At 66.6% G+C, this 43,349-nt stretch carries 40 protein-coding genes (1 of these 40 only partly in view); 20 read left to right on the top strand and 20 right to left on the bottom strand.

The annotated features are described in order from the left end of the window. Positions 1-316: 316 nt before the first annotated feature. The 3 genes from ACFC4D_RS31700 to ACFC4D_RS31690 form a co-directional block, all read right to left on the bottom strand. Positions 317-1,879: a hypothetical protein gene (locus tag ACFC4D_RS31700; protein WP_376068679.1), complete on the bottom strand. Its 1,563-nt coding sequence runs from the start codon at positions 1,877-1,879 to the stop codon at positions 317-319. 1,217 nt (positions 1,880-3,096) lie between these two features. Further along, complete coding sequence (locus ACFC4D_RS31695; RefSeq protein ID WP_364631678.1) at positions 3,097-3,417, bottom strand: hypothetical protein; 321 nt, start codon at positions 3,415-3,417, stop codon at positions 3,097-3,099. A 68-nt stretch (positions 3,418-3,485) separates the two neighbouring features. Next, the gene (locus ACFC4D_RS31690) at positions 3,486-3,914 is read right to left on the bottom strand and encodes a hypothetical protein (RefSeq protein ID WP_376068677.1); all 429 of its coding nucleotides are present in this window, start codon (positions 3,912-3,914) and stop codon (positions 3,486-3,488) included. Between the two features lie 226 nt (positions 3,915-4,140). Here ACFC4D_RS31690 and ACFC4D_RS31685 point away from each other — a divergent pair, with 226 nt between their 5' ends. Further along, complete coding sequence (locus ACFC4D_RS31685; RefSeq protein WP_376068675.1) at positions 4,141-4,806, top strand: pyridoxamine 5'-phosphate oxidase family protein; 666 nt, start codon at positions 4,141-4,143, stop codon at positions 4,804-4,806. Positions 4,807-4,872: 66 nt separating this feature from the next. Here ACFC4D_RS31685 and ACFC4D_RS31680 read toward each other — a convergent pair whose 3' ends face one another. Beyond that, the gene (locus tag ACFC4D_RS31680) at positions 4,873-8,685 is read right to left on the bottom strand and encodes a BTAD domain-containing putative transcriptional regulator (protein ID WP_376068673.1); all 3,813 of its coding nucleotides are present in this window, start codon (positions 8,683-8,685) and stop codon (positions 4,873-4,875) included. A 203-nt stretch (positions 8,686-8,888) separates the two neighbouring features. Between ACFC4D_RS31680 and ACFC4D_RS31675 the strand changes: the two genes are divergently transcribed. The 3 genes from ACFC4D_RS31675 to ACFC4D_RS31665 all read left to right on the top strand — a co-directional run bounded on the left by ACFC4D_RS31675 (position 8,889) and on the right by ACFC4D_RS31665 (position 12,546). Continuing rightward, complete coding sequence (locus ACFC4D_RS31675; RefSeq protein ID WP_376068672.1) at positions 8,889-9,722, top strand: alpha/beta fold hydrolase; 834 nt, start codon at positions 8,889-8,891, stop codon at positions 9,720-9,722. A gap of 151 nt (positions 9,723-9,873) precedes the next feature. Next, positions 9,874-10,878 carry an MHYT domain-containing protein gene (locus ACFC4D_RS31670; protein WP_376068670.1) on the top strand — a complete coding sequence of 335 codons (1,005 nt, stop codon included), beginning with the start codon at positions 9,874-9,876 and terminating at the stop codon, positions 10,876-10,878. A gap of 75 nt (positions 10,879-10,953) precedes the next feature. Further along, positions 10,954-12,546 (top strand): Na+/H+ antiporter, encoded by a 1,593-nt coding sequence (locus ACFC4D_RS31665; RefSeq protein WP_375954039.1) that lies wholly within the window; start codon positions 10,954-10,956, stop codon positions 12,544-12,546. Here ACFC4D_RS31665 and ACFC4D_RS31660 read toward each other — a convergent pair. From ACFC4D_RS31660 to ACFC4D_RS31635, 6 genes are all read right to left on the bottom strand, one after another. Beyond that, positions 12,543-13,610: a YdcF family protein gene (locus ACFC4D_RS31660; protein ID WP_376068668.1), complete on the bottom strand. Its 1,068-nt coding sequence runs from the start codon at positions 13,608-13,610 to the stop codon at positions 12,543-12,545. The two genes, ACFC4D_RS31665 and ACFC4D_RS31660, sit on opposite strands and share 4 nt — an antisense overlap. After that, entirely contained in the window at positions 13,607-14,740 is a 1,134-nt protein-coding gene (locus ACFC4D_RS31655) for a DUF418 domain-containing protein (RefSeq protein WP_376068666.1), read from the bottom strand. The genes ACFC4D_RS31660 and ACFC4D_RS31655 overlap by 4 nt, the downstream gene beginning before the upstream one ends. A 145-nt stretch (positions 14,741-14,885) precedes the next feature. Continuing rightward, on the bottom strand, positions 14,886-15,533 hold the full coding sequence (locus tag ACFC4D_RS31650) for a response regulator (protein ID WP_376068665.1): 648 nt from the start codon (positions 15,531-15,533) through the stop codon (positions 14,886-14,888). A 25-nt stretch (positions 15,534-15,558) separates the two neighbouring features. Continuing rightward, positions 15,559-16,680 carry a sensor histidine kinase gene (locus ACFC4D_RS31645; protein WP_376068663.1) on the bottom strand — a complete coding sequence of 374 codons (1,122 nt, stop codon included), beginning with the start codon at positions 16,678-16,680 and terminating at the stop codon, positions 15,559-15,561. Between the two features lie 59 nt (positions 16,681-16,739). After that, on the bottom strand, positions 16,740-17,603 hold the full coding sequence (eutC, locus tag ACFC4D_RS31640; RefSeq protein ID WP_376068707.1) for an ethanolamine ammonia-lyase subunit EutC: 864 nt from the start codon (positions 17,601-17,603) through the stop codon (positions 16,740-16,742). A gap of 165 nt (positions 17,604-17,768) precedes the next feature. Further along, positions 17,769-19,181 (bottom strand): ethanolamine ammonia-lyase subunit EutB, encoded by a 1,413-nt coding sequence (locus ACFC4D_RS31635; RefSeq protein WP_376068661.1) that lies wholly within the window; start codon positions 19,179-19,181, stop codon positions 17,769-17,771. A gap of 109 nt (positions 19,182-19,290) precedes the next feature. Here ACFC4D_RS31635 and ACFC4D_RS31630 point away from each other — a divergent pair, with 109 nt between their 5' ends. Then, complete coding sequence (locus ACFC4D_RS31630; RefSeq protein ID WP_376068659.1) at positions 19,291-20,244, top strand: rhomboid-like protein; 954 nt, start codon at positions 19,291-19,293, stop codon at positions 20,242-20,244. Here the strand turns inward: ACFC4D_RS31630 and ACFC4D_RS31625 are convergent. The 4 genes from ACFC4D_RS31625 to ACFC4D_RS31610 form a co-directional block, all read right to left on the bottom strand. Beyond that, positions 20,140-21,330 (bottom strand): cation:proton antiporter, encoded by a 1,191-nt coding sequence (locus ACFC4D_RS31625; RefSeq protein WP_375954055.1) that lies wholly within the window; start codon positions 21,328-21,330, stop codon positions 20,140-20,142. The two genes, ACFC4D_RS31630 and ACFC4D_RS31625, sit on opposite strands and share 105 nt — an antisense overlap. Positions 21,331-21,334: 4 nt before the next feature. Beyond that, complete coding sequence (locus ACFC4D_RS31620) at positions 21,335-21,817, bottom strand: cation:proton antiporter regulatory subunit (RefSeq protein ID WP_364631644.1); 483 nt, start codon at positions 21,815-21,817, stop codon at positions 21,335-21,337. Between the two features lie 43 nt (positions 21,818-21,860). Next, positions 21,861-22,229: a DUF952 domain-containing protein gene (locus ACFC4D_RS31615; RefSeq protein ID WP_376068658.1), complete on the bottom strand. Its 369-nt coding sequence runs from the start codon at positions 22,227-22,229 to the stop codon at positions 21,861-21,863. 101 nt (positions 22,230-22,330) lie between these two features. Then, the gene (locus tag ACFC4D_RS31610) at positions 22,331-23,656 is read right to left on the bottom strand and encodes an aldehyde dehydrogenase family protein (protein WP_375954059.1); all 1,326 of its coding nucleotides are present in this window, start codon (positions 23,654-23,656) and stop codon (positions 22,331-22,333) included. Between the two features lie 135 nt (positions 23,657-23,791). On the opposite strand from ACFC4D_RS31610, the gene ACFC4D_RS31605 reads away from it, so the two are divergent. The 5 genes from ACFC4D_RS31605 to ACFC4D_RS31585 all read left to right on the top strand — a co-directional run bounded on the left by ACFC4D_RS31605 (position 23,792) and on the right by ACFC4D_RS31585 (position 29,767). After that, the gene (locus tag ACFC4D_RS31605) at positions 23,792-24,826 is read left to right on the top strand and encodes an AraC family transcriptional regulator ligand-binding domain-containing protein (protein ID WP_375954061.1); all 1,035 of its coding nucleotides are present in this window, start codon (positions 23,792-23,794) and stop codon (positions 24,824-24,826) included. An 88-nt stretch (positions 24,827-24,914) separates the two neighbouring features. Beyond that, positions 24,915-26,720 (top strand): acyl-CoA dehydrogenase, encoded by a 1,806-nt coding sequence (locus ACFC4D_RS31600; RefSeq protein WP_376068657.1) that lies wholly within the window; start codon positions 24,915-24,917, stop codon positions 26,718-26,720. 336 nt (positions 26,721-27,056) lie between these two features. Continuing rightward, positions 27,057-27,251 carry a hypothetical protein gene (locus tag ACFC4D_RS31595; protein ID WP_029903635.1) on the top strand — a complete coding sequence of 65 codons (195 nt, stop codon included), beginning with the start codon at positions 27,057-27,059 and terminating at the stop codon, positions 27,249-27,251. A gap of 226 nt (positions 27,252-27,477) precedes the next feature. Further along, a complete protein-coding gene (locus tag ACFC4D_RS31590; RefSeq protein ID WP_376068705.1) occupies positions 27,478-29,205 on the top strand; it encodes a DEAD/DEAH box helicase in 1,728 nt (575 codons plus the stop codon). A gap of 1 nt (position 29,206) precedes the next feature. Further along, positions 29,207-29,767, top strand: a complete 561-nt coding sequence (locus tag ACFC4D_RS31585; protein ID WP_376068656.1) for a hypothetical protein — start codon at positions 29,207-29,209, stop codon at positions 29,765-29,767. On the opposite strand, the gene ACFC4D_RS31580 is transcribed toward ACFC4D_RS31585, so the two are convergent. After that, entirely contained in the window at positions 29,746-30,330 is a 585-nt protein-coding gene (locus tag ACFC4D_RS31580) for a class I SAM-dependent methyltransferase (RefSeq protein WP_376068654.1), read from the bottom strand. The two genes, ACFC4D_RS31585 and ACFC4D_RS31580, sit on opposite strands and share 22 nt — an antisense overlap. 55 nt (positions 30,331-30,385) lie before the next feature. On the opposite strand from ACFC4D_RS31580, the gene ACFC4D_RS31575 reads away from it, so the two are divergent. The 4 genes from ACFC4D_RS31575 to ACFC4D_RS31560 all read left to right on the top strand — a co-directional run bounded on the left by ACFC4D_RS31575 (position 30,386) and on the right by ACFC4D_RS31560 (position 33,186). Continuing rightward, the gene (locus ACFC4D_RS31575; RefSeq protein WP_376068652.1) at positions 30,386-31,153 is read left to right on the top strand and encodes a helix-turn-helix transcriptional regulator; all 768 of its coding nucleotides are present in this window, start codon (positions 30,386-30,388) and stop codon (positions 31,151-31,153) included. Between the two features lie 69 nt (positions 31,154-31,222). Beyond that, positions 31,223-31,897, top strand: coding sequence for a hypothetical protein (locus ACFC4D_RS31570; protein ID WP_376068651.1), 675 nt, complete (start codon positions 31,223-31,225; stop codon positions 31,895-31,897). Positions 31,898-32,153: 256 nt separating this feature from the next. After that, positions 32,154-32,660, top strand: a complete 507-nt coding sequence (locus ACFC4D_RS31565; RefSeq protein WP_376068650.1) for a hypothetical protein — start codon at positions 32,154-32,156, stop codon at positions 32,658-32,660. A gap of 28 nt (positions 32,661-32,688) precedes the next feature. Continuing rightward, entirely contained in the window at positions 32,689-33,186 is a 498-nt protein-coding gene (locus ACFC4D_RS31560) for a DUF1992 domain-containing protein (RefSeq protein ID WP_376068649.1), read from the top strand. Positions 33,187-33,354: 168 nt separating this feature from the next. On the opposite strand, the gene ACFC4D_RS31555 is transcribed toward ACFC4D_RS31560, so the two are convergent. After that, on the bottom strand, positions 33,355-33,690 hold the full coding sequence (locus tag ACFC4D_RS31555; protein WP_376068708.1) for a hypothetical protein: 336 nt from the start codon (positions 33,688-33,690) through the stop codon (positions 33,355-33,357). Between ACFC4D_RS31555 and ACFC4D_RS31550 the strand changes: the two genes are divergently transcribed. The 3 genes from ACFC4D_RS31550 to ACFC4D_RS31540 all read left to right on the top strand — a co-directional run bounded on the left by ACFC4D_RS31550 (position 33,590) and on the right by ACFC4D_RS31540 (position 35,995). After that, positions 33,590-33,805, top strand: coding sequence for an excalibur calcium-binding domain-containing protein (locus tag ACFC4D_RS31550; protein ID WP_376068703.1), 216 nt, complete (start codon positions 33,590-33,592; stop codon positions 33,803-33,805). The two genes, ACFC4D_RS31555 and ACFC4D_RS31550, sit on opposite strands and share 101 nt — an antisense overlap. 82 nt (positions 33,806-33,887) lie before the next feature. After that, positions 33,888-34,193: a DUF1905 domain-containing protein gene (locus ACFC4D_RS31545; protein ID WP_375954073.1), complete on the top strand. Its 306-nt coding sequence runs from the start codon at positions 33,888-33,890 to the stop codon at positions 34,191-34,193. Positions 34,194-34,276: 83 nt separating this feature from the next. After that, complete coding sequence (locus tag ACFC4D_RS31540; protein ID WP_376068648.1) at positions 34,277-35,995, top strand: amidohydrolase family protein; 1,719 nt, start codon at positions 34,277-34,279, stop codon at positions 35,993-35,995. A 21-nt stretch (positions 35,996-36,016) separates the two neighbouring features. Here the strand turns inward: ACFC4D_RS31540 and ACFC4D_RS31535 are convergent, their stop codons facing one another. After that, the gene (locus ACFC4D_RS31535; RefSeq protein ID WP_375954076.1) at positions 36,017-37,732 is read right to left on the bottom strand and encodes a DEAD/DEAH box helicase; all 1,716 of its coding nucleotides are present in this window, start codon (positions 37,730-37,732) and stop codon (positions 36,017-36,019) included. A 122-nt stretch (positions 37,733-37,854) separates the two neighbouring features. Between ACFC4D_RS31535 and ACFC4D_RS31530 the strand changes: the two genes are divergently transcribed. Continuing rightward, positions 37,855-38,931: a YihY/virulence factor BrkB family protein gene (locus ACFC4D_RS31530; protein ID WP_375954078.1), complete on the top strand. Its 1,077-nt coding sequence runs from the start codon at positions 37,855-37,857 to the stop codon at positions 38,929-38,931. 18 nt (positions 38,932-38,949) lie between these two features. On the opposite strand, the gene ACFC4D_RS31525 is transcribed toward ACFC4D_RS31530, so the two are convergent. Next, positions 38,950-41,148 (bottom strand): DUF4132 domain-containing protein, encoded by a 2,199-nt coding sequence (locus ACFC4D_RS31525; protein ID WP_376068647.1) that lies wholly within the window; start codon positions 41,146-41,148, stop codon positions 38,950-38,952. Positions 41,149-41,195: 47 nt separating this feature from the next. Continuing rightward, positions 41,196-42,107, bottom strand: a complete 912-nt coding sequence (gene sigJ, locus ACFC4D_RS31520) for an RNA polymerase sigma factor SigJ (RefSeq protein ID WP_376068646.1) — start codon at positions 42,105-42,107, stop codon at positions 41,196-41,198. A gap of 135 nt (positions 42,108-42,242) precedes the next feature. Between sigJ and ACFC4D_RS31515 the strand changes: the two genes are divergently transcribed. Next, positions 42,243-42,848: an NADPH-dependent FMN reductase gene (locus tag ACFC4D_RS31515; RefSeq protein WP_376068645.1), complete on the top strand. Its 606-nt coding sequence runs from the start codon at positions 42,243-42,245 to the stop codon at positions 42,846-42,848. After that, complete coding sequence (locus ACFC4D_RS31510; RefSeq protein ID WP_376068643.1) at positions 42,814-43,248, top strand: YybH family protein; 435 nt, start codon at positions 42,814-42,816, stop codon at positions 43,246-43,248. Before ACFC4D_RS31515 ends, ACFC4D_RS31510 begins: the two co-directional genes overlap by 35 nt. Before the next feature lie 48 nt (positions 43,249-43,296). Here ACFC4D_RS31510 and ACFC4D_RS31505 read toward each other — a convergent pair whose 3' ends face one another. Beyond that, a protein-coding gene (locus tag ACFC4D_RS31505; RefSeq protein ID WP_376068641.1) for a hypothetical protein crosses the window boundary here: on the bottom strand, positions 43,297-43,349 show its 3' portion. The gene runs 88 nt beyond the window's last position; 53 of the gene's 141 nt are visible here — the last part of the coding sequence; its start codon lies beyond the right edge, outside the window; the stop codon is at positions 43,297-43,299.

Genomic DNA, 43,349 nt, shown 5'->3' with positions numbered 1-43,349 from the left:
CTGCTGCTCAGCGGCCCGAACTCGTATCCGGACTCCAGCACAACGCTCTCAGTTTTGATATCACAAACATAGTTCGGCACGCCGCCTCGCAACTGGCCTCGGATTTGCTACTGCCGCTTGATCTTCCGCCGCTCACTGCTGGCCGCTTCGGTCAGCGCGGTACATGGCAGTGCGTGCGTTTGACGTCACCGACGATGTGCAGACCGCACCAACAAACGGTGTCTCCGATCGAGGACTGGATCGGGCCTGCGACCGTGCAGACCGTAAATCGACAGCCGAGTAACTCATGGACGAGTTCACAACGGTGGTGCCACAGTCACCTCTTCCAGCCGAAAAGATCGCGGTAGCGCTGTTCGATACTCGCTGGCGGTGGTAGTTGTGCCCCTGTGTCGTCTGCGGCCATGCCAAGCAGGTTGTCGGCGTCAGGGGCACCGACCGGCTTGATGGTGAGGATCAGTCGAGAGAAGACGTCCACATATTCGGCTGCGGTGATGAACAGTTCGACGGCCGCAGTAGCGATGTCCGCGACAACGAGGGTTTCCGCGCTCAACGGATTCAGCTCGGTCTTCCATACCCCGAGCCGATCGGTCTGCTGCTGATTCGGCTCGATCCCAACGGCGGAGAGGTCAATCGCGATTGCCTGCGCGGAGCCGTAGGCGCGGTTGGCGAACGGTGCGGTCGGTAGCATCGCGGCGTGAATTCTGTTGCGGAGTTGAGAGCAGATGAACGCGTACTGCTGGAGTTCGTGTACCTGCCGTAGCAAGTCCGCGCCGACGGGACCTGGGTAGTGCGGGTCCACGTACCTAGTCAACGTCGTTTTCGAATGCAGCGATTTGAGTAGTGGCTTGCTCTCGGTGGGGTACATCCAGCGCAGGTAGGCACGCGCGTAAGTGTCGAAAACCGCGATCAGGTACAGCAGTTCCCGGTCGAAGGCTTCGCTCACGGACTCCACGGTGTCGACGGTTGGCTTGATATCGCGGCCGTTGGTGCGTGCCAGCGCGGCGAGGACCTCATCGAGAGCGCGGGCAGCGCGGCGCAGACGTGCTTGTACGGTTTCGACATCCGCCGCGGCCTCTGTCTTGCCAGCCAATCTGGCCGCGAGATGGAGCGTATCCAGCAATGGTGCGACTGCTGCGACACCATTAGCGTAGAACTCGGTGATCGAACGTGCGCCCACCTCGTTAACCGACCTCCCAGTGCAGATTTGGGCGATTATGCAGTTGCCTGTCATACGCAGGTAGTGACCGAAAACCGGTGCCAGGTCCTCTGGGGTGACGGTTGTGACGACGTCGTTGTCGGCGACGTCGGCGCGACCCACGGTCGGTGCCAGTGACACGATGACATCGGTGCCGAGTGCATAGCCGACGGCCGCCAGTACGGCTGCATCGAGCCGATCGGTATCGCTGAGGTCAGTTGTTGTCGCATCGTGAGCGTCCAGCACCGTGTAGATGTCGAAGAAGCGACACATACGCATCGCGGCGATCTGCCCAGCCCGGGTGGAATGGACGGAGAACTCCAGGGCATCGCCGAAACGTGAAGCGCTCTCTCGATCGGTGAACGAAAGCGTGTGCAGTTCGTCGATCTCAATTGCCTGCATCCAGGACTCGGCGATAGCGGCATCGTCGTTGCGACGAATCAATAGTTTTACGGCCACGATGTCTCGGCGGCGGGCGATTTCAAGTAGGTCAGGATAAGCACGAGGGTCCATTCCCAGGGTCCGCAAATCGATGCCGACCACAAGGGGCCGCGTGGTCGGCACCATCGGAAACAGATGGGTGTGGTCGGATGACACCGATCGTGCGTAGCGGGTGAATTTGTTGTGTGGGGCGCCGGAGGGGATCGTCAACTGCGGCGACGTGGCGTTGGATACGTCATTCATGATCTGTCCAGTGTGCAACCATGTCACGCACAAGCGTGGGCTCCGGACAACACCGAACCTATGAGAGAGCTGGAGATTGAGTCGGGGCCGCTCTACGTCGCATCAGCCCGGGTGCCGCAGGCTGGATCCGGTCGCTCTCGATAAGGCCGCCTCCCCGGACGAGATACAGGGCACACCACCGCGTGATGACCGCGAGCCGCAGGCATGAGCGTGTGTTCAACAGGGTGCGGATCGTTGGGGCGGTCTCAAGCTCTCAGTCAAAGATAGTGGGCGCGTTCACGCTCACGGGTCACCTCGGTGACCTCGGGTCGGCACAGCGTCCAGGCGGTTTTAGTGCGCGACTACCTGGACTGAGTTCCCACTGAGAAAGGCCCCCTGAGCTTCGGCTTCGGGGGTCCTTCTCATCTTCCTTGAAATCCTCGAAAATCGCTGAAAACCGTTGTGGTGACGCGGTGTAACGACGTGACGTGGCGAACGACTCTTCTTGTATCAGCTGATCGAAGGTCGTTTGGAACGCGTGCTGCGTTCGATTCTTCGCGCGATGCGCCGGGATATCGGATGCGCCGACGCCGGATCACAGGGAAGCAGCTTGATGCAGATAATCGCGACTATTTTCGTGTTCGTATGGATGGGCTTGGTTGTCGTCGGGGTCATCGGGGTCATTCGTGGCCGGGTGCTCTGGGCGCGCATAGGCAGCAGGCGGGCGGCGGGTGGGTGCTGGGCGCTGCTCTTCCGGTGTTCATCCTGATAGGAGTTGTTGCGCCGAAACAGGATTCGACGCAATCGGGGCAGACTGGGGCGAGTCTTTCCAGTGCAGGTTCGCCTGCCGTCACCACGACGGTCGTGCCTGCGGTGACCAGGGAGGCCGTCCCAGCGCCTCTCGTCGCGGCACCGGCGCCCGCACCGTCGACCACTACAGCGGCTATCGCTCCCCCTCCGATCAACAACCCGGTCCCGGTTCCCGAGGTGAACACGCCCGCACCGGTGCTGCCAACTGTTGAGGTTCGGGCGACTGTCCCCGCTCGCTCACAGCCTTCGACTGCGGTCACACCGGGTGCGTTCTGTAGCGATGCCGGAGCGACGGGCTACACCAAGTCAGGAACGCTGATGGTGTGTGAGACAAGCGCGACCGACTCACGATTGCGTTGGCGGCACGCATAACCAGTAAGGATTGGGCCGCCGAATGTTGTTCGGCGGCTCAATCTTGTTGGCGGGCACTAGGCTTGGATTACTTCGATGCCGACCATGGCATTGAGGGAGTCGCAGCTGGCCCAGGACTGGTTTTGGCCGTATTGGATGGGGCCGTATTTCCAGTAGGTGAAGGGGACGGGCCAGGCTACGCAGGTGAGCTTTACCTGGTGCCAGGTCGGGAGCTCGCAGTTGGACATTCCGCCGGTGTTGAAAATGTTGTAGACGTGGCAGTTGGCCTGCCAGACCGGTACGTCGGCTTGGGCTACGCCCCCACCGGTGAGCACGGCGGCCGTGGCCGCGGTGGCTACGGCTGCGGCGCCGGCAGCAAGTCGCTTCGCAGATAGCATTCCGACCTCCTGAATAGGTGTTGTTGTGGAGGACATCGTGCGTACCGGTCGTGCTCGTTACCGCAAATTCAGTGGGGGCGTTTGAACCAGGATTCGGAACTATTCCTGCATAGCAGGATGACAATTGTCAGACCGACGAGAGTGCCGAGGAAGCCGGGTGGGACTTTCTGCATCGTTCCGCTTACGCCCCATAGCATTTGGAGGCTCGCGCCCACGATTGCGGCTATCCGCAAGCCATTTCCGTTCACGGTGTAACCGAAAGCGAAGAGCGCCAAGAAGAATGCCGGAAGAAAGCCTGCGATGAGCACGCCGCAGAGTTCGGCGGTACCGTAGATGCCCGCTATCACCGATAGCACGATGCCGAGCGCGCCGAAACTCCAGGAGAGGATCTGTGCCGCCCGCGCCGCCCCCGGCATCCTCACGGGATGGGCCTGGACCTGGCCATATGGCTCATAGACCGGATCGTTCGTCGCATGCGCGTTGTCGCCGAAGTCCACTTGGAACTCCCCCATCTCTCCCGTACCGGCCGCGGTCCCGCCGGTTTCTTCGGGACGAAGAGTACAGCGTCGGCGCGTCATCGAAATCCACTGCGGCTCGCGGGATGGGCGGCTCCGGGCTTTCGCTGTGGCATGCTGGGGAATCGCAGTCGCGATACCGCTCATCGCTCGTGCTGAAGTCGCTCATCGGACAGTCCGATTTCCAGCCGAAGGTAGGTGTTGATACGTGGATCTGACCCCGCTCTCGCCGACGGAACGCAGCACAATTCATCGTGACGCGCAGCGTGCGCGTACGGATCGAGCAGAGCTCTACGCCATTCTGGACGAGGCATTGGAGTGCCATCTGGCGGTGATATGGGATGGCGCACCGCTGGTATTGCCGACAACATTCGGGCGCGATGGCGACACCCTGTATGTGCACGGTTCCCCGCACGCGGAGAGTCTGCGATTGGGGGCGAGCACGCCTGTTTGCGTGGCGGTGACATTGGTCGACGGCGTGGTGTACGCGCGGGCACTCAAAGACTTCTCACTCAACTACCGGAGTGCGGTAATTCACGGACAGCCCAGCGAAATCCAGGACACCCCAACGAAATTGCACGCGTTGCGCACCATTGTCGAACACTGCGCGCCCGGCTCCTGGGATTATGTTCCCGAGCCCGATCCACACGATGTCGGATGGACCTGTGTGCTCGCCCTGGATCTCACCGAAGCGTCGGTGAAGGTGCGAAATGGCGGCCCGATGGACTCGGCAGCCGATATCGCGGCCAGCGACGTCTGGGCGGGGCACCTGCCGATGCGCACGGCATTCGACAGCCCGATCCCCTCCCCCGACCTGCGTCCCGGCATCGAGCTTCCCGACCACATCCGCGACCGGCGTTGGCCTGGAGCCTGATTCGGCACTGCTGCCTTCACCAGGTTCCGGCGGATCCGTGTGAAAGCCGGAATAGTCGTTGCCACCCTACGATTCGGGAAGCTCCGAAAGACGAGCGCTTATGCGGGTGGCGAACAGCGCCGCGCCGCGCGAGATCGCGATGTCGTGGGCTTCCCGCAAGGCGGTACGGGCTTCGGCGAAAGCAGCTCCGGCGGTGTGGATGTCGGCGAGATCTTCCAGGGCCCGGATGAGTTCTGTGGCGGATTCGCCGCGGCGCAGGTGGGTGATTGCCGTGTGCAGCAGGGGGATTGTGGTGGTGTCGGCCGCGGCCATGGCTACCGCACGCCAGGCACGACCGAGCGTGACCGGGGTGTTCCAGCGTTGGGCTAGTTCGAGTTCCTCGGCGGCGAGTTGACGGGCCTGAGCGTGATCGCCGAGTGGAATCAGTTGCAGGGCGGCGGAACTGCGCCACGGGATGTGCGCGGGGTTGTGCAGATCCCAGGCGGCGAGGCGGCGGCCGCATTCGAGGAAGTGGGCGACGGCTTCGCGGTGCCGGTTGCGGGCCACGCAGCTCAGGGCGCGGACGTAGGTGATGGTGGTCCATTCCCACGATTCCGGATTCGTGTGGGCGCGAGTGGATTCCAGCCATTCATCGGCTTCGTCCAGTCGGCCGGAGCCGAGCAGGGCGTGCGCGTACTGGGCGACGAGGGCGGGTGGGCGGCGGACCAGCGTGCCGGTGGGGGTTGCGGCGATGAGCGCGCATTCGCGTTCGGCGTCGGCGTAACGACCCTGGCGCAGTAGCGCTTCGGACCGCAGGATGAGGCGGTAGGCGTCGATCACGCCGAAGTATTTGTCCTCGCTCTGCGCGCTGAGCTGGGCGGTGAGGGTGAGTTCATCGGTCCACAGGGCGATGTGGGCGAAGATGCCGAACAGTTCCCGGGGCAGCCGCTCATGGGGTTGCACGCCGCTGGCGGGCAGGAATCGCGCGCGAGCGGCTTCGGCCGAGATACGCACGGCGAAAACATCATCCAGGGTGCGGGTGGCGGCGGTGACGACATCGGGCCGGGGATCGTGTCGGGCGAGTTCCCGATAGCTCGACCAGCCCTGCGAGGTCAGGGCGGCGACCATCCAGCGGGAGGCGCGCACCGAGGTCGCCGCCTCCTGATCACGAGCGGCGGTCTCGGCGAGCACCTGATCCAGCAGGGCATCCGCCTCGGTCGCGCGATACGCGGTGATCAAGGTCCAGGCGAGCGGAATGAGCGCCGCCGGAGCGCTTTTCGACTCCCGCTCCAAGGCCAGCGCCTGTTCCAGGTAGGCGCGAGCGGCGACGGGATCGGTCCACTGTTTCAGCAGCCCCAGCCGCAGGGCGAGGTCGGAGCGCTGTTCCGGCACCGAGATCCGCTGCGCCACTTCCAGATAACCGGTGGCTTCGGCCAGGTCCAGGGCGCGCACCGCCTCCGCCGCCGCGTCGATGAGCGTGGGCACCCAGTACGACCATTGCGGTCCGCTGAGTTCGAGCAGATACGCGGCCACCTCCCGGGTGTCGCGCGAGAGGAGCAGGGCACGCTGCGCGGCGAGCTCGCGCACCTGCCGGACCTCCGCACGCGGGCACAGGTGACGCAAAGTGTTGGCGGGCAAGCGATGCCGGAAGCGCGGCGGATCGGCGGCGGCGAGAATCCCCTCGGTGACCAGCAGCGAACAGCGCTCCCGAATCTCGGCTTCGGGCTGCTCGCACGCGGCGGCCACCACCTCGACGGGCGCGCGGTAGTCCTGGAGTACGGCGATTGCCCGCAGCATCGCGCCGCCGTCTCGGGAGTACCGGTTCAGCAGGCGGCGCATGGCGCGTTGATAGGTGCCGCTGGGCAATTGCTCCGGCACACGTTGCGGAGCGTCGAAGAGCGCGAGGTCTTTCAGCAGTGCGCCGACCAGAATGGGCAGACCGCCCGTGGCCTGCTGTATCTCCAGCGCCAGTGCGTCCGAACAGCTTCCGCCCAGTGCCCGCCCGGCGAGAGCCGAGATGGCGGGCAATCGCAGTCCCGCCAGCCGGATCACCTCCGCGGCAAGGCATTCCAGCTCGGTATGCACCGACGAGACCGGCGCGAGGTACCAGGTGCGCTCATCGAACACGGCCACCACCAGCACGGGCAGCGTGCGCAATTGCGGTGTCAATGCCACCAGCAATTCCAGCGAGGGAGTGCCCGCCTCGGCCACATCATCCAGGAGCAGCACCCGGGGTTGTGATGCGAATCCGTCGCGCAGCAACGCCGCTTGCCCGCGATAGTCGGTGTCCTCGATTCCCGCTGTCGCGGTATCCATTCCGGCCAGCCGGGCGAGCTCGTGAAACAGCCGCGGCTCCGGCCCGGTCAGCTCCTTGGCATTGAGTACGACCGCATTCGGCACCCGCTCGGCGACGGCTTCGATCAACACCGTCTTCCCCGATCCCGGATACCCCGAGATCACCACGGTCCCGCCCCGCCCGCTCATCGCCCGCTGATACGCACCGAAAATGGCCGCCAATTGCTCATCGCGATCCAGCAGCGCGATGCCGGAGTGCGCAAGCCGCGTATCGGCGGCAGCGTCCTCCGAGGGCACGGCGACGGTGGGTAATCCGCCCGCAGACCAGTCCGAAATCATTGCGACCGAGGCAGATTCGACCGAGAACGCCGCGGCCGCGCCATGCCCCCGCGAAAACTGTTCCGGCCCAGCCCCACCGGGATGCGCCCCAGGCAACAGCGATCCCGCCGCCGTCGATACCGCTGACCGATCCCAACCGGCCGACCACGTTCGATCGGCCGAGATCCCCGTCGGGCCGGAAACTAGCGGCCGCATCTCGTCGCCGACCGGGCCGGACATTAGCGACCGCGTCTCGTCGCCGACCGGGCCGGACACTAGCGGCTGCGTCTCGTCGCCGACCGGGCCAGACACTAGCGACCGCATCTCGTCATCGACAGCCCCGCCCCGCCCAGAACCCGGCAACCGTTCACCAGCCGCCAACTGCGATCCGGCCGCCGATTCCCCCGATAGCTCGGAACCCATCGAATGTGCGCCAACGACCCCAGCTGCCGAACCCTGATCGGCCGCAAGCGGATCCGGTATCGGTCCCCGAACCGATCGAGCGGTTACGACTGCCGGTTCTGCCTGACCCGCCAGGATGCGGCTCTGTAGTTCACGTAGCTCATCACCGGGTTCGACGCCGAGTTCGTCGACCAGTCGCCGCCGGGTGCGGGCGTACACATCGAGGGCTTCAGCTCGCCTCCCCTGCCGGGCGAGCCCGCGCATGAGCAAAGCGCTGGGACGTTCGCGGAGCGGATGTTCACTGACCAGCGGACGGACGCGATCGACCACCTGATCGGTGCGGCCGAGGTCCAGGGCGACGTACAGGCTGTCCTCGAGGACGGCGAGCGCACGTTCGTGCAGTAGCGCGCGGTGCGCGGCCACGACCGGTCCGGGCGCTCCGGCCAGCGGTTCGCCAGAGCACAACAGCAGTGCCCGCGTGTACCGCTCGTCGGCGGTCACCGGATCACCTTGTGCGCGTGCGCGTTCCGCCTCGGATACAAGGCGGTCGAAGATGCCGACGTCGATCTGCTCATCGGTGATGTTCAACTGGTAACCGCCGTGTCCGGACAGCAGCACCGTAGGCGCGGCGCGAGGTGCGCGATCGGGTTCGAGGGCGCGGCGCAGCGCGGAGATATGGGTCTGCACCAGGCCGATTCCGCTGGCGGGCGCGGCATCGTCGTACAGACCGTCCAGCAGCGCGGTGGCCGCGACCCAGCGGCGGCGGCGCATGGCGAGCATGGCGAGCAGTGAGCGGCGCTGTGGCGGTCCGAGGGCTACGGCGCGGTCGTCCAATCGCACCTGCACGCCGTCGAGCAGGGTGATCTGTATATTCGCCGCCGACACTCCGCGCCCTTCTTCGCCGGGTGGGGTGCCCAACCGCTGCGATCGATCCGTTTCTCGAACTCGGACAGCGTAGTCAGTGCGAGCGGCTATCAAGACCACGCCGCAGCCGGGACCGCCGCCCGACCATCTCGGAAAGCGCCCGCGAGCTGGGTTTTCGGAATCCGTTCAGTGCCCGTTGAGTGATCGAAAGCATGGTCGTCGCCATGAGTATCACCTCGAAGTTCCGCCACACCATGCTGATCGTCACCGCCCTCGGCCTGGGTATCGCCGCCACCGCCTGTTCCGCCGCGGGCGATAAGCCGGCCGCCGCCGCACCGCAGCCCGATCCGAACAAGCCCGCCGTACTGCTCGTGCACGGCGCGTTCGCGGACGGTTCCAGCTGGAGCCGGGTCGCCGAGCGTCTACAGCGCGACGGTTACCGAGTGACCAGCGCGGCCGTCCCGCTGCGCGGGCTCACCTACGATTCGGCCTATATCCGGGGTCTGCTCGATGCCATGCCCGATAAGACGATTCTGGTCGGCCATTCGTACGGCGGTGCGGTGATCACCAATGCCGCCGCGGGGTCACCAAAGGTGAAGGGCCTGGTCTATGTGGCCGCGTTCGCACCGGACAAGGGTGAGAGCCTGGGCGAGCTCGATGCCCGCTACGGTGGTCCGGCCACCAAAATCACTGTGCCGCAGAACTATCCGCTCACCACGGGCGGCACCGCACCGGAGCTGGTGATCAGCCCGGAGCAGTTCCCGGCCAATTTCGCGCAGGATCTGCCCGCCGATGAGGCGGCGCTGCTGGCCTCGGCGCAGCGTCCGGTGGCAGTGGCGGCGTTCACCGAGACCACGGTCGATCCGGCGTGGAAGTCGATTCCGTCCTGGTATCTGGTGGCGCGCGATGATCACATGATTCCGGCGGATGGTCAGCGTGCGATGGCCAAGCGCATCAATGCGACGGTGGTCGAGCATGACGGCAGCCATGCCATCGCGCTATCGCAGCCCGCGACGGTGACCGAGCTGATCGAGAGCGCGGCGACCGCGGCGCACTGACCCGCGGAAAGCGCTGTCGTGGCCCAGCTCTCAGCGCCCGTTAATGTGAACGAAACATTCACATTTCAATTTCCCAATCGAGCAACCGACCGGTACTCTTCGCACGTCGCAGCTGCGATCGCGAAACTTTTGTTCTGGCAATGGAGTTCGAGTGCTGGAAATCAGCCACTTCAGTTACGGGTGGGTCACCCCCGTCATGGCATACGTAATGTCCGTCACCGGATGTCTGCTCGGCCTGCGCTGCACCGCGCGCGCCCGCAGCGGGGAAGGCCGCCGCGGCTGGTTGATCGCGGCGGCCATCGCCATCGGCGGCACCGGTATCTGGGTCATGCATTTCATTGCCATGCTGGGGTTTTCCATCCACGGCGCGTCCATTCGCTATGACGTGCCGGTCACGCTGCTCAGCGCCGCCATCGCCATGATCGTGGTGTGGGTCGGGTTGTCCATCGTGGCGACCGGGCGCTGGGGCGGCTGGGAATTGCCGATCGGTGGCACCATCACCGGACTCGGCGTGGGCGCGATGCATTACGCGGGCATGTACGCCATGAAATCGGACGCGATCATCGACTACGACTTCGGTCTGGTCGCGCTGTCGATGGTGATCGCCGTGGTCGCCTCGATCGTGGCGCTCTGGTTCACCTTGAATATCAATGGGATTCTCGCCACCTGCGGCGCGGCATTGATCATGGGAATCGCGGTGTGCGGCATGCATTACACCGGAATGGCGTCCATGAGCGCGCATCAGGCCGCGCACGCGAGCATGCCGCACGGCGCGGGCGCGATGCAGTTGCTCGCACCACTCATGGTCAGCGTCAGCACCGTCACCATGGTGCTGCTCATTCACGTCGGCCTGACCGAGGTGGATGAGGCCAGCCGGATCAGCGAACCGGTGCGACCGGAACCGGTGCGGCACGATCCGTGGTCGTTACAGTCGAGTTCGCGCGGGGCGCAGGCGAATTCGGCTGTCACGCAACGCGCGGCGGCGGGCGCGGGCGGTATGACACCGGCTGCCGCGCAGAATCACGGCCTGCCGCAACAGCATCCGGAGCCGTATCAGAACCCGGAGCCGTACCAATATCCGCAACCACCGCTGTACGCCCCCGAGCGCGGGGCTTTCCCGCCCGCGGGCGGCTATGCCCCGGGCACCGGAGTCTGAGAACTTTCCGGCGGCACGCTGAGAAACGGGACCCGCTGGTCGACTTACCCGCATACGCGCAGCAAACTGACTGGCGTGGCGCATCAAATGGAATTGATCTTCGTCGTCCTGTTCGCGACGATCCTGGCCCAGCCGCTCGGTAAGCGGCTCGGTCAGGCGCCGGCGGTGCTCATGACCGCCTTCGGCGTGGTCCTGGCGCTGATACCGCAGGTTCCCGAGATCCATATCGATCCCGAGATGATCCTGCCGCTGGTGCTGCCGCCGCTGCTGTACGCGGCCGCCCGCCGCACCTCCTGGCGGGCCTTCGCCGATAACTGGGGTGCGATCAGCATGCGCGCGGTGGTGCTGGTCATCGTGACCGCGGTGGCGGTGGCCTGGGCCTTCCGCGCCTTCTATCCCGCCGTGCCGATCGGGGCGGCGCTGGCGCTGGGCGCACTGGTCGCACCGCCCGATCCGGTGGCGGTGTCCGCGCTGGCGGGCAAACTGGGGCTGCCGCGCCGCCTGGTGGCCGTCCTCGAGGGCGAGGGCCTGTTCAATGACGTGACGGCCATCGTCGTCTACTCCGTCGCCATTCAGGCGGTGGTCACCGGCAAATTCTCGGCATGGCATGCGGCCGGGCAGTTCGCCATCTCGGCGGTGGTCGGCGTGGGAGTCGGGCTGCTGTTCGGGTGGGCGGGCAGCAAGCTCATGCGGCGGCTCGGTGAAGCGCCCTGGCAGGTGGCGCTGGGGCTGCTACTGCCGTTCGCGGCGTATGGCGTCTCCGAGGCGCGCGACGGTTCGGCCGTGCTGGCGGTGCTGGTGTGTTCGCTCTATCTCACCGATGCCGCAACCGATTTCAGCGATAGCGATTACCGGCTCGTCGGTGATTCCTTCTGGGAGATCACCGAGATGCTGGTCACCGGTTTCGCTTTCGGGCTCATCGGCCTGGAATTGAGCACGGTGCTCAAGGACGCCGGACCGGATTGGCCGCGCTTCATCGGCGGCGCGGCCGTGGTGATCGGCGTGGTGGTGGGACTGCGACTGATCTGGCTGCTGATCACCACCGCGCTGTTCAAGAGCTGGTGGCGTGAACGCGATGCCGATGAGCCGTACACCTGGCGCGAGACCCTGGTCACCTGGTGGGCGGGCATGCGCGGGGTCGCGACAGTCGCACTGGCACTGGCGGTTCCGTTCACCACCGATTCCGGCGCGCCGTTCCCTGGCCGCTCGGAAATCCTGTTCACCGCGTTCGCCGTGGTGATGTTCACCCTGCTGTTGCAGGGCCCGACCCTGCCCGCGGTGGTGCGGGTGACCGGCGTACACGTGGACACCGAACGCGAGCGAGAGATGGAGCGCCGCCTGTGGACTCGCGTGCTGGAGGCGGAACTGGCTCGGCTGAAAGAGATTTCGGCGACACAGGCGCTGCCCGAGGAGCTATACGAGCGGCTGCGCGACGGTTTCGAACGACGGCTGGCGCAGGCCGATCCGGAAGCGGCGGAGGGCAATGCGAAGATCAATACCGATCGCGCCGTCGTATTCGCCAAACAGATGCGCGCCATCACCAATGAGGTGCTGGAGGCGGGGCGGACCGAAGCACTGGCCGCGCGGCGCGAACCCGGAATCGCGCCCGATGTGGTGGATCGGGTCATGCGCCGCCTGGATCTGCGCACCAAAGCCGGGTCGCCCTAGTCCTGATCGACCAGTCCCACAGGCAGATACGAGTAGACCGCCAGCGCCGCGACCAGCGTCAGGAGTACGCCCGCGACCACCAGATTGGCGCGCCGATGCGAGACCAGTACGGCGACGAATTCGCGCAGGAAGGCGGCGGGGACGAAATAGCGGGCCGTCCGCGCGCCCACCACCTGCGCGTCCAGGCCGAAACGGCGAGTCAGCTCGGCGGAGCGCATGACGTGGAAGTCGCTGGTCACCACGGTCATTCGCGGATTCTCGGCAACCTCCGCGCGCTCGCGCAGCAGCTCGGTGGTGAACCGCAGATTCTGTTCGGTGTTGCGAGACCTGTTCTCCCGCACTATTTTCGCCGCCGGAACCCCGGCGGCCTCGAGATAGTCGGCCATGGCGTCGGCCTCGGCCACGGATTCCCCGGGCCCCTGCCCGCCCGAGGTCACCAGGATGGGATCCCCGCCCGCCGCCAGCTCCGTCTCGTAGGCGGCCCGCGCTCGGTCCAGCCGGGAGGCCAGCAGCGGTGTGACCTGCCCGCCCGCCAAACCGCAGCCGAGCACCATCACCACATCCGCGCCCGGCCGCTGCGGCAACCGCGCGTACAGCACCGCGTACCCGGTGAACGCGAGCAACTGCACCAGTAGCAGCATGCCGATCAGCACCAGCGCCACACCCAGTCCGGTGCGCCAGGCGGGCGTTCGGCCACCGGGATCCAGCAGTATCCAGGCGGCCAGCGGAAACAGCAGCAACCCGATCCCGGCGAGCGGTGCGACCGCCGTGGCGATCCGCAGCCCCTCCCGACGGGTCAGCACCACCCCGTTAGCCACCAGCCCGAGCCCCGCCGCCAGCAGCGACAGCGGCGGCAGCAATACGAGCAGAGCGACACCGATCTCGATGGCCACCAACGTATTCCGCTCCAGCAGTGCCAACACCGCCCACAGCGCGATCAAGCCGAGCGCCGCGAACAACACCAGCCCCGTCGACACCCGCCGAGGTTCCCGCACCACGCGCACCGCCCCGATGACCGCCAGTACGATACCGGCGGCCAGCAGCAGGTGGACGAACCCGCTCACCTCGAATACCGTTCCGCCCGGCCGTCATTCGCGCCGGAGTCCGGCGTGACCGGCACCGCGCGAACAGTCGACACGGTCGGTCGCGCATCGGCGCCGAACGCGACCTGCGGCGAGGCAGTGGTGGATGCGGTGGCGGTTGCGGCAGCATCGACAGGCACAGTTGGCACGGTAGGCGCAGTAACCGACATCCCCGCCCAGGACACGCGGCGCAGCAGCCACTCCACCGGTCCCTGCGCGAATCGGCCCAGCCACCACAGCGAGACCGCCGCCTGCGCGGCCAGGATCAGCACACACAGCGCCAGGGTGCGGCCCCAAGCCCCGGGCGCGGTCGGTTCGATACCCAGCGGCGTAGCGAAAAACCGTGCGGCAACGATGATTCCGGTAGCGGTCAGATAGTTGGTGAGCGCCGTCCGGCCGAGAGCGGTGAGCACCCTGCCGACCGAGGAATCGGGGCGGGTGCACACGGCCAGCAGCACCACACAGCCGTAGACGGCGGCCATGACCAGCCCGGCGATAACTCCGGCCTCCGAATCGGCGGCCTGCCAGATGAGAGCGGCAACAGCCGCGGGCACCAGACCGAGCAGCACGAACATCACCACCCGCTTATCCCCGACCTCCAGCCGCTGCGGCAACCCCGCCGAACCCGCCGCGAACCCGAGCAGGAACAGCCCCGGTACCAGCAGCAAGCCATTCGCGGCGAAGGCGGCCGCCACGGTGAGCACCGCGCCCAGCGCACCTGCCACGGGTGCGGCCCACCGATCCGGCAGGAAGGTCGCGGGCAAAAGCAGCGCGAGTGCCACGATCGCGTACGGCAGCAGCGCCTCGCCCGGTTGCAGTAGCTGATGCACCGCGCCCAATGCGCCGATGGCGAGCACCCGCCGCAGCATGACCACGCGTGGTGACCGCGCCCGCTCCCGGGCCGACCGCCACATGAGCGCGAACCCGATCCCGAACAGCAGCGAGAACAGCGGGAAGAACCGGTGGTACACACCGAATTCCAGCCACCGCAACACCGGATCGACGGCATCGTCCCGTATCGGGTCCAACCGCAGGATCGCGGGCGCATTGGCGAACAGAATGCCGCACAGTGCGAATCCACGCAGGATATCGAGGCTCGGTAGTCGTCGCATACCGATCATGGTCGCCACCGGCACCCCACCGGGACATCAGCCGAACGACCGAACCCGGCCCGCACCCCTCAGCCGAATGGCCGAACCTGGCGGTACCCACGAAGTATCGGGAGCAACGGGCATGGTCCCGCATTTCAACCGAAGTTCAGTCCATCAGGCCGGATTGCCAGGCGCGGGCGGCTATTTCGACGCGGTTGCGGGCGGCGAGGCGGCGTTGGATGTTGGCGACGTGGGTTTTCACGGTGCCGAGGGAGAGGAAGAGTTGGGTGCCGATTTCGGCGTTGGTGGCTCCGGCGGCGACCAGGCGGGTGACGTCGAGTTCGCGTGGGGTGAGGGCACCGACCGCTTCGGTTATCTCGGCGGGGGCTCGGCGCGCACCGGTTTCGCGGGTGCGGCGCAGTAGGCCGGTGGTGAGTTCGGGGCTGATGAGGGCGTCTCCGGCGACAGCCGCGCGGACGGCGGCCAAAAGCAGGTCGGGGCCGGAGTCCTTGAGCAGGAAGCCGCTCGCGCCGTTGGCGAGTGCCGTGTCGACGTAATCGTCGTCGTTGAATGTGGTGACGATGACCACGCGGGTGTCGGCGCTGATGCGGGCGCACACCTCGAGTCCGTCCAGGCGGGGCATGCGAATGTCCAGCAGCGCCACGTCGGGGTGGTGGGCGCGGACCGCTTCGATGGCTTGGACACCGTCGGCGGCCTGGGCCACGACGTCGATATCGGGTGCGGCGTCCAGGATCATGGCGAAGCCCATGCGCACCATCTCCTGATCGTCGGCGACCAGGACGCGAATCGTCATATCCCGCCGCCATTTCCGGGGTCGGTCATATCCCTCCCTTGTTGTCGGTGATCGGCAGGCTGGCCGCCAGTTGCCAGTGTCCGTTCGGCAGGCGTCCGGCGGTGACGGTGCCGCCCACCGCGGTGGCGCGTTCGGCCAGGCCGGTAAGTCCTACTCCCCCACCGCCGCCCAGGCCGGCGAAGCCGGTTCCGTTGTCGCACACGTGAATATCGACGGTGTCGTCGACGAGTCGCACCGTGACGTCGACGCGGCTCGCGTCGGCGGCGTGGCGGCGAATATTGTTGAACGCCTCCAACAGGATTCGGTGGACGGCCAGCAGCACCGCGTCCGGCACTTCTGGCGCGGCGACTCGTTCGTCGAGTTCGGTGATCACATCGGCGTGCGCGGTATCGGCGAATCGTTCCACCAGATCCGTGAGATCCGTTGTCCCCGTGGGTGCCGCGCCGTCGTGCAGGTTCCCGACCAGGGCCCGGATATCGTCCAGTGCCCGTCGCCCCGAACCCTCGATCCGCGCCAGCAGCGGCCGGGTCCGCTCATCCGCCCCGAGCTGTCCGGCCTGCGCCAGCACCACCATCCCCATGACCTCGTGCGCGATGACATCGTGCAGTTCGCGCGCCATCTGCGCCCGCTCATCGGCCACCGCCGCACCCCGTTCGACCACGAGCCGCTGCCGATGCGACCGCACCAGCAGCCCGATTCCCAGCGCGGTGATCGCCGGTATCGTCACCGCCAGCAGCGGCAGCACATCGTCGGCCGGATTCGATCGCAACCCCAGTACCGACCCCACCGCCGCGACTCCCACTATCGCGGTCAACACCGCATCCATCGGCACCGCGATCCGCGATGCCGCCACCCCGCAACCCACGATCGCCACCCACGCCGAGGCGGTGGCCCAGGGCGAGTGACTTTCCGGCCACCGCCACACGACCACCATCGCGATAACCAACACGGCCACTCCGAGCAGCACTCCGGAGCGCCGCGACACCGCCCCCTGATCCTCTCGAATCATGCTCAGACAGGCGTAGATTCCGCCCGCCGCCCCGAGCAGATCCACCAGCACCTGCCCGAAGGATCCACCCGCCGTCAGCTCCGCGAGCGCGCCGAGCCCACCCGGCAACACGCACAGAGCAAACAACAGGCGACCCATACCCCCGACACTAACCACAGCCTGCCGCCTACCCCGGCAGCACCCGCGGATCGGACAGGCTAAGCGGACTCGGCGGCTTCCAGAATCACGGGTTCATCGCCGGTGAGGGCGGTGTCGCCGGAGGTGTCCTTGAGATCCACGCCGGAGCGGCCGAGGCGGCGAGCCCCGTCGATGAGGGTGGCGGCCACCTGCGCGGCGCGGGCATAGCCGAGCCCCTCGGGCGGGTGGATGTTCGAGATGCAGTTGCGCTCGGAATCGGCGCGGCCCGGACGCGGGAGGTGGGTGAGGTAGATGCCGAGACTGTCGGCCACGGACAGGCCCGGACGTTCACCGATGAGGACGAGCAGGGTCGTCACGCCGAGGGCGTGGCCGATGTGATCGCCGAGGGCCACCCGCGATTGCGTGGCGATCACCGGCGGGGCGAAGGTGAGCCGATCCCCGAGCGCCTCGAAGAGTGCGGCCAGCATCGGAGCACCGTGATCGGTGAGCGCACGCGGGGAGAGACCGTCCGCCAGCACCACGCCGATATCCGCGCCCGTGTGGCGGAGAGCCGAAATACCCTGCCCCGCAGGGAGTTCGGATTGATAGGGCAGCCGCCCCAGATCCGGTCGCCGCAGGTACTCGGAGCGGTCGGCGGCATGACTGCGCACATGCACCGGATCCCCCAAACCCAGCGTTTTCACCTGCGCCGCAAGAACTTCCACGTCGAGTGGATTGTGCACCGCATCCCGCGCCGCCGCATGCGCGGCGCGCAGCGCCAGGACATCGGCGGTGGGCAGCGCATCGCCGGTGCGCCCCAAACCGATTCGCGCCTGCGTGGTCCGGCGTAGTTCTGCCCAGAACGCCCGCGCGGCGATTTCGTTCGGACCCGGCGATGCCGCATCATTCGAGGTGGCCGGGCCGGGCGGTGGAACGCTTCCCATCGCGCCCGACGGCATTGCGGTCCCATCGGCGCTCGACGGCGTCCCGGCACTCATGCCCGGATCAGCCTGTGCCGCAGCACGACTCGTACTCGCGCCCGGGGAAATCACGGTGTCGTCACTCTCGGCGATCGGTCGTCTCCCTTTGTCGCTGGTCAATGTTCCTCCTCAGGAGGCGCTGGCGAGAGCGCGCAGGGGTGAGGTCAGGGGTTCGACGGGGAGGATGCGACCGTCGGCGCTGAGCATGCCGAGGCGGTCGAGCCAGGCGGCGAATTCCGGGGCGGGCGTGAGGCCCAGGACTTTTCGGGCGTAGAGGGCATCGTGGTAGGCCAGGCTCTGGTAGCCGAGCATGACGTCGTCCGCGCCGGGGACCGCGATGACGAAGGCGCAGCCCGCCGCGCCCAACAGGGTGAGCAGGGTGTCCATATCGTCCTGGTCGGCTTCGGCGTGGTTGGTGTAGCAGACGTCGACGCCCATGGGCAGGCCCAGGAGTTTGCCGCAGAAGTGGTCTTCGAGCCCGGCGCGGATGATTTGCTTTCCGTCGTACAGGTATTCGGGTCCGATGAATCCGACGACGGTGTTGACGAGCAGCGGGTCGAGGTCGCGGGCCACCGCGTAGGCGCGCGTCTCCAGGGTCTGCTGATCGACCGGTTTGCCACCGGCCCCGAGATGCGCTCCGGCCGAAAGTGCGGAACCCTGGCCGGTTTCCAGATACATGACGTTATCGCCCACGGTGCCGCGCCGCAGTGACCGTCCGGCCTCGTTCGCCTCGCGCAGCAGCGAGATATCCACGCCGAAGCCGGAATTCGCGCCCTCGGTGCCTGCGATGGATTGGAACACCAGGTCCACCGGCGCACCCGCCTCGATCAGCCCGACGGTGGTGGTGACATGCGACAGCACACACGACTGCGTCGGAATGTCGAACCGCTGCCGCACCTCGTCGAGCAGGTACAGCAGATCGGCCGTGGCCTTGGGTGAATCGGTGGCCGGATTGATCCCGATCACCGCGTCACCGCAGCCCAGCAGCAGCCCGTCCAGTACCGCCGCGGCGATGCCGCGCGGATCATCGGTGGGGTGATTGGGTTGCAGCCGTGTCGCCAGGGTGCCGGGCAGTCCGATGGTGGTCCGGAATCCGGCGGTCACCTCGGTGGCCTTGGCGACCGCGATGAGATCCTGATTCCGCATGAGTTTGCTGACCGCGGCCACCATCTCCGGCGTCAGTCCCCGAGAGACGGCGGCAAGCGTCACCGCCGCCTCGGGCGTGGCCACCACCGCGAGCAGCCAATCGCGCAGTCCGCCCACGGTGAGATGTGAAACAGCCTGGAAGGCAACCCGATCGTGGGTGTCGAAGATCAGCCGGGTGACCTCGTCGGTCTCGTACGGCACCACCGCCTCGTCCAGGAACACGGTGAGCGGCAGATCTGCCAGCACCCATTGCGCCGCGGCCCGCTCGGCATCGGACGCCGCCGCGCATCCGGCGAGCTCATCGCCACTGCGTTTGGGGGTGGCTTTGGCGAGCACCTCGATCAAGCCGTCGAAGGTGTAGTTCGCGCCGCCGATTCGCTGGTGGTACAGGCCCATTCCGCTCATCCTCCGGACCCATGTTGCTGTGCTGTAACCACCGCTTTCCCGGGGGATTAATGCGCGTTACTTGTGCACACCGGTCACACGCGTTTGACCTCGGGATACCATGGCACCGACGCCCCGGCGGGACGTCGGTTCGAACGGTGACGCGCGCGAGAACGGACTCCTGCACATGACTTTGGGCACCTACCGGCCACCCTGGCTCGATGCCGTCGACCCGGTCGACGAGCTCCGGGTGCTGCGCTCGTGGTGGGGCAGGTCGCACCGGGTCCGACGGGCCGCGAGTGCGTATCAGCGTTTGCTGGCGGTGGCCCCGGCCTCCATCGCCTACGCCTTCACCCTGTTCGTCACCTGGTGGACGCTGCGCGGGGCCAGCGATATGGTCGGCCGCCGCCTGATCCTGTCGGCGTCGACGAATCTGCGCAATATGCAGCGTGATCCGATTCAGGTGCTGCTGGCCTCCGCCTTCTGGACCGACGGCGGTTTCCCGTGGGGCGATATCCTCATCCTGCTGACCGTGATGGCCCTGGCCGAACGCTGGCTGGGCTCACTGCGCTGGATTCTGGTGGTCGGCATCGGCCATGTCGGCGCGACAGTCATTACCGTGCTGGGCATTTCGCACCGCGTGGACCAGAACCTGATCCCGATCCGGGTGACGGTGGCGTCGGATGTGGGCCCGAGCTACGGGATTTCGGCCATGCTGGCGGTGATGGCGTATCGGTTGAAGGGCCCGTCACGACTGATCTGGGCTGCGGGACTGCTGATCTGGTACGGCTACGGCGTCTGGCACGGTCACACCTTCACCGATTACGGCCATTTCTTCGCGCTCATCATCGGTTTCGTGATCGGCGGGCTCGCGGTGGTCTCGTCCCGGCGACTGCTGGCCTGGCGCAAATCGGCGGCCCGTTCCGGCCCGACGGCCGAAAGAGCCGCCGCGCCTTCGGATCCCGCGCCCTCAGACTCCGACGACGGGATCGATCCCGCTGCGGTTCCGCTGGAAGAACCCGACGACCGGCTCGACCACTCGGGCCGCGATCGGCCCCAGAATCGCCATCAGTAGTACATAGGCCGAGGCCAGCGCGGCCAGCCGATGGTCAGCGCCACCCTTGGAAACCGCAAGTCCGGCAATGACAATCGAGAACTCGCCGCGCGCCACCAGCGCCGCGCCCGCGCGCGCCCGGCCCATCCGCCGAATTCCCTGTCGCCGTGCCGCCCACCAGCCGGTGCCGATCTTGGTCAGCGAGGTGATCACCGCCAGCGCGATGGCCCAGCCGAGCACCGGCGGTATGGCCGTGGGATCGGTACTGAGTCCGAAGGCCACGAAGAATATGGCCGCGAACAGATCTCGCAGCGGTTCCAGCAGCTTGGCCGCTTCCTGCGCGGTGGATCCGGAGATGGCGATACCGAGCAGGAACGCGCCCACCGCCGCGGAGACATTCAATTCCGAGGCCACGCCCGCCACCAGCAGCGCCGCGCCCAGCAGTTTGAGAAGGAAGATCTCATTGTCATTGCTGTCCACCACGGCCGAGACATAGCGGCCGTAGCGCAACGCCACCACCAGCACCACGGTGATGGCCAGCAGTGCGATGCCCAATGAGGTCAGCCCGTTCCAGAAGCTCACCCCCACCAGCACCATGGTCAGGATCGGCAGGTACACCGCCATGGCCAGATCCTCGAACACCAGGATGGACAGGATCACCGGCGTCTCGCGGTTACCCAGGCGGCCCAGGTCGTTGAGCACCTTGGCGACGATTCCGGAGGACGAGATATAGGTGACCCCGGCCATGGTCACCGCGCCGACCGGCCCCCACCCCAGAAACAGCGCCACCAGTGCGCCCGGGGTCGCGTTGGCGACGATATCGAGCACGCCGGCGAGCCAGCCGAGCCGCAGCCCGGTCACCAATTCGGCTGCGGTGTACTCCAATCCGAGCAGCAGGAGCAGCAGCACCACGCCGATCTCACCGGCCAGGTGGCTGAATTCGGTGGCGGCGCGCATATGCACCACCCCGCCCTCACCGAAGGCGAGGCCACCCAGCAGATACAGCGGAATCGGGGACATGCCGAACCGGGCGGCGAACCGCCCCAGCATGCCGAGCGCGAACAAGATCGCGCCGAGTTCGATGAGAGCTAGGGCGGCGAAATCCACCGGCTCAGCCGTCGGCCAGGATGCGCGCGGCCGCGTCCAACCCGTGCGGTGTGCCGACCACGACCAGCAGATCGCCGGCGTCGAGTACGAAATCCGGTCCGGGCGAGGGGTGTAACTGCCCGGCGCGCATTACCGCCACGATCGAGGCCTTGGTGCGGGTGCGCATACCGGTCTCGCCGAGCATGCGGGTGCGATAGGGCGAATTGCTGCCGATGGGCAGCTGCCGGGTGGTGATCCCGGGCAGATCGCGATGGTCTTCCTTGAGTTTTTCCACCAGCTGCGGCGCGCCGAGCAGATTGGCCAGCACGGCGGCCTCGTCGGTGGTGAGCGGCACCTGCGCGAGGCAGGCATCCGGATCGTCGCGCTGGGAGACGATCAGGTCGATGGCGCCGTCTCGATGCGCCACCACCCCGATCCGGCGCCCAGAGCGCACCTCGAAATCCTTCCGCACACCGATACCGGGCAGCGCTGTCACATCGACGTTCACCCGTCCAGATTAGGACAGGGTGGCCGCCAACCGGTGGACCAGCTCAGCTCGCGGCGAGCGGCGCGTACTGACCATCCGGTTCTGGCTGGTAGGAGGTGATTTCCACGACCGCGGCGATCGGCAGCGGACCGTACAGATGCGGGAAGCGCATGGATTCCGGATCGGTCGGCACACCGGGTTCCCACTTCACGGGCGCGCCCAGACGTTCGGGATCCAGGCGCAGCAGCACCATATCGGTGCGCCCGGCGAAGAGCCGATTGGCGGGCAAATGCACCTGATACGGCTCGGACAGATGAATGAATCCGACCTCGGCGAGCGAGGGCGCGCGGTACTCCCCCGTCGCGACGGCGGCCTCCCATTCGGCACGGGCGCAGATGTGCAGCAGCGTCTTCGGTGTCGTCTGATCTCCCACGGAAATCAACCTAGTCGCTCATATACGGCGTTCGTTCCCACCCGCGCCCGCCGGGGACAGGGGCGGTGCGGGTGGGAACCGTATGGCGCGCGGGCCCGGAATCAATAAGGCGCGGGCCGGGCCACGTGCACCGATACGTCATTGACGCCGACGGGGGTGGGCGCGAACCTGCCCACCGCGCGAGCGCCGACCGCCGCGTCCGAGGTCCAGACGCTGACACAGGGCGCGCCGGGCGGGCGCAGCGCGAGTTCGAACGCCTCACCCGCTTCGGCGACCCGCACCACCGGCAGTACCGGGCCGAGCGTCTGCTGGGTCAGCACCGCCATGGTCGGATCGACATCGCCGAGCACGGTCGGTTCGAAGCTGTGCCCGATGGCGGTGCCGCCGCAGTGCAGTGTCGCGCCCTTGAGGAGTGCGTCGCGCACCTGTTCGCGGACCAGGTCGATATGTTTGGCCGAGGTCATCACCCCGACGGCGGTGTCATCGTCGAGTACCGGTCCGAACGCGGCGGTCTCGTCCACGAGTTTGACGAGAAAGGCGTCGTAGACCGCACTTTCGACATAGACGCGCTCGATGGCGTTGGGATTTTGCCCGTTATTTGCCAACCCGCCGAGCGCGATACTCGCGGCCGCTTTATCCAGATCGGCGTCGGCGAGCACCACCGCCGTGGATTTGCCGCCCAGATCCAGACAGCACGGGATCAATCGGGCAGCGGCACGCAGCGCCACCACCTTTCCGGTTTCGGCGCTGCCGGTGAATCGGATGTAATCCACCTGGTCGAGCACCGCCGGTCCGGCCTCATGTCCGGCGACGACGTCGAAAACCGCTGGGGCGCCGATACTTGCCCAGCCCGCCGCGACCGCCCGCATGGTGAGCGGAGTCTGTGAAGAGGGTTTGACAACGACGGCCGCCCCGGCGACCAAGGCGGGCAGGGCGTCGAACATGGCCAGCGCCAACGGATATGTCCACGGGCCGATCACCCCGACCACCGAACACGCGTGGTGGGCGACCGCCAATTGCATGGCCGCGCCGGGGCGCATGGCTGCCTGCGGTAATTTGCCGCCGAGGAAATCGGCGGCATTGGTGCGGTAGTGGTCCAGGGCCTCGATGGTGAGCGCCAGCTCGGCCTCGGTCTCGGTCTCGGGTTTGCCGGTCTCCAGGCTCAATAGCGTGACCAGCCCGGATCGGTTCTCCTGCAACCAGTTCCGGAACCGGTACAGCCAGTGGATGCGGCCGACCACGCCTAGCGAGCGCCACAGCACGCTGTTGTCGCGCAGCCGTTCGACGGCATCGCGGACCTGTTCGGGGGTGTGGGCGGGAACGGTGTCGATCACTCTGCCGTCGGCGGGGGCGATCACGATGAGCATCGGCGGGCCGACCTTTCCGGCAGACGGCACCTCTGAATATGCGGAAAGCGCAGTGCGCATGAATCTCACCGTATGGGTGAGGTTTTCGAGCGACCAGCTGGCAATGGGCCAGGAATCGACGAATATAGGCCGCACCCAGGCAACTTACCGGCCGGTAACGGCCCGGGGACGCCGAAAGTTTGCGAGTATGCCTGAGTGACGGAAGAGTTGGCGCAACTGCGGTCCATCACCAGCACCGCCCTGCTGGCCGACTTCGCCCTGGGTCGCGGACTTACCATCCGGTCGGTATTACACGAATCCGGTATCAGGGAAACGGATCTGCGCGATCCGTCCACCGAAATCACGCTGGCACAGGAATTCTCGATCCTGCGCAATGTGGTCACCGGTATCGAGGACGAACCCGGTCTGGGTCTGCTGGCCGGTCTGCTCTGCCATCCGCCCTCCATGGGGGTGCTCGGCTTCGCGCTCATGAGCGCCGCGAATCTACGCGGGGCCATGGATATCGCACTGCGCTACGCCGATCTGTCCTTCACCGCCGCGCACCATTACATCGAGGACAACGGCGCCGAAGTACGAGTGGTCCGCGATGACAGCGCACTACCCAAGGACATCCGCCGCTTCTGCCTGGAGCGGGACCTCGCCGCCATCGCCACCATTCAGCAGGATCTGCTCCCCATGCGACTCCCCGCCGTCCGGGTGGAATTGGATGTCGCGGCCCATCCCATCTACGAGATGTTCGGCGCGGTCTTCGGCGTCGAGGAGGTGGCTTTCTCGATGTCCCAGTCCCGCATCAGCTTTCAGACCACCACCCTGCAAACCCCACTGCCGCAGGCGAATATGTCCACCGCCCGCTTCTACGAACAGCAGTGCGCCGATCTGATGGAGAGCAGGCACAGTCGCACCGGGCTCAGCGGCCGGGTGCGCCAGCTGCTCATCCGGCACGGCGGCTCCGCCGATCAGGCGCGCATCGCCGCGGATCTGGATGTCAGCGTGCGCACGCTGCGCCGGCGCCTGTCCGAGGAGGGCACCACCTTCCGCGAACTGAGCACCGAGACGGTCGGCCTGCTCGCCGAGGAACTGCTCATCGCCGGGCTCACCGTCGAACAGGCCGCCGAACGATTGGGCTATTCCAGCGTATCGGCGTTCGCCTCGGCCTTCCGCACCTGGAAGGGCCAGTCACCCGGACATTTCGGCCGGTTGCACCGCGGCCGCACCTCGGTACGCTCCTGAGTTCGGCCCGCCGGGTCGTGGGCGGGATCACCTCGATCTGGTAGACCGTCGGGTACGTGACCATCCGTACCCGACCGTTCGAGGAATCATGAACCCGTCCGTGATCATGTCCGCCCGCGATATCGAGTTCCTGCTCTACGACTGGCTGGATGTGGAGTCCCTCACCGGGCGCGAACGCTTCGCCGATCACTCCCGCGACACCTTCGATCAGGTGCTGCGGCTGTGCCAGGATCTGGCGGGCACCTACTTCGCCCCGCACAATCGCGAGAGCGATCTGCACGAGCCGGAGTTCGACGGCGACAAGGTGCACATCATCCCCGCCGTCGGCCAGGCCGTGAAAGCCTTCGCCGATGCCGGAATGATCGGCGCGGCAATGGATTACGAGATCGGCGGCATGCAGCTGCCGCATGTGGTCTACACCGCGTGCATGGCCTGGTTCCACGCCGCCAACGCGGGCACCGCCGCCTATCCGATGCTCACCACCGGAAACGCGAATCTACTTGCCACACACGGCAGTCCGGAACAGATCGACCGATTCGTGCGCCCCATGCTGGACGGCCGCAATCTCGGCACCATGGCGCTGTCCGAGCCGCACGCCGGATCCAGCCTGGCCGACATCACCACCCGCGCCATCCCGCAGGACGACGGCTCGTACCGGATCTTCGGCCGCAAGATGTGGATTTCGGGTGGGGACCACGAACTTTCGGAGAATATCGTCCATCTGGTGCTGGCCCGGATTCCCGGCGCGCCCGAGGGCACGCGCGGCATCTCACTGTTCATTGTGCCCAAATTCCTTGCGGACGAACAGGATCGGCCGACCGTCCGCAATGACGTGGTGCTGGCGGGCATCAATCACAAGATGGGCTGGCGCGGCACGGTCAATACCGCCCCGGTGTTCGGTGACGGCAATTTCACCCCGGGCGGGCAGCCGGGTGCGATCGGCTATCTGGTGGGCCAGCCCAATCACGGTCTGGCGCAGATGTTCACGATGATGAACGAGGCCCGCATCAGCGTCGGCCTGGCCGCCACCGCACTGGGTTACACCGGCTATCTCAAATCCCTCGACTACGCCCGCAATCGCCCGCAGGGCCGTCCCCTGGGCGCGAAGGGCGGCCCGCAGGTGCCGATCGTCGACCATCCGGATGTGCGCCGCATGCTGCTGGCGCAGAAGTCGTACGTGGAAGGCGCACTGGCCCTTGCCCTCTACTGCGGCAAGCTGGTCGACGAACAGCACACCGCCGAGACCGAGGCCGAGCGCACCGCCGCCGGGACGCTGCTGCGCATTCTCACCCCCATCGCCAAGAGCTGGCCGAGCCAGTGGTGCCTGACCGCCAACGATCTGGCCATCCAGGTGCACGGCGGTGCGGGCTACACCCGCGACTACGACGTGGAACAGCACTACCGCGACAATCGCCTCAACCCCATCCACGAAGGCACGCACGGCATCCAGAGCATGGATCTGCTCGGCCGCCAGGTCACCCTCGACAACGGTGCGGCGCTGACCGCCCTGCTCACCCGCATGGCCGCCACCGTCACGGCGGCACGCGCCACCGATGACGCGGAGCTGATCGGCTTCGCCGACGCCCTCGAGGCCGCCGCCGGGCGACTCGCCGCCACGACGGCGGGTCTGTGGCGCGACGGCGACGCCGAGACCGCGCTGGCCAACTCCGCCGTCTACCTCGAGGCGTTCGGGCATGTGACGCTGGCCTGGATCTGGCTCGAACAGGCGCTGGCCGCCGCGCCACGCGCGGCCCGCGGCGAAGCCTTCGGTCTCGGCAAGCGCACCGCCGCCGGATACTTCTTCCGATGGGAATTGCCGCGCACCACTGCGATGTTCGATCTGCTCGATTCGCGCGACCGCACCACCCTCGCACTCGACCCTTCATGGCTGTGAGCTTGCTAAGTGTGTTCGGAGGGTTATCGAATCGGAGTGTGAGTGTCGGTGCCCCCGGGTAGTCTCCCGATAGACAACTCGATCAGCGTGTACGGAGGGGCGTTTTCCACGGCTCCGCAGGGGATAACCGGGCCTGTTCGCTTTCAGCGAAATCGCAGGTCGTGTTAGGCAAAACACACGGGAAACTCCACGGGAACAAAGACCGCGCCCCGAACGTCTGACAGAGTAGTCATCAACCACTGCTGGGAAGTAGCGGTAGCGAGCTCGCGAAGTGGATCGCGAGCCCCACACCAGGCGATGGGATGTGCGAGCACCCGGAGCCAGGACGGAGGAGTCATGCCAGGAACCCTGACAAGCACCCCACTGACCGCGGTCGATCGTTGTGACCGCTGCGGGGCGGCTGCGCGTGTACGTGCAGTCCTTCCTGCCGGTGGCGAGTTGCTCTTCTGCCAGCATCACGCCAATGAGCACATGGATCGTCTCCGTGAACTCGAAGCCGTGATCGACACGGAGTCGGCACCGGCGCTGTAACAGCTCCTCGTCCTCGGTCCTGGTTCACCAGCCGAGGGGTCCGCTCGAAAATTGAATCTTCCCAACAGAATTACCCCCAACAACGGGCGGCCCCAACGGGTCGCCCGTTGTCCAGTTTCCGGACCCGGACTTGCGAAAAATGAAATTTGCTGTCTCAGGCCGGGATCCACGTCGTCAGGAGCGCGTTCTGTCCACCGTGCACGCCACCTACCTGCCCGATCGGCATATGTTCGCCCTGTGGAGTTGGAGCGCGTCCGCGCCCGGCGCCACGCCCGAGATCGAGGGTGAGCCCGATACCGTCACCCTCGCCGTCCCCGAGGACGGCGGTTTCGCGGTGCGCGAGCTGCCCTGTCTGATGGTCGAGCCCGAGCGGTTCCCGGGACTCGACCTCGCCACGCCCGGTTCCTCGGTGCGGGGCTGGCGCGATGTCTTGAGCGGTGCCGAGCCCGCACTGCCCATCGCCGCGCACGCGGTGCCCAATGCGGGCGGGAACGCCATCGTCACGGCGGACCGCGCGGTGCGGGCACTGCTGGACACCGTCGCGCTCGGCAATGAACTGCGCAGCGGGTTGAAGGCCGAACTGCGGCCGTACCAGGCACGCGGCATCACCTGGCTGCACGAGACCGTTGCCGCGCACGGCGGGGCGGTGCTCGCCGATGAGATGGGTTTGGGCAAGACCGTGCAGGCCATCGGGTTCCTGCTGGGGCGAATGGCGGCCGGACCGCAACTGGTGGTGTGCCCCACCTCGCTGGTCGGCAACTGGGTGCACGAGATCGAGCGATTCGCGCCCGGGCTGGCGGCCGTCGGCTGGCGGGGCGGGGAACCACCGGAGGCCGCGCCGGGGACGGTGGTGGTGACCGGATATCCGACGCTGCGCGGGCACGGGCGGGCGCTCGACGAGAAGCAGTGGACCAGCGTCGTATTCGATGAGGCGCAGGTGCTCAAGAATCCGCGGACCCAGGTGTCCAAGGCGGCGCGGGGTATCAAGGCCGAGGCGCGGGTGGCGCTGACCGGTACGCCCGTGGAGAACAATCTCGACGAGCTGTGGGCGCTACTGAACCTGGTTGTCCCGCACGAGTTCACGCACAAGGCGCAATTCCGGCGGCGATTCGTGCGGCCGATCTCCGAGGGGTCGGCACCGGCGGTGCTGCGACTGCGCGATGCCATCGAACCGGTGGCGCTGGCAAGGCGCAAGGCCGAGGTGGCCGGATCGCTGCCGCCCAAGATCCACACCGACCTGGTCTGCGATCTCACCCGGGAACAGGAGCGGCTCTACGACCAGCTGCTCGATCGGGCCGAGACGGAGGGGTTCGGATCGGGCGGGCAGCGGCACACCCGGCTGCTGTCGGTGCTCACCGAGCTCAAGCAGGTGTGCAATCACCCCGGGTTGATCAATGGGGACCTGGACGAATTGGCCGGGCGCTCGGGCAAATTCGACGTGTGCGCCGATATTCTCGCCGCCAATGTGGCCAATGACGCGCCGACGCTGGTGTTCACCCAGTATCGGCGCACCGGGGAGCTGCTGGTGCGGCATTGCGCCGAGGAGCTGGGCGTGACCGCGCCGTTCTTCCACGGCGGGCTCAACCAGTCGCAGCGCGGGGAGATCGTGGCGAATTTCCAATCCCCGGACGGGCCACCGGTATTGGTGCTGAGCCTGCGGGCGGCGGGCACCGGGCTCACGCTGACCCGGGCGGCCGATGTCATTCACTTCGATCGCTGGTGGAATCCGGCGGTGGAGGCGCAGGCCTCGGATCGCGCGCATCGGATCGGGCAGACGCGCACGGTCACCGTCACCACGCTGACCTCGGGCACCACCATCGAGGAGCACATCGCGGGCATGCACGATCGCAAGTCTGCGCTCACCGATCTCACCGATACGGCCGGAATCGCCGCGCTCGCGCGCCTCGATGACGACCGACTATTCGAACTCCTGCGTCGAAAGCGAGCCAACTGATATGGCCGACAATGACTTCGGATACACCGGCTGGGGTATGGACTGGGTCCGGCTGGCGCAGCCGCTGAAAATGAGCAAACCGGAACCGATGCTGCCGCGCGCCCGCAGTATCGCGGGTAATGGCCTGGTGCACACCGAGATCGAGAACACCATGGTGCGGGCGACGATCCATCGCGGATCCGAGGCGTCTGTCACCTATCTCGAGCTGGTGCCGCTCGCCGCCACGACCATCGCCGCCATCGCGGAGGTGATTCCGGCGGATGCGCTCACCCTGACCGATGAGCATCGAATCGCGCTGGCCGAGCGCGGGATCGGCGTCGCACCGGAATTCGCGCGCATCGACTGCTCCTGCCGGACGCGCACCGAACGGTGCCTGCACTATCTGGCCACCTGTTACGCACTCGCCCGGCAGGTCGACGAAACACCCTGGCTGGCACTGGATCTGCAGGGATTCCGGAGCGGCGGGAGCGTACCGGCCGCACACGGCGGGGAAACCCATGCCGTGCGATGGACGCCGCTCTCCGCGCTGGATCCGGCGGCCTATTTCGAGGTGCCCGCGTAGGGGCGACGGGCGCGGAAGCGGAACATGGACGCGCCGGGTTCGATGTCGATATCGGTGAAGCCGATGCGCGTCAGGCGGCCGGCGAGGGTGTCGGGCGGCACCGGGACGCAGGTGTCGCCCAGGTGGATGAGGCGGAACATGGGGCGGTCCAGGCCGTCGCTACCGGCGAAGACGCCGTCCGGGCGCAGCACCCGGAACGCCTCGGCGAACAGGGCATCCTGCTGCGCCGGGGACGGGACGTGATGCAGCATGGTGAAGCAGACCACCGAGCTGAATTCCCTGTCCGGCAACGGCATAGCGGTGCCGTCACCCTCGATGACGCGCATGCGCTCGGAGTGATGTGAGCGCAATCGGGTGGCCAGCGCCGGATCGATCTCCAAACCGCTCAGCACGGCGGTGCGCTCACGCAGCGTGCGCACATTCGCCCCGTAGCCCGGCCCCACCTCCAGGGCATTGTCACCGAGATCCAGGCGATCCAGCGCCCACGGCACGATTCGAGTGGCACTGGTCTTCTCCCACATCGAGGAGCGGCAGCACAGCTGGTGCAGGACATTCATTCCCATGCGCCTCACGGTAGGCAGCCCTTGCCTCGACCAGAACCGGCTACGGTGACAGATTGTGTCGCCAAACGGCCAACCCCTGGTCTTCCCCGCACCCGCCGGGCCGACCGCCATGGTGTTCGGCGCCGGAACCCTGCCACCCGGACTCTGGTTCGACGAGCACGAACATCCGCAACATCAGATCGCCTGGGCCACACGGGGAGTCATCACCGTCGAGGTGGACGGCGGCCACTGGGTCCTGCCACCCACCCGCGCACTCTGGATTCCAGGCGGCATACGCCACCGCACCGGCACCTACGACGGCGCGATCATGAGCGGCATCTACCTGGATCCGAGCCGCACGCCCGTGGATTTCCCCGCACCAACCATGCTGCGGGTGTCATCGCTACTGCACGAACTCTTCCAACACCTCACCGCGGACGCGACCACCCCGCAGCAACGCGAGCGAGCCGAATCAGTGATCTTCGATCTACTCAACCCCGCCGAGGTCATACCCATCGGCGCGCGCCACCCCGTCGATGTCCGCGCCCAGCGGGTCGCGGCCGCACTGCAAGCCGACCCCGCCGACCCGCGCACCCTCCCCGAATTCGCCGCCGCGGTCGCCGTCAGCCCACGCACCCTGGCCCGCGCCTTCCTCGCCGAAACCGGAATCACCTTCGGCCAGTGGCGAACCCAAATCCGCCTCGCAGCCTCCCTCCCCCTACTCGCCGCCAAAATGCCGATAGCCCGCATCGCCACCCGAGTCGGCTACGCCACCCCCAGCGCCTACATCGCCGCCTTCCACCGCGAAGTCGGCACCTCCCCCGCCCGCTATTTCGCCCGCTGACCACGAACGCACGCTGTCGGTCGCATGCGTTAACGTCTGCGCGGCAAAGTGATACGGGAGGGGCCCACCATGGGGAAAACGTACGAGATCAGCGTCGGTTCGAGGGCGAGCAACCCAGGCGATCGGAACAGCATCGGCGGCCGGCCACTGCTGGACGCCGACCAGCGCTGGCCGATCTGCGGATGTGGGACCCGGATGACCCTGTATTTCCAGGTTCAGGTGCCGTCCGATATTCGGTACTTCGGCGGCGATCAGCTGCTGGTGTTCCAATGCCCGCTGGACAGCGACTGCACCTTCCCCACCGACCGGCAGCTGGCCGCCGGTTTCTGGGATGCGGAATTCGACGGCCGCACCCCGTTCTGGCGAATCCTGCTGCAGAGCAAAGGCATTCCAGCTGAAACAGCTGACCCCATCCTGCGCCCCACCGAACTCACGCTGCGACCGTCAAACGATGAAGACGACGGACGCCCGCTGTACGGCTTCAAGATCGGCGGCGCACCCTACTGGGTTCAGGACCCCGAGTCCTACCGCTGCGCCTGCGGCACCGACCTGGTCTTCCTCGCCCAGGTCCCCGAGGACTTCCCATTCTCCGACTACCTCGCCGACCCGGACGACCAGGACGGCGACGACAACACCTACCCCGCAGCCCTGGACGACGGCCTCCTACTGGGCAACGTCATCTACATCGTGGCCTGCCCATCCCGCTGCAACCCCGCCGCCGCCTGGCCGATCTGCCAGAACTGACACCGCATGTCATCGCAGGTTCGCCCGGCACGCGGGGTCGCGGATTGCCGCGGCGATGCGATAACGTCTGCGCGACAAGGTAATACGGGGAGGGCACGCTGTGGTGCAGACACATGTGGTGAGCGTCGAGACGACGGCTTGTGAGCCGGGCGATCGGAACAGTATCGGCGGGTGGGCGGTGCTGGACGCGGATCAATCGTGGCCGGTATGCGGGTGCGGGAGGCGGATGGCGTTGTACTTCCAGCTTCAGGTACCCGTGGACGTTCCACATTTCGGCGGGGATCAGCTGCTGGTGTTCCAATGTCCCCGGGACAGCGATTGCAGCTACACCGAAAAGCGGAATCTGCCCGCGAACTTCTGGGATGCGGGAGTCGCCGGTAAACCACCGTTCTGGCGAATCCTGGTGCAGAGCAAGGGTGTTGCCCAGCAGGACCCGGACCCGATCTTCCGGCCGACCAGGTTGTCGCTGCGCGAGACCGAGGACAAGTCGGACGGGCGGCCGCTGTACGGATTCAAGATCGGTGGCAGGCCGCACTATCTGCAACGCCCCCGGTCGCTGTTCTGCGCCTGCGGCACCAAACTCGTTTTCCTCGCTCAGGTCGGTGAGGACTTCCCTTTCCGCAAGTACAAGGCGGCCGACGCCGATAACGGGGAATACCCGCGGTCATTGGACGACGGCCTGCTGCTGGGCAATAAGGTCTACATCATGGCCTGCCCCGACCGCTGCGATCCCGCCGCAGCCTGGCCCGAGTGCCAGAACTGATCCGTCAGTCCGCCGGTATCCTGGAGGGGTGACCGAGCGTAAGCCGCCCGATCTCACCTTCGAATCGTGGATAGACAAACAGATTCGTGAGGCCACCGAACGGGGCGAATTCGACAGGCTGCCCGGGGCGGGCCAACCCATCCCGCCGGGTATGGACGATGAGAACTGGTGGGTCCGGAACCTGCTGCAACGCGAGGGCATCGGCACCGACGCCCTCCTGCCCGAACACATAGTCCTGCGCCGCGACCGCGAACGCATCGACCACACCGTGCGGCCGATGACCTCCGAGCGCGCAGTCCGCGAAGCTGTCACCGAACTCAACGAACGCATAGTCCGCTGGCTCCGATCCCCCGGCGGCCCGGATATCCCGATCGGGCCGGTGCGTGCGGACGATGTGGTGGCCAGATGGCAAGCGGCGCGAGAAGCCGAGCGGTCGGTTGGAATCCCCAGTGCGACAGTCATATCGGCCGAATCGGTCGAAGCGTCCGCGAAGCGATCTTGGTGGCGGCGTTTGCTGGGATGGTGATTCGGATATACCTCGCGCAAACCGCGTGATTGCCCAGATCCAGTGCGACGGAATGGCTTTCCTGGCAGAGTGAGTGCCGCGATCGGAGGCCCAGGTCGGGGGGCAGGCTTTCCGCCGTCCCCGATCGCATCCACATTCGGCATCCGGGGAATCCATGACATTTCGACATCAGATGCTGATGGCCGTGACGGCCATCAGCGCCATCGCCGTACTCACCGGCTGCGGGGGCGGCGGCTCCGGTACCACCGGCACCTCCAGCAGCTCGCACCCGACCACCACAACCGCGGTTGCGTCGCAGACCTCGACCACCACGGTTCCGGCCACGACCACCACGGTCGAAACCACCGTTCCGGCTGCGGCTCCACCGCCCGCCGCCACGACCCCGGCCGTGATCCCGGCACCGGTGCCGCCCGTGGTCACTTCACCGGTGGCGGCCCCCGCACCCGTCGCACCGCCCGCCGTACCGGTCCCCGCTGCCCCGGTACCCGCCGCTCCAGCGGTCACCTACAAGAGCTGCGCGGAAGCGAAGGCGGCGGGCGCCGCCCCACTTCGTCGTGGCGACCCGGGCTACAGCTCCCGTCTGGACCGGGACGGCGACGGCATCGCCTGCGAAAGATAGCCGTCCGCCCACAGCGCACCATCGAGCCGAGCCCGGCCACCGCTCGGCCGATGCTGTCGTACCGCTGGGTTACGGTCTGGGGATGGCTGCTTCGCGTTACTCGTTTACCAGTGAGTTGTGGGTGTGGGAGGGGCCTGCGGCGTGGTATTTCACGAGTTTGCCGGAGGAGGTGGCGGATGAGATCGAGGAGGTGCATGGGCATCTTGCGGGTGGGTTCGGGTCGGTGCGGGTGCGGGTGACGGTTGGGGGGAGTACTTGGGCTACCTCGATTTTTCCGGATCGGAAGCGGGGGACGTATATGTTGCCGATGAAGAAGCCGGTGCGGACGGCCGAGGGGCTCGATACCGGGGATTCGTTTCGGGTGGAGTTGGAAGTGGTCGGGTCCTGATCTGTTCGAGGGTGGCCGAATCTCCCAGGATCGCGGGCGTTTGCGCGGGTTAGCATGAAATACCTGTGAGTTTGGAGTGCGTGATGGGCGACTACGACGTCGTTATCCGGGGCGGAACGATATTCGACGGCGGTGGCGGGCAGCGGATCGTCGCGGATGTGGGGGTGCGCGACGGGCGGGTCGTGGCCATCGAATCCGGTCTGCCGGAGGGGAATCGGACGATCGACGCCACCGGGAAGTGGGTTATTCCCGGGATGATCGACGTGCATACGCATTACGACGCGGAGGTGCTCACCGGGCCGGGGCTGGGGGAATCGGCTCGGCACGGGGTCACCTCGGTGATCTTCGGGAATTGTTCGCTGTCAACCGTTTACGCGGACGCACAGGACTGCGCGGATATGTTCGCGCGGGTCGAGGCCCTGCCGTGGGATGTGGTCAACGACGCGGTCAAGGAACATAAGACGTGGACCGATCCCAAGTCCTATGTGCAGGCCATCGGGGCACAGCCATTGGGCGTGAATGTGGCAGCGTTCCTGGGACATTCGGATATCCGAGTGGCCGTCATGGGTTTGGGGCGAGCTGTCGACGCGAATGAGCGTCCGACCGACGCCGAACTGGATCGCATGGCGGAAATGCTCGGCGAGGCGCTCGATGCCGGATTCGTGGGGCTCTCCACCATTCGCAGTTCGTTCTCGAAACTCGAGGGGACCCGTTTCCCGGCACGGCAATTGCCGTCGACCTATGCGACGTGGGCGGAGTACGCGCGACTGAATTCCGTACTGCGGCAACACGGCCGGGTGCATCAGAGCACACCGAACCTCACCTCGCGGCTGGAGATCGGACGCTATTTCGCGCAGAGCGTCGGACGGTTGTTCGGCCGCCGCCCGCTCAAGACCTCCCTGCTGTCCGCCGCCGATATCAAGGCCGATCGCACCGTGGTCAATGCCGCACTCGGCGCGGCCTGGGTGGCCAATCGACTCGGCCGGGCCGATCTACGCTGGCAGCATCTGCCGGTGCCGTTCGAGGTGTACGCCGACGGAATCGATCTGGTCATCTTCGAGGAATTCGGTTCCGGCGCAGCGGCATTGAATATCCGGCAGGTGCTCGAACGCGGTGAATTGCTGAAGGACGAGGGGTATCGCCGCCGCTTCCGCAAGGATCTCGCCAAGAAATTCGGTCCCCGGGTATGGCATCGCGATCTCGGCGACGCCGAGATCATGGCCTGCCCCGACGCCACCGTGGTCGGCAGGTCGTTCGCAGCCGTTGCCGCCGATCGCGGTATCACGGCCGCGGACGCACTGCTGGATCTGACCGTCGAACACGGTGCGGCCCTGCGCTGGCGCACCACCATCGCCAATGATCGCGATGCGGTGCTGGACCGCCTGCAAACCTCTCCCCTGGTGCAGATCGGTTTCGCGGATTCCGGTGCGCACCTGCGCAATATGGCCTTCTACAACGCGAGCCTGCGCATGCTCGAACGCGTGCACCGGCGCGGCTTCATGCCCCTCGAGCAGGCGGTGCACCGGCTCACCGGTGAGCTCGCGGAGTGGTACGGCCTCGATGCCGGACGGCTCGCCGTCGGCGCACGCGCCGATATCGCCGTCATCGATCCGACCGGTTTCGACGGCACTGCCGACTACGCCGAAGCCGAGCTATCCGGCAGCGGCGTCTCGCGCATGGTCAATCGCAATGACCGAGCGGTCGCGGCCACCGTGGTCGGCGGGCACGTGGTGTACGAATACGGCACGTTCGCACCGGGATTCGGCACGACCCTGCACGCGGGCACCTTCCTCACCGCCTGATCGGCGGTGGATTCCGCCGGATCAGCTGGTGCGGCGCAGTACCGCGATGCGTTCGGTGAGCTGTTCCGCCGTGGCCAATGCCGTTGGCGGACCGCCGCATTCGCGGCGTAGCTCACCGTGGATCACCCCGTGCGGTTTGCCGGTCCGGTGATTGTGCATGGCCACCAGACTGTTGAGCTCGCGCCGCAGCTCACCGAGCCGATCCGCGGTGGCCGCGCGTTCGGCGGAGGCGGCGTTGGTCGGCAGGGTGACAGTCCGCGCGGATTCCGCGGTGCGCTCCTGCAACTGACGCGTCTGCCGATCACGCAACAGCGCGCGCATCTGATCGGCGTCCAGCAGCCCCGGGATGCCGAGGTAGTCGGCCTCCTCATCACTGCCGGAGAAGGTGGCGGTGCCGAACGAGTCACCGTCGTAGATGACCTGATCCAGTTCGGCGTCCGCGGCCAGGGCGATGAACTTCTTCTCCTCCTCGCCCGGCTCGTCCTTCTGCTTATTGGCGTCGATCAGCAGTTCGTCATCGAGTTCGTTCTTCTCCCGATGCGGTTTGCCGATGACGTGATCGCGCTGCACCTCCAGCTGCGCGGCCAGATCCAGCAGCACCGGCACCGACGGCAGGAACACGCTCGCGGTCTCACCGGTCTTGCGGGCACGCACGAACCGGCCGATGGCCTGCGCGAAATACAGCGGGGTGGAAGCGCTGGTGGCGTACACGCCGACCGCCAGGCGCGGTACGTCGACGCCCTCGGACACCATGCGCACCGCGACCATCCACGGATCGGTGCTCTCGCTGAAGGTGCCGATATGCGCCGAGGAGGCCGGATCGTCGGAGAGCACCACGGTCGGTTTGGTGCCCGAGATATGTTCCAGCAGTTCGGCGTAATCGCGCGCCTTGTCCTGATCGGTGGCGATGACCAGACCGCCCGCATCGGGCATGCCCGTGGCCCGCAACTGCCGCAGCCGGGTATCGGCGGCGGTGAGCACCTTGGACATCCAGTCGCCGGCGGGGTCCAGGGCGGTGCGCCAGGCGCGTGCGGTGTGCTCGGCGCTCAGTGGCTCACCCAGGCGGGCGGAGTACTCATCGCCCGCGCTGTCCCGCCAGTGCGCCTCACCGGAGTAGGCCAGGAAGACCACGGGTCGAACCACGCCGTCGGCGAGCGCCTCGGAGTAGCCGTAGGTGTGATCGGCCTTGGATTTCTCGAAACCCGATTCATCGGCCTCATAGGTGATGAACGGGATCTTCGAATCATCGCTGCGGAAGGGCGTTCCGGTCAGCGCGAGTCTTCGGGTGGCGTCCCCGAAGGCTTCCTCGACCGCCTCACCCCAGCTCTTGGCGTCGCCGGTGTGATGGATCTCGTCCATGATGACCAGCGTGCGCCGGTTCTCGGTGCGCACCCGATGCTTGAACGGATGCGAGGCCACCTGCGCGTAGGTCACCACCACACCGTGATAGTCCGAGGAGGTCGATCCGGTGGAGTTGGAGAAGTTCGAGTCGAGCTGAATCCCGAGCCGCGCCGCCGATCCGGCCCACTGATGCTTCAGATGTTCGGTCGGGGCGACCACCGTCACCTGATCGATGGTTCGATCGGCGAGCAGTTCGGCCGCGACACGCAGCGCGAAAGTCGTCTTACCCGCGCCCGGAGTCGCGACGGCGAGGAAGTCGCGAGGCTTGGTTGTCAGATACTTGGTGAGAGCCCTGCGCTGCCAAGCACGTAATGAACCGCCACCACCCGAAGTCACTTGGAAGAGATTAGCGATGTGGACCGACAACGCACCAATCCAACACGGTCACAAGTAGTGCCGCACGACACATCGTGGGTCCGCGTCCATTTGAAACGCTGGTGAGCGATGCTGTAGCCACGATGAACGAGCACGAAAAATCCCCGCAACACGCCGACGCGTCCGACGCGCCCGGGGCAGACGTGCGCGTCACCACACGGCTCGGGCGAGTCCGCGAGCTTATCGTGCACGTCGCGGTGAAGGCGTGGAACGATTCCATCTTCAACAAGTCCGCCGCCGCCGCGTTCTGGCAGACGCTGTCGCTGGCCCCGCTGCTGCTGGGCCTGCTCGGCAGCCTCGGCTATGTCGGGCACTGGTTCGGCCCGGACACCGTGGACATCGTGGAATCCAAGATCATTACCTTCAGCCGGAACCTGTTCAGCGCCAGCGTGGTCGACGACCTCATCGAACCCACCACCAATGACGTGCTCAAACGCGGTCACGGCGGGGTGGTCTCGGTGGGTTTCGTGCTCTCGCTGTGGGCCGGATCCTCGGCCATGGCGACCTTCGTGGACGCCATCACCGCCGCGCACGGCCAGGCCAACGCGCGGCATCCGGTCTGGCAGCGAATTTTCGCGCTCTGGCTGTACGTGCTGTTCCTGGTGACCTCGGTGCTGATTCTGCCGTTGGTGGCGCTGGGACCGTCGCTGGTGGGGCGGGTGCTGCCGCGCGGATGGAAAGAGCCCGGGCTCAGACTGATCGACACCTTCTATTACCCGGGCGCGGGACTGCTGCTCATCGTCGCGCTCACCACGCTCTACAAACTCGCCCTGCATCGCACGCTGCCCTGGCATCGACTGTTCGGCGGCGCGCTGGTTGCGGGCGTGTTCTTCATGACCGCGAGTGAGGGCCTGCGCCGCTATCTGGCCTGGGTCACCCGCACCGGGGTCACCTACGGTGCGCTGGCCACGCCGATCGCCTTCCTGCTGTTCACCTTCTTCCTCGGGTTCGCGGTCATCCTCGGCGCGGAATTCAATGCCAGCGTCCAGGAGTTCTGGCCCGCCCGCGCGACCCGGGCGGCCCAGATCCGCGCCTGGTGGGCTCGGCGCAAACAGCGCAGGGCCACGGCCGCCGAGCCCGAGTTCGACCCCTCGGACCCGCCGACGGTCCAGCTGGTGTCGTTGGAGAAGGACCCGCCGACCCTGCGTATGCGGTACTGATCCCGGCGGTCGCCCGGCTCAGGGCACCAGCCCGGCCAGGTCCGCGAGAAGTTCGGACGCCAGCACCGGATCGAGCTCCAACGGCGGTGTGTCGAAATAGATTCCGGTGATCCGCTGCTCGGCCAGAATCATCGCTCCCCCGGCGACGATGCCCGGGTCCAACCCGATGGTCAGCGATTGCTTCTCGTCGATCCGACGGAACACCTCGAAATGAATCCCACCGCCGTGCTTGTATCCGCGCTCCCATCCTTTGCCGAGGAGACCGAGAATCGCGCCCACCGGCACGGTGACACCGGTGATCCGATCGATACCGCGGCTCGTGCGCTCCAACTCGGTCAGTTCGTAGACCGCGCGGCCGAGTTGCCGGAAAGGCTGGGTGATCTCGTAATCGGCGAGCACCTCACCCCAATCCTGCACCGTGTCACCGAGATCCAGCGGATGGGCGATACGGACCCTGGCGGATTCGGGGAGCGTGACGGTCGCATCGTCCACATCGGCCAGTGTGAGATCCTCCGCGATACGAAAGGCGAGGTCCCCGGTGGTCCAGATCAGTCGGCGGGTGATGTGCCGCAGGAGCGGCGGCGACACCAGGTAGCGCTCGAAATCCGCCGCGCTCCAGTCTCTTCCGGAGGTCATGGCACGTTCGAGTCGCCGGATCTGATCGGCGGCGGTGGCGCGAGCAAGCTTCTTCAGCTCGGTGAACCGCTGATAGGCAGCCGGTGCGAGCACACTGTCGTCGGCCGCAGCCGGTTTGGGCAGCGCCTTGCGCGGCTTGCCCGCCGCGTCGATCACGAAAGGCATGAGCTTCTCGTCGAATCCGACCGTGAACCTGCGCGGGCCGTAATCCAGCACGAGTGTGCCGTTCGCGTCGAGCCCGAGATCGGGTACGAGTCGATCGGCGATCTCCTCGGCGCTGAGCCCGCGTTCACGCGCGGCCGTGGTCAGGCACTCGACAGCAGTGGAGCGCAGTCCAGGTCCCTTGGCGCGCCGGGAGATTCGATCCAATTCCGCCAATGCGGTGTCGGTGCCAATGGCGCGCAGCACGTTCACCGCCTGCCTGTCGCTGTTCGCCGTCGGCCAGCGCAGCACCGCCGCGCCCAGTCGTCGCGTCGATTCCTCGTCGGCCAGCCAATAGAACTGGTCGATGACCCAGCCATTGCGCCCCGGGGCACCGGCCGCCACCCAGCTCTCGAAAATGCTCCGCCCGAATGCCGCCAGCGAGGCGCGATCACAGCATTCCAGTGCCTTGACCAGACCCGGGTACGGGGTCGCGGTACCGAGCCAGGTCACCCCCGGCGCGAGCTCGAGCGCACCGAGCAACCGCTCCACGGCGACGGGCGGCAGCACGGAACCGTCGCGAAGAAGGATCCGCGGCAATCGGTCTCGATCCAGCCAGGGAACCCCGGAGGGAGTTACCGGCTTCGTCGCCGGGACCCCGTTCCGCACACGATCGAAAGCCGCGTTCAGGACCTGCTGGATTCCGGCGGCGGCCGCATCGCCGTGGGCACGAGCCGCAGCGACAACCTCCGGCACTCCGCATTCGGCGGCTATGAAAGCCAGTGCGGCAGAAGCTTTCTCGCGCGGCACACGGGTTTTTCCGAGCGCATCCGGAGTGAGCAGCGGTACCGCGGCGAGCGCGTGCCGGGAGAACCACGCGCGAGCGATATGCCGCGCCGATTTCAATCGCACCAGCCAATCCGCCATCAGCACCGCGACCGCGGCGCTACGCACCGGCAGCAGCACCGAACCGTGCTCATACGCATTGAGCTTCGCCACCTGCAGCACGGCGGGCAGCACATCCAACTCGAACCGCGCGAGCAGGGCTCGCAGACAAGGCAGCTGGTCGGAGGAGTACAGAGGCGGCTGCCACCCGCCGAGCAGCGGCCGAACCAGCTCTTCGGGCGCATTGGCGAACATGTAGATCTCGGTCGCCGGGTAATCGAGCTGCCCGTCCCGGTAAGACCGCACCAATGCCGCCCAACCGTGCTCCTGGAGGAACTGTTCGTGGTAAATCAGGAAGAAGAGCCCCGGGGCCTCCGCCAGATACTCTTCGCGCTCGCCCGGCTCCCACACCATGCTCGGCGTATCGGGAGCCGTCAGTCCGGGCACGAGCGGAACCCCGCGAGTCCGATCTGCGGCCGCCGCCGCCTCGAAGGCCCGCGCCAGCCGCTCCCACTCCGGATCGGTGAACAGTTCCGACAACCCATCCCCCACCATGCCAAACCTCCTGTACCAAACACCTTTCCGGAGAGTATGGCCGAGCCCTACGACAGGTTTTCGCGCTCCCCTTCGACGGTCCAGGGGCGCAACTTCTCCGGATTGCGGATAACCCAGATGCGGGTGATCCGCCCGTCCGCGATATCGAAGGCGTACACCGAGACGACGGCTCCGTCGATCTCCGCGACCAGGCCGGGCTGACCGTTGACGGTGCGCTCCAGCAGCGCCACTTCGGTTCTGCGGGCGGCGAGTTCGATCCAGGCGCGGGCGATGCGCTTGCCGCCGACGATGGGGTGGCGGAAGGCCAGGGCGAGGCCGCCGCTGTCCGCGATCGCGATGGCGGTGGGATCGAGCAGTTCGATCAGGGCCTCGATATCGCTTGTCTCCCAAGCTCGTTTGAACTCGCGCACCACCTCGGCGCGGTCGGCACCGGAGGGTCGCTGCGCGGTATCCACGCGGCGGCGCGCACTCGAGGCGAGTTGGCGGCAGGCGGCGGGTGTGCGGCCCACCACCTCCGCGACTTCGGCGAAGGAGTAGCGGAAGACATCGTGCAGGATGAACGCCACCCGTTCGGCCGGTGTCATGGCGTCCAATACGACCAGAAACGCCATGCCGATCGACTCGTCGAGGGTGACCCGATCGGCGGGGTCGGCGGGGACGGGACCGCCGAGCCATTCCGAGCGGCCGGGCAGCGGTTCCGGAATCCATTCGCCCACATACCTTTCCCGCCGCGCGCGGGCGGAACCGAGCAGATCCAGGCAGATGCGGCTGGCGACCGTGGTCAGCCAGGCTCCGGGGTTCAGCACGTCCGCGCGCTGCCGATCCGAGAGCGCGTACCAGCGCACATACGTCTCCTGCACCACATCCTCGGCCTCGGCGAGCGAGCCGAGCAGCCGGTAGGCGAGGTTGATCAGCTGTCCGCGCTCACTCATCACCGCGCCCAGTTGCGGATCGGTCATAGTCGGCTCCCTCTGTCGCTGCGGCCCTCATCGACTCCGACGAAATAGCGCACCGGTCTGTGAGGCGGCCTGACATTCCGGACGCCTGTGTCGTCGGAAGGTCGTGACACTCTCAGCAGAGCAGGAGTTCGGGAAATGATCAAAATCGGCATCATCCTGGGCAGCATCCGCACCAAACGCAATGGTCCGCAGGTCGCCGACTGGGTGCTGGAGACGGCGTCGGCGCGCGGTGACGCGGAATTCGAACTGATCGATCTGGCCGATCATCCGCTACCGCATCTGGACGAGGCGGTCGCGCCGATGTTCGGACCATCGGCGCATGAGCACACCCGGGCGTGGGCCGCGCGCATCGCGCCGTTCGACGGGTTCGTCATCGTGACCCCCGAATACAACCATTCCGCCCCCGGGGTGCTGAAGAACGCGATCGACCACATCTTCGCCGAATGGGTGGACAAGGCGGTCGGATTCGTCTCCTACGGTGCGGGTGGCGGGGTGCTCGCGGTGGAGCATCTGCGTTCGATTTGCGGGGTGCTGGGCATGGCGGATGTGAGCCGCCAGGTCAGCATTTCGGTGCTCACCGATTTCCGGAACCACACCGAATTCGTTCCGGGCGAACGCCATACCGCGGCGCTGCACGCCATGCTCGATCAGCTCACCGCGTGGAGCACCGCCCTCGCACCGCTACGTCACATCGAAGGAGCCGAATATGAAGACGCGGAACAGCTTTCAGTCACCCATTGAGACCGTCGACCAGGTAATCGCGGCACTGCGCGCCAAGGATCTCGACGCGGTGCGGCAGCTCTACACGCCCGATGTCATCTCCTTCGACGTGGAGCCACCGCTCCAGCACGTCGGCATCGAGGCCAAACTCGCCAATTGGATCAAGGTCTTCACCGTTTTCGCGGAGGTGACCTACGAACTCCGCGATCTGACCTTCACCGTGGGCGATGAGGTGGCCTTCGGCCACGGCTTCGCCCGCCTGAGCGGCACCCTGCGCGACGGCACCGCGACGGCGGGCATGTGGGTCCGGGTCACCTACGGTATGCGAAAGATCAACGGCGACTGGCTGATCGCGCACGATCAGGTCTCGGTACCGTTCGATGTCGTGAGCGGCAACGGCGTGACCGACCTGACGCCGTGACGGTATCCCGCGTGGATCAGCGAGCGGAAGACGCGCTCACCACCACCGTCACCGACTGCGCGTCGGCGATTCCGCCGCACAGGAACAGCGGTCGGATTTCG

It is taken from the genome of Nocardia sp. NPDC056000, from assembly GCF_042269265.1.
Lineage (GTDB): Bacteria > Actinomycetota > Actinomycetes > Mycobacteriales > Mycobacteriaceae > Nocardia.
Note: the sequence above shows the minus strand (reverse complement) of the source record. Positions and strands in the feature narration are given on the sequence as shown.

Bases quoted from the DNA above. Each gene is read 5' to 3' on its own strand.
- ACFC4D_RS31590 (WP_376068705.1), top strand. From the start codon at position 27,478: ATGTTCGCCCTGTGGAGTTGGAGCGCGTCCGCGCCCGGCGCCACGCCC.
- ACFC4D_RS31515 (WP_376068645.1), top strand. From the start codon at position 42,243: ATGATCAAAATCGGCATCATCCTGGGCAGCATCCGCACCAAACGCAAT.
- sigJ (WP_376068646.1), bottom strand. From the start codon at position 42,107: ATGACCGATCCGCAACTGGGCGCGGTGATGAGTGAGCGCGGACAGCTG.
- ACFC4D_RS31580 (WP_376068654.1), bottom strand. From the start codon at position 30,330: ATGGGAATGAATGTCCTGCACCAGCTGTGCTGCCGCTCCTCGATGTGG.
- ACFC4D_RS31525 (WP_376068647.1), bottom strand. From the start codon at position 41,148: ATGGTGGGGGATGGGTTGTCGGAACTGTTCACCGATCCGGAGTGGGAG.
- ACFC4D_RS31510 (WP_376068643.1), top strand. From the start codon at position 42,814: ATGAAGACGCGGAACAGCTTTCAGTCACCCATTGAGACCGTCGACCAG.
- ACFC4D_RS31600 (WP_376068657.1), top strand. From the start codon at position 24,915: ATGAACCCGTCCGTGATCATGTCCGCCCGCGATATCGAGTTCCTGCTC.
- ACFC4D_RS31695 (WP_364631678.1), bottom strand. From the start codon at position 3,417: ATGCTATCTGCGAAGCGACTTGCTGCCGGCGCCGCAGCCGTAGCCACC.
- eutC (WP_376068707.1), bottom strand. From the start codon at position 17,603: ATGGGAAGCGTTCCACCGCCCGGCCCGGCCACCTCGAATGATGCGGCA.
- ACFC4D_RS31545 (WP_375954073.1), top strand. From the start codon at position 33,888: ATGGCTGCTTCGCGTTACTCGTTTACCAGTGAGTTGTGGGTGTGGGAG.
- ACFC4D_RS31540 (WP_376068648.1), top strand. From the start codon at position 34,277: ATGGGCGACTACGACGTCGTTATCCGGGGCGGAACGATATTCGACGGC.
- ACFC4D_RS31645 (WP_376068663.1), bottom strand. From the start codon at position 16,680: ATGGGTCGCCTGTTGTTTGCTCTGTGCGTGTTGCCGGGTGGGCTCGGC.
- ACFC4D_RS31650 (WP_376068665.1), bottom strand. From the start codon at position 15,533: ATGACGATTCGCGTCCTGGTCGCCGACGATCAGGAGATGGTGCGCATG.
- ACFC4D_RS31585 (WP_376068656.1), top strand. From the start codon at position 29,207: ATGGCCGACAATGACTTCGGATACACCGGCTGGGGTATGGACTGGGTC.
- ACFC4D_RS31570 (WP_376068651.1), top strand. From the start codon at position 31,223: ATGGGGAAAACGTACGAGATCAGCGTCGGTTCGAGGGCGAGCAACCCA.
- ACFC4D_RS31635 (WP_376068661.1), bottom strand. From the start codon at position 19,181: ATGGGCCTGTACCACCAGCGAATCGGCGGCGCGAACTACACCTTCGAC.
- ACFC4D_RS31630 (WP_376068659.1), top strand. From the start codon at position 19,291: ATGGCACCGACGCCCCGGCGGGACGTCGGTTCGAACGGTGACGCGCGC.
- ACFC4D_RS31655 (WP_376068666.1), bottom strand. From the start codon at position 14,740: ATGCGACGACTACCGAGCCTCGATATCCTGCGTGGATTCGCACTGTGC.
- ACFC4D_RS31595 (WP_029903635.1), top strand. From the start codon at position 27,057: ATGCCAGGAACCCTGACAAGCACCCCACTGACCGCGGTCGATCGTTGT.
- ACFC4D_RS31610 (WP_375954059.1), bottom strand. From the start codon at position 23,656: ATGCGCACTGCGCTTTCCGCATATTCAGAGGTGCCGTCTGCCGGAAAG.
- ACFC4D_RS31675 (WP_376068672.1), top strand. From the start codon at position 8,889: ATGAGTATCACCTCGAAGTTCCGCCACACCATGCTGATCGTCACCGCC.
- ACFC4D_RS31700 (WP_376068679.1), bottom strand. From the start codon at position 1,879: ATGAATGACGTATCCAACGCCACGTCGCCGCAGTTGACGATCCCCTCC.
- ACFC4D_RS31530 (WP_375954078.1), top strand. From the start codon at position 37,855: ATGAACGAGCACGAAAAATCCCCGCAACACGCCGACGCGTCCGACGCG.